Raw genomic sequence first — 54,979 nt, 5'->3', positions numbered from 1 at the left:
TCGGCCTGGTCAGTGACCTGTCGGCAGCCGGCCTCGTGCGTGAGGAACTGCCGCAGGACACCGGCCGGGCCGGGCGTCCCTCGCTGGTGGTGCGCCCGGAGCCGACGTGCGCGCACGTGCTGGCCTTCGATGTCGGCGTGGAGCGTCTGGCGGCCGCCCTCATCGGGCTCGGTGGGGTGTTCCTGGACCGGCGCGAATGCTCCTGGCCGCAGGGACGCCCGCAGAACCCCGCGGAGGTCGCGGACATACTCGCCGACTACGCCGAGCAGATGCTCGCCTCGGCGCGTGAGGGCAGCTCGTGCGTCGGCGCGGCCGTGGCGGTGCGCGGCATCGTCCGCCATCCCGACGGGCTGGTCACCCTCACGCCCAACATGGGCTGGAAGGACGTCGACTTCGCCGCAGAGCTGGAGGCCAGGCTGCGCCTGCCCCTCCCGGTCCTCGTCGCGAACGAGGCCAACCTCGGCGCCCTCGCCGAACACAGACGCGGTGCCGGCAGCGGCAGCCGGAACCTCATCTACCTCCACGGTGAGATCGGCATCGGCGCAGGGATCGTCGTCGAGGGCGAACTCCTGCGCGGTGAACGCGGCTACGCCGGCGAGGTCGGCCACATCACGGTCAATCCGCGCGAAGGACGGCGGTGCGGCTGTGGGGCCTACGGCTGTCTGGAGGCCGAGGCGGGCGAGCGGACCCTGTTGGAAGCCGCGGGCCGTGACAGCCGTGTCGCCGGCACCGACGCGGTGCGGGCCGTGGTCACGGCCGCCGAGCGGGGTGATGTCAGCGCACGTGCGGCACTGCACCTCATCGGGGACTGGCTCGGCATCGGCGTCTCCACCCTCGCCAACCTCTTCAATCCAGACGTGATCGTCTTCGGGGGCACCCTCCGCGACGTCTTCCTCGCCTCCGCCGCGCAGGTACGCAGCCGCGTCAACACCAGCGCCCTCCTTGCCTGCCGGGAGGACCTGCGCCTGCGCGTCAGCGAACTCGGCGGCGACGCCATCCTGGTCGGCGCCGCCGAACTCGCCTTCTCCGAGGTGCTGTCCCGGCCGCTGGAGACACTGGCACGCGTCACCGCACAGCCTCCCACCGGCGCCGAAGCACGGGACCCGGGGCTCGCGCGCAGACCGTGAACGGTCCGACGCGCGGTGTGCCCGTACCCGGCCGGCGCCCGCTGCCCTGGATGCGCCGGGCGCGCACAGCCCGGACCGGGTCACGGCTTTTGTGTGGACGCGAGCAGACCGGGTAGTCCGCCCCGCATGGCACTACGTCAGTCACTCGGCACTTCTCGTCAGCCGCGCCGTCCGATGCCGTCCGGTGTGTACGGTGACCGTGGCCGTGTCCCGGCACACGGGCACGCCGCTCCCCCACCCGCGCGGCGGGCCGCCTCGTGACCGCGGACGCCCGCAGCGCGGCGCGGCTCGTCGCGTCTGCCGCGCGAGGCGGTGCCCTGCACGAGATCCCGCGCCGGGTGTGTGCGGCGGTCCGTGACGGGCTGGAGGTGGACGGCGCGACGGTGGCGCTGTTGACCGACACACCTTCCCGTCAGCTGCTCGCCGCGTCGGACGATGCCGCGCTGTGCCTGGAGGAGATCCAGTTCACCGTACTGGAGGGTCCCTGCATCAGCGCCGCGCGCACCGGTGAGCCCGTGGCGGTGGACGACCTCGCGGGCGCACCGACGCCCTGGCCGCTGTTCGGGGCCACCATGGGCGAGAAACTGCCGCAGGTGCGATCGGTGTACGCGCTGCCCCTCTTCTTCGGCGACTACGTCCTGGGATCGATCGACCTGCTGGGGCTACGGCCCCGCGCGTTGGACGAGGAGGGCCTGGAGCGGGCGGCCCACGTGGCCGATGCCGTGACAGCCGCGCTCCTGCCGGTACGGGAAGTGATCATCACCGGGTCCCGGCCGCCCGCCTGGGACCCGGAGCCGCTCGTACGCGCCCACTGGTTCGACACCGCACGTGCGGTCGTGGCGCTGGCCGCGCGCCGGCAGTTGAGCCACGAGGACGCGCTGGCCGTCATGCGGGCCGAAGCCTTCCGCACCGGCCAGACGCTCGCGGACATCACCGCGGACATCCTGCGCGACCCGCCCAACCCGCCAGACGCGCCCGACGCGGACGTGCTCTGAGCGTACGTCCGGCGTCTGAGCCACGGGGTCAGGCGGGCGAGGTGTCGGGGCGGGCGTCGTACACGGCGCGGGCGGCGTCGATGTGCGTCAGGTGCGCGATGCTCCACTCCAACAGGGGCGCGGTGGCTTCGCGGAGGGTCCTGCCCATCGGAGTGAGTTCGTAACTGACGTGCGGCGGCATGACGTTGCGGACGGTCCGGGTGAGGATTCCGTCGCGTTCCAGGCTGCGCAGGGTGACGGTGAGCATGCGCTGGCTGATCCCGTCGACGGCCCGCTTGAGTTCGGTGAAGCGGCGCGGCCCCTGGCTGAGGTGGCGCACGATCAGCAGCGACCACTTGTCGCCGACGATGCCGAGCACTTCACGGGCCTTGCACGGGTCCTCGGACCGTGCCGGCCGCGACTCCCCGCCCACTGTGCCGCCCATGGTTACCTCCAGAGAACCGGGGCACCGAAATGTGCCTTATTGATCAAGGTGCGGCAGGTGCCGCACGATGATTTCGGTTCCTGAAGAGTACCGAGGCGCAAACAGGAACCACCATGCTCGCGCGCCTCCACGCCCCGAAGAGGAAAAACCTCATGTCGACTTTTCTGCTGGTACACGGCGCCTGGCACAGCGGCCGGTGCTGGGAGCGGGTGGTTCCGCTGCTGGAATCGGCCGGACACCGCGTGTTCGCGCCCTCGCTGACCGGCTACGGCGACAAGGCACATCTGCTCGGTCCCGAGGTGGGGCTCGACACGCATGTCGCGGACGTCGTCCGGCTGATCCACGAGGAGAACCTGACCGAGGTGGTGCTCGTGGGCCACAGCTACGCGGGGCTGGTCGTCTCGTCCGTGGCCAACGAGGTACCGGAGCGGATCGCGCACCTGGTGTACCTCGACGCGATGGTCCCGGAGCACGGCGAGACCGCCGTCGATGTGCAGCCCATGACCCAGAACCTGATCGATCTCGCCGCCAAGTCCGACGACGGCTGGCGCCTTCCGCCGCTGCCCGAACTGCCGCCGCCCTTCGGCCTGTTCGGCGTCACCGACCCGGCGGACGTCGCATGGCTGCGTGCGACGCTCTCCGACCATCCGGTGCGCTCCCTGCAGCAACCGGTCCGGCTGGACAACCCTGCCGTGGGCTCCATTCCGCGCACGCACATCCACTGCGTCGGCGCGCAGCCGGAAGGCATCGTGCGGCGGCCCGTCCCCGCCACACAGCCCAACGGCTCCCCGGCACGGATACGGGAACTGCCGACCGGGCACGACTGCATGATCACCATGCCGGCGGAACTGAGCGAACTGCTGCTTGAACCCACGCTCCGGTAGCGTCAGGGGGCGGCCCCGACTCCTTCCTCAGCCGTGCACTGTCCCCAGCAGCGCACGGGTCTCGGCGACTACCCGCGCGTTGAACGCGGGGTCGTGCACCTGCGCGGAACCCCGCATGGGACGCCCTTTCTCGTCGTAGTAGACGCCGGTGGTGTCCGATTCGTCGGTGAGTATCCGGGTGATCATGCGAGCGGCGGTGCCCGGGTTGGTCCAGTACTTGATGAGCGGGGCCAGTGGCGAGAGCACGTACTTCGACAGCAGACGCAGGAACAGGCCGGCGTCACGGCCGAGATTCGTGCCGGGGGCGAAGCCGGGCTCGATGGCGTTGAACCGCAGCCGGGGTGTCTCGCGGGCGAAGGCGAGCACCGTTGCCAGGTTGCACTGCTTGGACGTGGCGTAGGCGTCTCCGCCGGGCAGTTTCGAGCCGCCGGGATGCCACTCGCCACGAGCGCTCGCCTCGGCGGAGATGTACCGGCCGCCGCGGAAACCGGACATGGTGGCGGGCTTGCGCTCCGGATCCTCGACGGCCGAGACGATGAACACCACTTGTGCGCCGTCTTCGAGGTGGGGCACGAGCGTCTCGGTGAACGCGAAAGGCCCGACGTGGTTGGTCGCGTAGGCGATGTCCCAGCCGAGAGCGTTCGTGCCGGGACGGGTGGGGAAGATGCCGGCGTTGTTGAGCACGCCGGTGATCGGGAAGCCGAGTTCGATGATCTGAGCGGCGGCGCGTCGCACGCTCGTCAGGTCCGAGAGATCGCAGAGGACGGGAAGGGCCTTTCCGCCTCGGCCTTCGATGCTCCTGCGGACGTCGTCCAGCTTGGCGGCGTCGCGCCCGACCAGCACGACGGTGCCGTGCTTGGCCAGTTCGAGGGCGGTGCGGCGGCCGAAGCCGGAGGTGGGGCCGGTGATGACGTAGTGCTTGTCGGGCATGACGCTCCTTGGTTATCTGACTAGTCAGTCATCAACGGGCATGCGTGAGTGCCGGGAAGTGGAGCCGGGGCGGGTCAGCCGATCATGCGCCAGAGTGCGTCGAAGCCGGACTGCTTGTGCTCGTCGGCGCGGTCCGGATCGCCGATGATGTAGTCGATGGTGGCCTCGGCCAAGGCGTTGCTCAACGTGAACACCAGAGCCGCCGGAACATCGCGCATCGGGCCGTTCGCCCGGCTGCGCTCCAGGATCTCTCCGATGCCTGCCATGGTCCGGTTCGCGGACTCGTGGGTGGACGCCGTGATCTCGTCGGAGACCTGGAGCTGCGCGAGAGTGCGGCGCTTCAGGGGATTGGCCGTTGCCCAGTCCATCCATCGCGACCACACGTGCAGCAGCTGGGTGCGGGCGTCGGCCGCGGGCAGGCCGCCGAAGGCGACTGCCCCCATCTCACCCTTCAGCTCCAGGTAGAGCTGGTTCAGCAGATCCGCTTTGGTGCTGAAGTAGGTGAACAGCGACCCGTTCGAGACGCCGGCCTCCTTCGCGATCGTCGCCGTCGCCGCACCCAGTCCCTGAGCAGCGATGATCCGCGTGGCGGCGGCCAGGATCGCCGCGCGCTTGTCGTCGCTCCTCGGTCTGGGCATGAGGACAGCATGTAGGAGAGTGTTCAGTCAGTCAAGTGTGCGCAGCGTGGCGTAGGCCGGGGAATCGGGGCGCAGGTCCAGCTGGCCGGTCTCCGGGTGGAAGGCGACGGCAGCCACGTGGTCGGGCGGCTACGGGGCGAGGGCGGCCGCGATGCCGGGCCGGCGGTCCAGCACGGTGCCGCCGGCGGCCGGGACGTCCCAGGCCCGTCGGCGGCCCGTTCGCCTGCCGTACGTCTGGCGCGGTTCCACCTTGCGCACCCCGTGTCCCGTTCTCCTTGACCGACCCGCCCAGGCCGCGACGGTGCGGGCGGCAGGGTCAGGGCGGGGGTCAGCGGCGCAGGGTGAGGGGCAGCGCCTCCAAGCCGCGCAGCATCATCGTGTTGCGCCAGCGCAGGTCGCGCTCCTGGCAGGCCAGGGTCGTCCCGGGGAAGCGGGCGAGGAGCGCGGTGAGCGCGATCTCGGTCTCCAGCTTGCCGAGCAGCGCCCCGAGGCAGCGGTGGATGCCACCGCCGAAGGCGAGATGGCCGGCGTCCCGGCGGTCGAGGATGAGACGGTCGGGGTCCTGGAAGCGCGCCGGGTCGCGGTTGGCCGCGCCGAGGGACAGCAGCACGAACTCGTCCTGCGGGATCACCACCCCGCCGACGTCCACCGGCTCGGTGGTGAAGCGGGTGGTGGCCATACAGATGGGGGAGTCGTAGCGCAGGAACTCCTCGACGGCCCTGGGCATCCGGGTGAGATCGGCGCGCAGCCAGGCGGCCTGGCCGGGATCGCGCAGCAGCGCGAGGCAGGAGGTGCCCAGCAGGTTCACGGTGGTCTCATGCCCGCCGATCAGCAGCAGGGCGACCATGCCCACGATCTCGTCGTCCGTCAGCTCCCCGCGCTCGCGGGCCGCCAGCAGCTCGGTGAGCAGATCGGCGGGACGGTCATTGCGGCGGATACGCCGGTCGGCGATGGCCAGGACGTACGAGCCCATCTCCTGGACGGCCTGCCGGAACGCCGCGTGGTCGCCCTCCTGGGTGACGATGGCGGTCGACCACGTCCGGTAGAGGTCGCGGTCCTCGGGCGGGAAGCCGAGCAGTTCGCAGACGACGAGGATCGGCAGCGGGAAGGCGAAGTCACGTACCAGGTCCACCGTGGCGGTGGTGGTGCGGGTCGTGTGGCGCGCGGCTGCCGCGTCCAGCCCGTCGAGGAGTTCGAGGGTGATGCGCTCGACCATCGGCCGCATCGCCTCGACCCGCTTGCGGCTGAACGCCGCCTGGACCACGCGGCGGAGGCGGGTGTGGTCGGGCGGATCGCTGCTGAGCATATGGGTGATTTCGGTGCCCAGGTTGACGCCCTCGACCCGGCTGTCGGCCAGGGCCTGGGCGCGCCGCACATCCTGCGCGAAGCGGCGGTCGAAGAGCGCGGCCCGGACATCGGCGTAGCGCGGGATGATCCACAGCCGCAGGCCGCCGTCGCTGTGCAGCACGGAGACCGGGGCCGATTGCCGCATCCTGGCCAGGGTCGGGTACGGGTCGCTGAGGAACGTCGGCGGGTTCTGGCGCGGTTCCGTCGTCTCGGGCTTGTCCGGCCGGTACTTCTCCGGCCCGGGACTGTTCGTCCGGGGTGCTGCCGTCGCTGCCGTAGCTGTGGTCATGATGTCTTCCTGTCCTCACCGGTACGGCCGGCGCCGCGGCGGGGTGCCGGGCGTGGCACCCCGCTACGACGCTGCTTGGGCTCACTGCAGAGGCGACTTCTCCTCCGTGTTCTTCTTCGTGCGGGTGGTGCAGGCCCGCGCCGGGCCGTTCGGCCGGACCGGAACCGCCTTGTCCAGGGCGGCCTGGGTGTGCGGCGGAATGATGATCCCGCGCTCCCGCTCGGTGGCGCTGATGGGGTCGACGCGCAGTCCGTGACGCTTCATGGGGTTGACCTTTCTTCGGTGTGGTGGACGGGGTGGTGCGAGCCGGTCCGCCCGCTGTTGCGGCGGTCGGCGGTTCTGGGGGAGGCGCGCAGCGTGTCGTCGGCGTAGCGCACCATGGCGGCCCAGGCGGCGGCGTGTCCGGCTGGGTCACGGCCCACGTCGTGTCCGCCGCCGAGCCACCGGACGCGATGCGGGACGCCGCGGCGCCGCAGCGCGGCGAGATAGCGCTCGATCTGTTCCGGAGGGCACTTCTCGTCGTCCGCCGAGGCGGCGAGGAAGAGCGGGCCGCGTACGCGGCCCACATAGGTCATCGGGCAGGCCGCGCGATAGCGGTGTGGCACCTGCTCGGGGGTGCCGCCGAAGAGGCGGTCGTCGACCTCCCGCAGCGCTGGCGTCGTCGCCCGGTACGCCGCCGTGTAGTCGGCCACCGGCGCGACGGCCAGCCCCACGTCCCACAGCCGGGGCTGGACGCCCATCGCCAGCAGCGTCAGATAGCCGCCCCAGGAGTAGCCGCACAGGCCGGTACGGCCCGGCTCCGAGACTCCCGCGTCGATGAGGTGGCCGCGCACCGCGGCGAGGTCTTCGAGCTGGGCGAGGCCGACCCGGTGGCCGAAGTCGTCCCGCCAGCGGGGGCCGTAGCCCGTCGAGCCGCGGTAGTTGGTGCGCACCACGGCGAATCCGGCCCGGACCAGGGCCTCGGTCCGGGCGTCATAGGCGTCCCGGTCGTGGGTGTGGGGCCCGCCGTGGACGAGGAAGACCGTCGGCCAGGGGCGGTGGCCCGCCCTGCGGCCGGGCGGGGTGGCCACAAAGCTGTGGATCTGCCCGTACGGCCGACGTGTCCACAGCTCGCGGCGCCTGGATCCGGTCGTTCCGCCGGACGCCGTGCCGCGTGACACCGTCGTGGAGCGGCCGGAGCGGCCGGAGTGGCCGGAGCGGTCGGAGCGGTCGGGACGTTCCGGGGGTTCCGGGTGCTCCGCACTTTCCGAACTTTCCTGGCTTTCCTGGCTTTCCGGGTGGCAGATCAGTGGCCGGGGCGGTTCGCCGTCGCGGCTCCACAGACAGTGGACCGTGCGGTCGGGTGCGCAGGAGAAGTCGATGATCGTGCCCTCGGGCGTGGGAAGCACCGTCGTCGTACCGCGGTCGAGGTCGGCGCGGAGCAGGCGGCTGCGTCCCGCCCGGTCCTGCTGGACCAGCGCCGTGCGGCCGGGCCCGTACCAGCAGGCGGTGATCTCCGTATCGAAGTCGAGGGCGGAGCCGGGACCGTGCGTACGGATCCCCTCGCCCTGCCGCCAGAAGGCCAGGGTATAGCGGCCCGCGCGTTCGAGGACGAGCAGCAGTTCCGGCCGTGCGGTGGTGAGGTCCGGGCGGAAGCCCAGCGCCCACACCGCGCCGCCGTCGCCGTCCCCCGCTGCGCCGGGGATGGCGTCCACGAGGACGCCGGAGGCCGCTGACCACAGCCGGACCGCGGCCGGTCCGTCCGGGCACCCCGCGGTGGCCAGCAGCCGGCCGCCGGGGGCCAGGCCCACCACTGCCGCATAGCCGGGCTCCTCGGCCACCAGGCGGGCGCGCTCGCCCGGCCGGCCGAGGTAGTACCGCGAGCGGTCCGCGACCCCGACGCCGACGGCGGCGAGGCCACTGCGGGGGTCGAAGGCCAGGCCGTGCATCCGCCCGGCGGGTACGCCGTCGAGCGCCGGGCGCGGGTGGCCGCCCTCGAACGGCCCGCGCAGCCAGCGGCCTTGACCGCCGGGAGCGGCGTCGAACCACCACAGGCCGTGGCCGTCCGGCTCGATGGCGGCGGTCTCCACACCCAGCGGTGCGGTGGTCGCCTGGCGGCGCTGACCCGTCGTCAGATCCCAGGCCACGATCTGCGGGAGACCGTCCACATACCGGGTCTCGACCGCTCGCCGTCCGTCGCGGGCGGCGAAGGACGGGACGTGCACCGCCGTTCCGATACCGCCGCTCATCGCCGTCCCTCCCTTCGTTGGTGTCCGCTTCCGCCGCCGGTGGCCTTGGCTGTGGTGGGCTCCGACGGCCATCACACTGCCGGACGGGCGGGCTGCGTGGCAGGGAAGAAAGCGCAGCGGCACCGGCAGTGAGCTACTGCCGGTCCTTCCCTGGCACCGGACGGTGGGCGGGCGACAGGGTGCGGGGGCGACCACATGGCCCTGACCCACCGAGGAGAAAGGGGGGACCCGATGACGATCGCGGCGACCCGGCCCGGCGCAGCCCCCGTCCCACCCGGCGCAGCGCCGAACGGCACACCGGGTGGCAGGCCGAGCCGTGCGCTGACGGCGGTCTATGTCGCGGGCGCGGTGACGGCGTTGGGCACCCAGATGACCATGCTCGCGCTGCCCTGGCTGGTGCTGGAGACCACCGGCTCGGCCACCCGGGCGGGCCTGGTCTTCGCGGCCCAGGTACTGCCCATGGCGCTGCTCGGCTTCGCGGGCGGAGAGGTCATCCAGCGCCTGGGCGCCCGCCGGACCATGGTCGTCTCCGATCTCGCCCGCGCTCCGGTGGTGGCGCTGATCCCGCTGCTGCAGATCCTGGGCGCGCTCAATCTGGCCGTCCTCGTGGCGATCGTCGCGGCGCTCGGGGCGCTGGCCGTTCCGTACCACGCGGCACAGCGGGTGCTGGCGATGGAACTGCTGAGCCCGCACGCCCGCTCTCTGGCCCGCGCCAACAGCGCGCTGGCAGGTGTGCAGAACGGCTCGGCGTTCGCCGGACCGGCGCTCGCGGGCGCGCTGATCCCGCTGGTGGGGACCACATCGGTGGTGTGGCTGGACGCGGCCACGTTCGCCTTCTCCGGGTTGCTGCTGCTGCGCCGCGTCCCGGCAGGGGGTGGCGGGGCCGGAGGGTCCGCGGCCGGGCCCCACGGCCTGTGGGCGGGGGTGCGGCATCTGTGCGGCGACTGGTTCCTGAGCCGGGCGATGCTGTCCACCGTGGTGTTCGGGCTGATGCTGCGGACCCTGATGATCACCATGCCGGTGCTGGCGTTCGCCCGGTTCGAGGGGGACGCCAGGGTCGGCGGCCTGCTGATCGCCGCCGACGGCGCCGGTGGCCTGGTGGGCTCGGTGGCCGCCTATGTGCTGGCGGCACGGGTCGCCCCCGTACGACTCGCCTGTACGGCCCTGGTCTGCGTCGCTCTGCCCCTGTGGACGCTCCTGGTGCCCGTGCCGGCCGGCGTGCTCGTCGTCGCCGTCGGCCTGTCATCGGCCGCCGCGCCCCTGGCGAACGCGCCGCTGATGGGCCTGCTCTCCGCCCGGCTGCCGGACGGCTTCGGGCCCAAGGTGTTGCAGGCCGTGGTCACGATCAGCACCCTGACCGGGCCGCTGGGCTTCCTGGCCGCGGGCGCCGTGCTGGACCGGGCCGGTGTCGCGGCGGCCCTGTGGGGCGTCGCCGCGCTCGCGACGTTCGGCAGCGGCAATCTGATCCTGGCCCTGCGCCGTCTCCAAGTCACCGGGGACCCGGACTGACCTGGCCTTCCGAGAAGACCCCGGTGGCCCCGAGCTGGGCACGCCGGTGAAGGGCATCGCCGGGCAGGGCGGCCTGTACCCTGGCCGGCATCGGCCGTGCAGGTGGCCTGGTCGGCCTGGACCAGGCGGTGCGGCACGATCGTGTAGCCGCCGGTGCCGGCGCCCGCGTCCGAGGCGGGGGCCGGGAGGCGAGCCGGTTGCTCGCCCCGTCCCACACGTCCTCTCCAGCCGGCGCACCGCGGAGGTGAAGCGTGCGGGGCGACCAATCCGCAGCTCGTGGGGCCCCGGATTACACGGGGCTGTTTCGCCTCGCCGCGCCTCTGGGAGAGCCATTGTGAAGGAACCTGTATATATCGGCGGTAAACCGACTGCCAAGCCTGATCTGCAACAACTGGTCCACGCGGTGGCGCTGGGTGATCAGGAGGCTTTCGCCGCGGTCTACGACGCCGTGGCCGGCTCCGTCCTCGGTGTCGCCCGGGCCGTACTGCGGGATCAGGCGCAGTCGGAGGAGGTGGCGCAGGAGGTGCTGGTGGAGGTGTGGCGCACGGCTCCGCGCTACCGGCCCGAGCGCGGCACGGCCCTCAACTGGATCCTCACCCTCGCCCATCGGCGGGCGGTCGACCGGGTCCGGTCGGCGGAAGCCGCCGCGGCCCGTGACACCAAGGCCGCGCTGCTCCAGCACCAGCCGGCCTACGACGAGGTGACCGAGCAGGTCGAGACGCGGCTGGAGCAGGAACAGGTACGGCGCTGTCTGCGCACCCTGACCGAGTTGCAGCGCCAGTCGGTCACACTCGCCTACTACCGAGGCCTGACCTACCGCGAGGTCGCCGAGGCGCTGGCGGTGCCGCTCGGCACGGTGAAGACCCGCCTGCGCGACGGACTCATCCGGCTCCGCGACTGCCTGGGGGTGACCGCATGACCACGAGCGATCCGCACGCTCTGACCGGCGCCTACGCCGTGGACGCGCTGCACGGTGAGGAACGTACCGCCTTCGAACGCCACTTGGCCGAGTGCGACGCCTGCGCGCAGGAGGTCGCCGAGTTCACCGCGACCGCCGGACGCCTGGCGCTGGCCTCCACGGTGCGCACGCGGCCCGTCATGCGGGAGCAGGTGTTGCGGCGGGTCAGCACCGTGCGGCAGGTGCCGCCCGGTGCCGCGCCGTTGGAGCGGGTACGCCGTGGCGGGCGGCGGGGAGGCCGTGTGGTCCGGTGGGCGCTGGCCGCCAGTGTGGCCGCCGCTGCCGCGTTCGGCGGTACCGCCGTATGGCAGTACGAGCGCGCCCAGGACGCTCGGCACGAGGCCGCGCAGGCGCGGCGGCACGCCGAGGACCTGGCGGGAGTGCTGGCCGCGCCCGATGCCCAGTCGCGCTCGGCGGAAGTGGCGGGCGGTACGGGAACGCTGGTGGTCTCCGCCAGCCGGGACCGGGCCGTGTTCGTGGTGTCCGAGATGGCGGCACCGCCGCACGGCAAGGTCTACCAGCTGTGGTTCGCGGACGGCGGGAAGATGCGCGCGGCCGGCCTGATGGACCCCGGGCGCGGCAGCCAGGCCGTTCTCCTGCGGGGAGCGGTCGACGGCGCCTCGGGCGTCGGCATCACGGTGGAGCCGGCGGGCGGATCGAAGCAGCCGACCTCGACTCCGTTGGCCCTGCTGGGCGTTCCGGCGTGAGCGTGCGCGTGGGAGCCGCCGACGGGCGGTCTCCCACGCGGGGCCTGCTGGTGCTGGCCCCCTCCTGGACGGAGGAACGGCAAGCTGGGAGAGCTGGTCCGCAGACCCCGAGGTCCGCGGACCAGCTCTCCGACGAGGGACCGAGCGGACGCGGCGCGCCCTTGATCCCCGATGTGTCAGCTCTTCGGCATCAGGACGGTGTCGATGATGTAGACGTCGGCGTTGGCGGTCTTGACGTTGCCGCAGACGACCGCGGCGGAGTCGTTGACGGTGTAGGTCTCGTCCGAGCCGGAGGTCGTGACCTTGGACTTCTCCAGCGTGGCGAAGGAGCCGTTCTGGAGGTTCTCCGGCGTGAGTTTCCGGCCGACGACGTGGTAGGTGAGGACCTTCGTCAGCATCGCCTTGTCGTTCAGGACCTTGTCCAGGGTGTCCTTCGGGATCTTCTTGAAGGCGTCGTTGGTCGGCGCGAACACGGTGATGTCCTGCGCGTTGTTGAGGGTGTCGACCAGCCCGGCCTTCTTCACCGCCGTCACGAGGGTCGACAGTGCGGGATTGTGGGAGGCGGCGGTGGCGACCGGGTCCTTGGCCATGCCGTCGAAGGAGCCGGCACCGTCCTTCGGCACGGAGGAACAGGCGGGACCGAAGGGCTGGTCCATGCTGCTCGTGGACGCCGTCGAGTCGCCCATGTCGTCGCTGTGCTCCGTGGCCGTAGCCGATGACTTGTCCGCGGAGTCGGACTTGTCCGAGTCACCGGTGTCGTTGGAGCAGGCGGTCAGGGCCAGGGGCAGTACGGCGGCCGCGGCGAGGAGTCCGACGGTACGGCGGATACGGGTGTTCATCATGTTCTCCTGGGGAAAGGTGCGGCGTGATGCCGCTGCGTTCGCGGTTCGGAAAGGGGCTCGGGGGGCCTTGTGGGGCCGGGTGATCATTCGACGGGACCCGGGGGCCCTTGTGGGGCCGGGTGATCATTCGACGGTCACGACGACGGTGTGCCATCCGCTGGCGCCGTCGGGGATCGTGCGGGTGCGTTCGCCGGTCTGCGCGGCGCCGGTGCGGTCGGTGGCGCGCACGGTGAGGGTGTGGCCGCCCGGGGTGGCCTGCCAGGGAAGCGACCACTGGCGCCAGGTGTCGCGGGTGTCCTCGGCGGCCAGGTGGGCTTCCTGCCAGGGGCCGTCGTCGATGCGGACCTCGACCTCGCCGATGCCCCGGTGCGGGGCCCAGGCGACCCCGGCCACCATCACCGTGCCGGCCCGGGGCCGGGCGAAGGGCTTGGGGGTGTCGATCCGCGACTCGGTCTTGACCGGGGCCCGGCGGGCCCAGCCGCGCTTGACCCAGTAGGGATCGTAGGAATCGAACGTGGTCAGCTCGATGTCCTCGATCCACTTGCAGGCCGACACGAATCCGTACAGGCCGGGGACGACCATGCGGACGGGGAAGCCGTGGGCGAAGGGCAGCGGCTCGCCGTTCATGCCGAGGGCGAGCATCCCGTCCCGGCCGTCCATGACATCCTCGACCGGGCTGCCGATCGTCATACCGTCCACGGAACGCGACACCAGCTGATCCGCCGGGCCTCCCCGGGACGGAGGCTCGACCCCGCATTCGGCGAGCAGGTCGGCCAGCCGTACGCCGGTCCAGCGGGCGTTGCCCACGTAGGGGCCGCCGACCTCGTTGGAGACACAGGTCAGGGTGATGTCCCGCTCGATCAGCTCCCTGCGCAGCAGGTCGTCGAAGGAGTAGGTGGCCGGACGGCGTACGCCCATGCCGTGAACGCGCAGCCGCCAGGCGGTGGCGTCCACCCTGGGCACCACGAGGGCGGTGTCCACCCGGTAGAAGTCGTCGTTCGGGGTGAAGAAGGGACTCGTTCCCGGGACGCGTGATACCGCCCTCTTGGGTACCGGTCGCGCCGGTGACCCGGCCGTGGGCAGCACGACCTTCTCACGGGAGGCGATCGCGTCCCGGCCTCGCGAGGCGTTCAGGGACCGGCCGGCCGCCCCCACCGCAGCGGAAGCCGCCGCGGCGGAACCGGCCGCCAGGACGAATCCTCGCCGGTCCCATCCCTTGCCCGCACCCAGCGCGTCTCCCGCTTCCTCCGTCACGGACCCGGGTACCGACGCCGATGACCGCCTTACCGCGCTCAGGCGGCCCACAAGGACGTACAGGAGCAGGGCCCCGGCAACCGCCCCCACCGCGGAGGGCAACGCGTCGGCGCCGCCGATGGAGTCGGGCCGGCCGACGGCGGCCAGCGCTCCGGCCAGCCCGAAGAGAAGGATCCCGGCCGCTCCGCCCCGCCGAGACCGCAGCGCCAGCACACCCAGCGCCAGAGCCAGCACGGCGAGCACGGCCACGATGCCTAGTTGCAGCACCAGCTTGTCGTCGGTGCCGAAGTGGCGGATCGCCCAGTCCTTGACCGGCGCGGGCGTGGCGTCGATGGACGCGCCGCCCACCGCGATGACCGGACCGGACTGCGGACGCACCGCCGCCGCGACCAGTTCGGCCACCGCCAGCGCGGCGAAGCCGGCCAGCACCCCGCTCAGCGCACCCAGCGCCAGCCGCTGCCGGCCCGGCCGTACTCGCTGGTCCTTCTCTTCGTCCCTCACGAGGGGAATCCGGTTCTGCGCACCGGACGGATTGGTCCCGGACCCGACCAGGTGAAGAAAAACCCCGGACCAATCCAGCCGCCATTCCGCTACGGATTACCCAGTTGAGCCCCGACGCACATCACTGTCTTGAGTCAGGGCTCCTTGGCATACGCGGGCGCAGTGCTATCCGAGCCCCGATGCCGTCCCGCCGATCCTGGCGGCGGGGATGTGCACGTGGTGGCCTGCTACAAGGTGATCGGCAGCGAGGTCACCGGCTGGGAGATGGCCTGCGGGATGCAGCCCGGGGCGGTGCAGCCCGCCTGGGCACAGGCCAGGGTGAGCAGTTGCAGGTAGCCGAGGGAGGCCGGTCGTCCGGGGAGCTTGCCGGATGCCTGTTCGAAGCGCTGGAGTGTGGCGGGTTTGATGCCGAGGCAGTCGGCGGCGTCGTGCAGGCCGAGTCCCGCGGCTTCGCGGGCTTCACGGAGGGTTTCGGCGTTGTCGTGCCAGACCTGCGGCGCGGTCTCGGTGATGTCGCGGGCGACGGCTGCGCGGGCCGTGGCGAGGGCCGTCTCGATCCGTTCGGTACGGGATCCGAGCAGGAACCGGGCAAGCCGGGCAGCATCGGCCTCGCGGTCCACGCCCTCGCTCCAGGGCCGGGACACTTCCTCGTAGACCCGGCCCCGGGCCCCGGCACAGTCCTCGCGCCCTTCCGGGCCGGCACCGTAGGCGCGGTGCCGGTCGCTGGTGCAGGGCACGGTGCTGTCCCTCGCCAGGTCCATGTCCCGGTCCCATGCGTCGCCGGATTCGATGCCGGCGATGACGTCGCGGACGTGCCGGCGCTCCTGCGGGGACAGAACGCTCGCGAGGGCTTCGGCGGCGGCCTGGGCTTCGGGTCGGCCGGCGGGCTCGAAGCCGCCGCCCCAGGCGTGGGACGCGGCAACTCCCTCTGCCTTCTGGAAGGCCACGTCGATGGCTTCGAAGGTGTGCGGGCTCCAGGCGTGCATCATCAGGAGGATCTCCCGCACTGCCTCCTCCCGGACGGTGCGCGGCGTCTCGTCTCCGGCCCGTTGGTCTCGCCGTGATGCGCCACGGGCCAGCCAGGCGGTGAACGTCTGCGGGCGTCGGGGATCCGGAAGTTCGCTGTCCTCGAACCATCGTGCCGCCCGCACCACGCAGGCGTGCGCGTGCTGTATGACGGCGTACCAGCCGAACAGTGCTTCGCGGTAATCGTCGACGTGCCGGTCCGCGGAGAAGGCGCCGGTCTGTGTGCGGCAGTGCTGCGGGCATTCGGCCGCGTGCACCCGGTAGAGGGCGGCCCGGGTCTCGGGGAAGGTCAGCAGGGCCGCGTGCAGGTGCTCGGACTTGGGGCCGAGGTTGCGGCGCTTTTCGAGCCCGTGGTCGAGGAAGGAGGAGAAGCGCGGTGCCCCTTCGCGCCAACGGGCGGCGTCCCTGCGTACACGGGCGTCCTCCTGCCAGACACCGGTCGCGATGACCTCCCGCAGAGACGAAGCCACGTCACGCCGCAGGGCCGCACCCAGCGTGACCAATGCCGGCAGGCACTGGGGATCGTCCCCCAGCGCGGACACCACCAGTGCGACGTCATCGTGGCGGTGAAGATGACGCTGGAACATGAACGCCCCCTGAATGCAGCAGATATCACCTGCCTCCACACCAAGACGTGAAGGCACACCGCCACCATCCTGCACGAGGGCTATGACATCCGGCCCGCGTCCCGACGGATCGGCATGCTGCTCACCACGCCGCGACGCGTGGGGTGCCGGGCCCGGTCGGCATCGGCTGGCCGTGAAGTCCGTCGCGGCACAGGGAGGTTGGGAGTCCGTACCCGACGAAGTCCGCATCGCGACTTGGTGCCGTTGGCGGCGGGGAGTCGTGGCCCGGGTTACAGCCCGCCCGCAACGGGACGTGGCAGCGGGTGCGCCGGGTCCCTGCCCCGCCGCCCCCGCTGACCCCCTGCTGACACATCGTCGACGGGTGTGCGAAGCTGCCGATCACAGGGAGGGGTGGGGCGGTGGGGCGCGAGCCTACGACGGGCGGGCAACGGCGGCACAGCGCGATCGGCGCCGCGCAGACCGCGTTGACGGTGCTGGTGGTGGGCGGAGTGGCCCTGGGAGCACTGCTGCTGCGCCCCGACAGGGACCTGTTCGCCAAGGGCCGCGGGCCGCTCGGCACCAATCCCGTCCTCGTGGTCGGCCTCGCCCTGCTGTTCCTCCTTGGCGGCCTGGCGTTGCGCGAGAAGTACCGGGCGCAGGTCGGCGTCCGGGAACTCGGCCCGGAGGAACAGCGGCTGGTCGACGGCGTGAGCCGCGTCCTGCTGGCCGCGTCGCTGGTCGTTCCCGTGCTTGTCGTGGCCCTGCACCGGTTCGGTCCGTCCGGCAGCGGCCACGGGAACGGCCAGGGGGCGTCACCGCTTCCCAGCCCGCTGCGAAGCCCGCGGTCGGAGCCGGCGCCCACCGTGTCAGCCGCACAGCACGCCGAGCACGGTACGCACTTCGGGCCGACGCGCATCCTGCCCGGTCTTGGCATCGCCCTGATCGTCGTGCTCGTCGTGATCGCCGGGCTGTATCTGCGGCGTTGTCTTTCCCGGCCGCGCTCGCCCGAGGCCCCGGCGGTCCGTGCGACGCTCGATGAGGAGCAGGAACGCCTGGTCCGGGCCGTGGACTCCGGGCGCCGGGCCCTGCTGGACGGTACGGACGCCCGCGCAGCCGTCATCGCCTGCTATGCCGCCATGGAGGAGTCGCTCGCCGGTTCCGGCGTGACCCGGCATGCCTCGGACGCCCCGCAGGACCTGCTGGAGCGAACCCTCGTCGGCGGCCTGCCCACGGCGGCAGCAGCCGCCGCGCTCACCGCGCTGTTCCGGGAGGCCCGTTACTCCACGCACCCGATGGAAGACGACCACCGCGACCGGGCCGCGGCCGCGCTCGCCGAGATCGCCGACGGCCTGCGCTCGCGGGCGTCCGGACTTGAGACCGTGACGGGCGCCTCGTGAAGGCTCCTACCCGGATCCGAGTGAGCGTCAACTCCATTCTGTCGCAGCCTGGTTCGGTACGCCACTCACTGGCCGCCCTGGGCACCGTCGCGGTCGCGACCGAAGTGCTGCTCGCCCTGACCGACGGTGCCGCCGCGGCCGCCGCCGGCCTCGCCCTCATCACCGTGGTCGTGCTGACTCTGGGGCGCTATGCCGCGGGCGGTGCCGCCCAGGACAGCGGCTATCACAGGCCGGTGCGCCTGCTGGACAGCCGGGCCCCGGCGCTCGGCGAATGGCAGCGCATCGTGGCCAAGACCCTCGCGGACGACGGTGAAGCGCACCTCGACACCGTCCTGCGGCCTCGGTTGCAGCGGCTGTTCGCCGCCCGGTTGGCCGAACGGCACGGCGTGGCGATGTACCGGGAGCCGCACCGGGCCCGGGCACTGGTCGGAGCCGAGCTGTGGCCGTGGCTCGATCCCGAGGCGGCCGCTCCGCAGCCCACTCTCCCCGAGCCCGTCCTGCGCTCCCTGCTCGACCGCCTGGAAGCCCTGTGACCGGTGGCGCTGCGGCCGTCCCCTCAGCCCATCCCGATCCCGCCCTGTGAGGAAACGACCGTGACCAGCCCGCAACCCACCCTCGATCAGCGCACCCTGACTCCCCGGCAGGCCGGCGAAAGAGCTGCGGCCGTGCTCGACGAGATCCGCACGGCAGTGATCGGCAAGGCGGAACCGCTGGCGCTGGTGATGCTCGGCATCCTCGCCGGCGGCCACGTCCTCATCGAGGACCTGCCGGGACTCGGCAAGACGCTGCTGGCGCGCTCCTTCGCCACCACTCTCGGCCTGGACTTCCGCCGCATCCAGTTCACCCCCGACCTGCTGCCCTCCGACGTCACCGGAGCGCCGTTCTACGACCAACGGACCGCCGACATGGTCTTCCGGCCCGGGCCGGTCTTCACCCACCTGCTGCTCGCCGACGAGATCAACCGCACCCCGCCCAAGACCCAGGCCGCGCTGCTGGAGGCGATGGCCGAGTCCCAGGTGTCCATCGACGGAACCACCCGGCCGCTGCCGAAGCCCTTCGTGGTCGTCGCCACCGCCAACCCCATCGAGTACGAAGGCACCTACACCCTGCCCGAGGCCCAGCTCGACCGGTTCCTGCTGCGGGTTCGTATGGGCTATCTCGCGGCGTCCGAGGAGACGGACCTGCTGCGCGCGCGTGTCGACCGGGCGGCGCCCGAGGCCGTGCTGCGCACGCTCAGCGGTCCGGGCGAGGTGCAGGCCATGCGGGCCGCCGTCGAACACGTCGAGGTGGACGACGACCTGCTGGAGTACGTCGTGGCGCTGGTCCGCGCCACCCGGGCCCACCCGCACATCCAGGTCGGCGCCTCGCCGCGCGGCGGCCTGGCCCTGGTGCAGCTCGCCCGCGCCCGTGCCGTCCTGGACCTGCGGGACTACGCGACTCCAGAGGACGTCAAGTCCGTCGCGGTGCCGGCCCTGGCGCACCGCATCACCCTCAAGCCGGAGCTATGGGTCCGGCAGATCGACGGCGACGACGTGATGCGCGAGATCGTGCGGTCCGTGAACGCCCCGCAGACCTTGCCGCGCACACCGAACGCGTCATGACCGAGCCCTTGCCGGCCCGCAGCGCGGCCGCCGCCGTCCAACGGGCCCTGGACGACCGCCACGACGGGACCATCCAGCCCCCGCCGCCGCCTCCGCCCGGCTGGCGTGCCGGTGAACGTGCCTTGCGGCTCGGCACGCTGGCCGTCGTCGCGCTGGCCGCCGCGTTGTTCACCGGGCGCCCGTGGGTACTTGCTCTCGCCACCGTGCCCCTGGTGCTGCTCGCCCTCGCCCTGCCGAGGGAGCCGCGGCCGGAGAAGGTGACGGCCGAGGCCGAGGTGGAGCCGCGGCGGTGCTTCGAAGGCGAGCGGGTGACGGTGCGGATCACCGTGTCCTACGACGGTGACGCCGGCCGTCTGGACCCCCGCGTCACCCTCGGTCACGGAGTCCGGCTCGACCACCTGGCGATCGGCCCGCACCGCGTCGATCTGGTCCTGACCGCGCAGCGCTGGGGCAGCTGGACGCTCGGCACGGTCGACGTCGACGTCTACGACCGCGGCGGGCTGGCCCGGCGCACCATCCGGGCCGAACTCGGTGAGGTCGCCGTCTTCCCGCTGCCCGGACACGCCGGCCTCACGCCCATCCCGGTGCGGCTGCCGCAACGGCTCGGCGAGCACACCGCCGAACAGCGCGGCGAGGGCGTCGAGGTCACCGGTGTACACCCGTATGTGCGCGGCGAACGGCAGCGGCGGATCCACTGGCCGGCCACCACCCGCCGCGGCACCCTGCAAGTCCACCAGTTCGCCGCCGAGCGCACAGCCGACACCGTGGTGCTGCTGGACGTGCTCACCGACGTCGTCGATCCGGTCACCGGCACGTCCTCGCTCGACGAGACCTTCCGGGCCGCTGCCGGGCTGGTCCGCGCCTACCTGCGCACCCACGACCGGGTCGGCGTCGTGTCGGTAGGCGGCACGACCCGCTGGCTGCAACCGGGCAGCGGCCAGGGATACTTCTACCGCATCGTCGAGAGTGTGCTGGAAGTCCGTAAAGACCTCGCGTACCGCACGGAGGGACTCAGCCTGCTCCCACCGCGCGCCCTGCCCGAAGGCGCGCTGCTGTACGTCATCACGCCGCTGACCGACCAGCGGATCGTCGACATCCTGCACCAGGTGCGCGGACGGGCCAACCCGATGGTCGTGGTCGAGATTCCCACGGGCGAGCCGGTCCCGGAACCCGATGACACCGTGGGTGAACTCGCGCTGCGGCTGTGGCGGGCCGACCGCGCCGCCATGCGTTTCGCCCTGGTGGAACGCGGCATCGCCGTCGTCGCCCACCGGCCCGGTGAGACCCTCGATCTCGCCCTTGCGCCGCTGCTGCGCACCCGCATCCGCAAGGGAGTCCGATGACCACCGCCCCCGCGACGGCCACCCGGCCGGACCCGCGCCCGGCCGGCAGCCGAGCCACCCTGCTCATCACCCGACTCACCTCCCGCATCACCGACCGCTTGCTCGGCACGGCCCTTGCCGTCGCCGCCTGCGACCCGCCGGCCGCCGTGCACGCACCGCTGCCGGTCAGGGTGCTGGTTCTGGGCGCCGCGGCGGCCGCCTGGTGGGCCGCTCCGATGGTCGACGCGCGCCCCGTCCTGACGTCCATGCGCCGACGGGCCTTCGCAGTCCGCCACAGGACGACCGTGCTGCCGGCGGCGGCGATCACGGTCGCCGCGGCCACCGGTCCCGCGCTCTGGCTGATCGTCTGCATCGCCGCCCTGCTTCTTGCCTACCTGCTCGTCACCGACGCCTGGACAGCCAGTGTCACCGCCCCGCCCGGCCGCCCGCGGGCCACACCCGCGCTGACGGCCGCCGCCGCGACCGCGGTGGTACTGCTCGCCGCCCAGGCACCGGTCGCGGGCAGCCCATGGGCACGTCTGCCTGCCTCACTCGCCGTCGCCGCGACCGCGGCGTGCCTGCTACTGGCGCTGCGCACCCATCGCGTCCCACCCGGCTGACCGCGCGGCCCGAGCACGTCTAAACCGCGTGGCAGCCGGACCGATGTGAGAACGGTCCGCCGGGTCGCGCAACAGCGAGCGTGGCGTAGGTGGTGGTCGATGCGGCTTGCTTCTGTGTGGGGCGAGTGTGGCGCTTCGACGACGGTGGACGGCTTCGATGCGTGGCCGTCGGCGGGGCCGCCCTGTGCAGGGGCGGCCTCGTCGCTGTTCAGGTGAGGTGGTCGGTGGCGTAGGCCTCGATGGCGTCGCGTTGGAAGGCCGCGAGGCCGGGTGCGATGGCTTCGTAGGCGGCGTGCCAGGCGGGGTTGTCGACGCAGGACCGGCCCATGGCACGGTACTCCCGTGCCGACACCGGGCGGAGCGTGGTCAGGGCCTGGTACTGGGTGGCGATCTCGGTCTGCACGGGCTCGGCGTCCGCCGGGTGGCCGGCGGCCTGGAGTTCGGCGAGGCGGATCATCTGGGCCGTGCGTGCGCGCTGCCCGGCTTCGATGTCCTGTGGACTCATGCCGGCGACGCGGTGGGCGACCTGCTCGGCGTGGGCGGGGAAGTCGCGCAGGATGTCCGGGTACTGGTCGGGCTGGACACCGTCGAAGAGGTTCTCCGGGCGGTTGATGGTCATGGGGGTGTCGTCCTTCCTGGACTGCTCCAGTTCGGCGATCGTGCGGGAGACGGTGGCGGCCAGTGTGTCGAGCCGGTCCCGTTGGGCCAGCAGCCGGCGGTGGTGGCCGCGCAGGGCTTCCACCTCGTCGACCTGCTCGGCCAGGACCCGGCCGATGTCCTCCAGCCCCAGACCCAGCGCCCGCAGGACGAGGATCTGCTGGAGGAGCAGCAACTGGCGTTCGCCGTAGTACCGGTGGCCGTTGGCCCCGACCCGGGCGGGCGGCAGCAGGCCGATGCTGTCGTAGTGCCGCAGCGTCCGGGCGGTCACGCCCGACATCCGGGCCACCTGCGCGATCGGCCAGTCCATCACCGTCTCCCCTCACTCTCACGTCGCCCGGGGCCGGTCTCTCCGGCCCTGGTCACGACCGTAGAAGCTGCCGCAACGGCAACCGCAAGCCGCGAGGTCTGCCGTTGGGTCGTGGAGGGTGCGATCGCGCTCCTGCACTGGTTCCGGCACCCGTGCATTCGCCGGGAGATCGGCGGCGACATCCACCGAGCCTTGGTTACCTTGGGCTGCGCCGTCATCTGCTGGCGTTGTCGCCGTCGAAGTCGGGTGCGTCGGCGGACAGCAGGTGTTCGGTGCCGTGTTCGAGGGCCTTGGCCGTCTCGGTGGAGCGGGAAAGCATGGTCTTCTCGTAGGTGCGGATGGCGTCGTCGACAGTGGCTGCGTTCGCGAGGGCGAGGGCGAGTTCGCCGGCGTCGAGCATGGCGAGGTTGACGCCGACGCCGAGCGGGGGCATGAGGTGGGCGGCGTCGCCGAGCAGGGTCACCGTCGGGTTGTGGTCCCAGGTGTGCGGGACAGGGAGGGCGAGGATCGGGCGGTGGATGTAGGGGCCGTCGTTCTCGGTGATCATCTGGCGCATGCGGGGCGACCAGTGGGCGTACGCGTCGCGTAGCACGGCGCGGATGCCCTCGGTGTCCTCGGCGGTCAGCCCGTTGGCGCTGATCCAGTCGGCCGGAACGCGTTGGATGATGTAGACGCGGATGTGGTTTCCGCTGTTGCGCTGGGCGAACAGGCCGCGTTCGCCATCAGCCGCGTGGGCGCTGCCCGAACCGACCAGCTCGGCGATCTCGGGGTGGCGGTCGTCGACGTCGGAGAACCGTGCTTCCAGGAAGCTGATCCCGGTGTACTCGGGGACGGCGGGGGACACGGCCGGGCGTACCCGGGAGAAGGCGCCGTCGGCACCGATGACCAGGTCGGTCTCGATGCTCGTACCGTCGGCGAAGTGCAATTGCCGCGGCCCGTCGGCGGGTCCGCCGACCGTGTCGAGGGAGCGGCCCCAGCGCACAGTTCCCGCCTCCAGGGAGTCGAGCAACAGGTTGCGCAACTGGCCGCGGTCGATCTCCGGCTTGAAGAGGTCGTCGGCCGCCGGGACTTGGTGGGACGTGATCGCGCCGGTCGGGTCCAGCCGGCGCATTTCCTGCCCTTCGGGACGGGCGAGGGCGAAGAACTCGTCGAGCAGGCCGGCTTCGCGCAGGGCGACCTGGCCGTTGTCGGCGTGCAGGTCGAGGGTGCCGCCCTGGTTGCGGGAGTCGGGGCCCGGGTCGCGGTCGTAGACGGTGACCGCGATGCCGCGCTGCTGGAGGATGCGTGCGCAGGTCAGTCCGCCGGGTCCGGCGCCGATGATGCTGATGCCGGCGTTGGCGGGTTCTGGGGGCTTCATGGTTGTTCCTTCCGGTCGGCGACGAGGAGTCTTCGGGCGCACAGGGCGGAGCGGCGGCACTCGGAGGTCGTCTCGGTCATGGAGGTGCCTCGCGCGTCCTTTTGAGGGACGGGACGGCAACGGGCGGTGCGGTGCAGACGGTGACCGTGCCGGCAAGGACGTGCCGCTCAGGTGCCTACGACCTCATAAAATCAGAACAAACAAAAAAGTGCAACGACTCTACTTTGAGATTCGTTTGACTATCGGATAGGCTCTAGCCATGACCGTGCCCCCCGTCAGTCGCCGAGACCGCAAGAAGGCAGCCACCCGGCAGGCGATCGCCGACGCCGCGCTGCAGCTCTTTCTGGAGCATGGCTACGATCACGTAGGCATCCGTGACATCGCCGACGCCGCCGACGTGTCCACCGCTACGGTGTTCAAGCACTTCAGCGGTAAGGAAGCGCTGGTATTCGACCAGGACCAGGACCGTGAGTCGGAACTGATCGCCGCGGTGCGGGAGCGGCCTCGCGGTCAGAGCATCCTCGACGCCCTCCGACAGCATGTCCTCGACACCTGGCCCTCGATCGAGGCGCATCCTCAGGCGGCCGCGTTCACCCACCTGGTGGAGTCCACGCCGGTGCTGCGCGCGTACGCCGAACGCATGTGGACCCGGTACACCGACAGCCTCAGCGCAGCCATCGCCGACGAGGTCGGCGTGGACCACGACGACCTCGCCTGTATGGCTCTTGCTCGGTTCGTCCTCGACATCCCGGCCCTCACTCGTGGTCGGCAAGACCGCCGAGCCGCCGTCGAGGCCATCTTCGACATCCTCACCCGCGGCTGGGAACCGCCCGGTAAGCCGCCTGCCCCGTAGTCCCCACCATGCGTTCCGGCCGCAGCCACCTCTCAGCCCGGCAACGAGAACTGCACCATCAGTGTGACTTCGACACCTGACTGGTCAGTAGTGGACCGCTCCCGGGCAGGCCGGCCCGAGTCGAGGTGCCGCGATTCCCGGAGCAGCCTTCACAGTTCGACGGCGGCGGTGGGCGTCGTGTTGTCCAGCGCCTGGTTGTAGCCGATGCCGGGCCCCGGGTCGAGTGAGCAGTTGCACGCCCCTGTAGAGGCCCAGGGCCAGCAACGCGACCAGCAGGGCGGCGATCCCGGTGAGGGATGCGCGGGCGGCGAGGGTATTGGTGATGGTCAGCGGGCCCGGCGAGATGGAACAAATGCTTCGACAACGTCGCCCAACACCCGGCACAGTGAGCCGATATGACGAGTAGTGAGCTGTGGGACCGTGCGACCGCCGAACGGTACGACGCCGAGGAGACCGGGATGTCCTCGGCCGCCGTCCTCGGTCCGACCGTCGCCTTCCTCGCCGAGCTGGCCGGGGACGGCCGGGCGCTGGAGTTCGCCATCGGCACCGGACGGGTGGGCGTCCCGCTCCGGGAGCGCGGTGTGCCGGTCGCCGGTATCGAGCTGTCCGAGCACATGACGGCGGTCCTGCGGCGCAAGGTCGACGCGGACACGCTCCCGGTGACCGTCGGCGACATGGCCACCACCGTCGTCCCGGGCGAGTTCGCTCTGGTGTACCTCGTCTACAACACCCTCTCGAACCTGCTGACACAGGACGAGCAGGTCGAGTGCTTCCGCAACGCCGCACGTCACCTGCGGCCCGGTGGCCGGTTCGTCGTCGAACTGGGCGTGCCGCCGCTGCGGTTCCTGCCGCCCGGCCAGGTCGCGGTGCCGTTCGACGTCTCCGAGCGCCACCTCGGCTTCGACACCTTCGACCTGGTCCGGCAGCTCCTCGTCTCGCACCACTTCAGCCGCGACGGCGACGACGGCCGCTACCGTCGTGAGGCATCCCGGCACCGGTACGCCTGGCCGGCCGAACTCGACCTGATGGCCCGGATCGCCGGGCTCGAACCGGAACGCCGCGTCGCGGACTGGGACGGGACGCCGTTCACCCAGGAGTCCACGAAGCACGTCTCGGTGTGGCGCAAGCCCGGGGCCGGTCACTGACCCGAGCGACCGGCAGGCCGGTGCGGTACGTGCGGAGCGAGCTCCGTGTGCGCTGCCGGCACGCGGTCCGTGCACGGTGAGGAAAACGGCGGAGGCACCGTGATGTGACCCTTTCCCGCACAGGGCAATCCAGTGGAGAGGTCCGTCATGTCGTATTTCCAGAGGTCATCCTTGCGTGGCCTGCGCACCGTCATGGCCGGAGTGGCGGGCTGCCTCCTGCTGCTGGCCGGTACGGCGAGTCCCGCGCAGGCCGCCGAGTCGGAGTGGGTCAGCTTCGACGGCGGCCAGTCCAGAGTGCTGTCCGCCGTGTACCAGGTGGCGATCGGCGGCGCCACCTACGACGTGGCCCGCGGCACGGACAACAACGTCTGGTTCCGCTACAACGGCGGGACCTGGCGTCCCCTCGGCGACTACCCCGCGACCCGGACCACCTCTCCCCCGCGCATCGTCGACTTCCCGCGGGGCCGGGCGATGGCCGTCATCAGGGGCCTGGACGGTGAGATCTGGTACAGCCAGGTGAACAGCGGATCCGCGAACCTCTGGACACCGTGGACCCGGCTGCCCGAGGGCGCGAGGGCGATCGGCAGCCCCCTGCTCACCGTCAGCTCGGCCACCGGCGACCTCATGATCGAGGCGCCGAACGCCAACCGTCAGATCAGTTACACCTTCCTGCGGAACTACAGCGGAACCCTGTCGTCCAGGGGCTGGACGGTGGACACCCACGCGGTCCTCGGCACCAACCACGTGGACATCGAGGGCGACGGCCAGATCGCCGTCTACGGCACGGAGTACTACCGCTCGGTCTACCGCAGCTTCGTCACGGGAAGCGACCACCACGTCTGGCGGCTCACCTCCGACCCCACGACAGGCGGGGTCTCGAACGTGACGGAGGTGAACGGCGGAGCCGAGTGCGTCACCGGTGTGACCGCGGCCCGTCTGGGCGACCAGACCACCGTGGTCGCTCCCGGCCAGCCGGGGTACGCGGAGCAGCAGCGGGTCATGATCGCCTGCGTCGGGAACGACGGGTACGTGTGGGAGAGCACCTCGTCCGACGGGGGCCGCACCTTCGACGGGTGGCGGCACCCGACCGGCAGGCTCGCGCCGTCGGCCTCGACGCCCTCGGTGTTCGCCACGCCGCTGTCGAACAGCTCCTGGACGCTCAACGTGCGGTGGAACGGTGCCGCCAGCTCGGCGTTCCCCGACAACTCCGTGGTCGCCAAGCGCATCAACTGACCGGCTGGGCCGTCCGGTCTCCTCGCCGAAGCGGCGCGCGGCAGCGCCCGCTTCGGCACCCCGCCGCCCACGCCCCGGCGGACCGCCACCTCACGGAGCGGGCGGTGCGGACGTAGCGGGTGCGGTGCGTGCCGGGCTCAGCCCGTCTCGCCGCGGAGGTACTCGGTGAGGGCCTTGCCCGGCCGGAACGCCGCCGTGCCGTCGTCGGCGTGGAAGCTGCCGAAACTGCCGAGGACGACGGTCTGCTGGTCCCTGAGCGCCTCCGCGATCGTCCCGGGGTGCTCCGTGGTGCCGAACAGCGTGTCGAGGACGTGGCCGATGTCCTGCTCGGCGAACTGCCGGCCGCCCGGGTGTTCGGCGGCGCGGCGCGCGGTGATTTCGATCAGTCGCGACTTGTCCATGATCACATTCTCCGGTCTCTACCGCGGTGGCAATGCTTCGGCCCTTCCCACGATCGACGCAGACCCCGCCCGCCGCATCTCACCGGTGGCACCCGGGGCGGTCCCGTGGTGGCATTCGGCGCGGTTTTCTTCAGGACAACCACAAGAATCAGGATTCGACTCTTTTGGTCACCGCTGGTATCCGGCTCCCCGGCGCCCTGATGAAGTTCCGCAGATGCTCGCATCGCCGCTGTTGAGAGGCCATCAGAAACAGTTAGCCGCGGTTCTGTTAATTTTTGCACCTTTCCTCGACCTTGTCAGGGACACGCATACGCAAGGAAGGTTCTCCTGCGGGTTCGACGGCGACTCCCCGGCCGTAATCCGCACTTCCCCCACATGCCGCCGTCGGCGGCTGTCCGGAAATGGAGACAAGGTGCTACGTCTACGCTCGACCCTGGTCTCAGGGGCCGCGGCAGCGGCATTGCTCATATCCGCCGGTGCCCTCTCGGCTCATGGCGCCACCGCGGCGGAATCCCCCGCTTCCTCCGCCTCGAACGGCCGTTACCAGAAGCAGATGGTGCACGCCCTCGCCGCGTCCCTCGGCATCAGCGACTCGGCGGCCGTGCGCAGACTCGACTCGCAGGCCCGGCAGCAGACGGCCCTCGAAGGTCTGCGGTCCCCGGGAGTCGACGCCCGCGGGGCCTTCTTCGACGGCGAGGGCCGGCTGACGGTGAACGTCACGGCCCCGGACACGGCACGACACGTCGAGACCGCGGGGCTCAGGGCCCGCCTGGTCCGGCACAGCGCGGGCGAACTGGACCGGGTCAAGACCGCACTGGACAAGTACGCCGAGATCCACACACCCGCCGGTGTGCAGGGCTGGGGCGTGGACCCCGTGTCGGACACGGTCGTCGTCCATGTGCGCGACACCACGGCGGCCGGCACCAAGGCGTTCCTGAAGAGGGCCGCGTCCCACGGCTCGGCGGTGACCGTGCGGCACGACGCGGGCAGGGCCGTGTCGACGGCCGGCAGCATCTACCCCGGCAGCCGGATGGACTACGGCAACCACTACTGCTCGGTCGGCTTCGGCGCCCGCACCTCCTCCGGCCAGCAGGTGCTGGTCACCGCAGGACACTGCGTCGAGACCCTGCCGGACCTGTACTTCAACGGCACCCACTTCGCCAAGGGCACCACCACCCGTTTCCACCACGGCCAGACCAGCATCGACATGGGTCTCGCCAGTGTCGACGCCGGTACCACCATCGCCACCCAGGTCGGCACCTGGAACAACGGCGCCAACATCGCCGTCCAGGGCAGCCAGCGCGCCGCGGTCGGCTCCGACGTCTGCAAGTCCGGTGCCACCTCCCACTGGACCTGCGGCTCCATCAAGTCCTACAACTACTCGGTGACGTACACCGATGCCGGCCAGCCCGCGACGCTGGTGACCAACCTGGGCCTGAGCGACACGTGCGATCTGGGCGGGGACAGCGGCGGCCCCTGGGTCTCCGGCAACCAGGGTCAGGGTATGACCTCGGGCGGTCAGACCGACAACCAGTGCAACGGCGTCTACGGGCAGGGCACGTCCTACTTCCAGCCCCTGGACGACACCCTGCGCTACTACGGCCTGAAGCTGAACACCGCCTGATCCGTACCGTGACGGACCTCGGCGCCGCGGTCTCCCCAGGCACGGCGCCGAGCAGGCGCGGCCCCGGGCAGCGGGCTCCGTTCGGTGCACCGGCGCGGCAGACTCGCCGCGCACCACCACCATCACGGATGCCCGCCGCCGCCCCCACGGGGGCCGCGCCGTGCACCACCCCGGCAGGGCCGCGGCCGACGACGGCGGCGGCCCTGCCGGACCTTCCCCGCACCGCTGTTCCGGGAGTGTCCATGAACCAGCCGCACCATCCGCCGGCCGCGGAAGAGACCGGTTCCGGGTCGGCGGACGGGACCGTGGACCGGACCGCGGGAGGTCAGCCCTCCGCGCCGAGCACGTTCGGCGAGGCGTTCCGTACGGCGCTGAAGGCCAGCGGGCTGTCGTTGCAGCGGCTGCACCACCACCTCGGCGAGCGCGGTGTCACGGTGAGTCCGGTGACGCTGAGCCACTGGCAGCGCGGCAGGAGCCAGCCGGAGCGGCGGCAGTCCCTGCGCGCGGTCGCGGAGATCGAGCACATCCTCGGTCTGCCGCGCGGCGCGTTGCAGACCCTGCTGGCCAGCCGCCGGCCCCGGGGCCGTGCCGTGAGCACGCGGGGCGAGACCTCCGAGGCCCTCTCGCGCATCCTGAGCCCCGGGGCGCCGCTCGAAATGGTGCTGGGTGCCGACGCCTACCGCTTCAACGAACATCTCGTCAGTCTCTCCGTGCAGGAGACGGTGTTCCTCGACGCGCAGGGCTGCATAGCGCGCTACGCGGTCAGCCATGTGGTGCGCGCCGCGCAGGACGGGGTCAGCCGTCTCACCGCCCACCACAACCTCGACGACGTCGAGACGCCTTCCGTGCAGGTGACCGTCCAGTGCGGACGTCTGGAGGCGCTGCGGTTCCGCCAGGAACTGGGTTCGGCGGTCTTCGACATCGGGTTCGGGCGGCCGCTGCGCCGTGGAGACACCGCGATCGTCGGCTACACCCTCGACGTCGGTCCGCGCTGGACACCCTCCGACCACCATGAACGCACCCTGGCCGTACCGGTGCGGCAGTACCTCCTGCACATCTTCTTCCATCCCGCACGTCTTCCATCGGCCGTGTTCGGGTACTACAAGGAGGCGTCCGGCGCGGAACGGCGGGACATCCGTCCTCTGGTCCTGGACGCCTCGCACAGCGTGCACATCATGCCCGCCAAGTGCACCGGCGGGATCTACGGGATCGCCTGGGAACGGAGCGGCCCCGACCGCTGAGGCAGAGCCACCGAGAACCGACGGGCCCCGTCCGCCAAGACTCCGCCGGGGTACGGCGGGACGGCGTGGGCAGGACGCGGCCCGACTATGGTGCGGTGCCGCCGGTGGAGTCACCGGAGGGGCGGGTGGCGGCCCAGGCCGCCTCGATCATCCGGAAGATCTCGTCCACCGCGGCTTCCGGGTCGGCCGCCTCACGGGCCAGCGAGTACGCGTCGATCACGAACCTGGCGATCGCCCGGCTCGCCGTCGCCGTCGCCGTCCGGGACAGTCCGGGATCGCCGGCGATGGCCGCTGCCAGCGTCTCCGCGTGGCGCAGCCGCATCGACTCCTCGTACTCGCGCAGGGCGGGCGACTCGTCGATCATGCGCCAGATCGGGGCGGCGCCGTCCGCCGTGCAATGGCGCACCAGGGCGTGGATCTCGTGCCGGAGCGCGGGGATGAGCGGCTCGTGCGGCGCCCGGCCGGTGACCGCCCGCGTGAGGCGTTGCTCGAAGTCCTCGTCCTGCTCGAACACCAGGGCCTCTTTGGAGGCGAAGTGGGAGAAGAGCGTGGTCACGGCCACGTCGGCCTCGGCGGCCACTTCACGGATGCCCACCGCGTCGTACCCGCGCTCCAGGAAGAGCCGCAGGGCGGTGTCGGCGATCTTCTGACGGGTCGCGGCCTTCTTGCGCTCACGGCGTCCGGTCGGCACGGTCATGCGCTGACACTATCAGGTGCGGAACACTATCGGGTGCGAAGCTGAAGCCGTTTCAAAACGCTAACTGTTAGTGCTACGGTCCACCGCATGAAGAAAGTGAGCTACGCCGAGTTCGGCGGTCCGGACGTGCTGCGCCTCATCGATGCCGAGGAGCCCCATGCGGGCCCCGGCCGTATACGCATCGCCGTGCGGGCGGCGGGCGTGAACCCCGTCGACTGGAGACTCCGTGAAGGGCAGGTCCTGAAGGCCCACCCGGTCGAGCTGCCCGCCGGAGTCGGGGTGGACGCCGCCGGGGTGGTGGACGAGGTCGGCGAGGGCGTCGAAGGGGTGGCGGTCGGTGACCACGTGTTCGGCGAGGGCTTCAGCACCTATGCCGAGTTCGCCGTGCTGTCGGCCTGGGCCCGGATGCCCGAGGGGCTGACGTTCGAAGAGGCCGCCGGGTATCCCTCGGTGGTGGAGACCGCGCTGCGCGTCCTCCGTGAGGTCGGTGTGCGGCCCGGGCAGACGCTGCTGGTCAGCGGTGCGTCCGGCGGAGTCGGTTCGGCGGTGCTGCAGATCGCCCGCGACCGCGGCATCACGGTGATCGGTACGGCCGGAGCCTCGAACCAGGACTACCTGCGCGGCCTGGGCGCCCTCGCCACGACGTACGGCGAGGGCTGGGCCGGGCGGGTGCGGCAGCTCGGCCGGGTCGACGCGGCCCTCGACCTGGCCGGCTCGGGCGTGATCCGCGAACTCGTGGAGCTGACCGGGGACCCGCGGAAGGTGATCTCCATCGCCGATCTCGATGCGCCCACGTTCGGTGTCCGGTTCTCCGGTGTGGCCGGGAGCGTGCCGGACGCGCTCGCCGAGGCCGCCGGCCTCATCGCACGGGGCAAGCTCCACATCCCGGTCGAGAAGTCGTACCCGCTCGCCGAGGCCGCGGCCGCGCACATCGACAGCCAGGCCGGCCACACGCGCGGGCGCCGGGTCCTGGTCATCCGAGAGCCATAAGACAGCGCCGGCCCGGGTGGCCGGTACCGCGCCTGACGCACCGTCGCTTCCCGCTGCGCCAGGCCGGTCCCGGGCGTCCGGGCCGTTCGCTTTTCCCTCCCGCGGCCCCGTCCTCGCAAAGGCGGCCGTGGCAGCTTCCCCCGGGTTTTGAACAATGATTCAATCCTTGCCGAGCCGTGGGGACCCCGGCTCGGCAGTCCCCCGAGGATGCGGAGAACCGTTCGGTGAACCTGACGTGGATGCTGGAGGCGTCGGCCCGCGGCTGCGGCGCGAAGCCGGCCCTCGTGTCCGACCTGGGATCGATGACGTACGCCGAGTTGCTCGCGGCCTCGAAGCGGGCCGCCGCCGTGCTGCGGGAGCGCGGGGTGCGGCCCGGGGATCGCGTGGGGGTGATGACGTACAACACCCCTGCCTTCGCCGTGGCCGCGTTCGGGATCTGGCGGGCCGGGGCGGCGCTGGTGCCGGTCAACCACAAGCTGACCCCGGGCGAGCTGGCGTACCTCGCACGGCACGCGAAGCTGCGGACGGCCGTCGTCGCGCAGGAGCTGGCCGGCCGGATGCGCGAGGGCGCCCCCGAGGTCGAGGTGCTCACCACGGACGACACCGGCGGCGGGGAGTTCGACACGCTGGTCGCCGGGGCGCCAGAGTGGGAGGGGGTGGAGGTCGGGCCCGAGGCCGTCGCGCAGGTGCTGTACACCTCCGGGACGACCGGCACGCCCAAGGGCTGTCTGCACTCGCACCGCGGGCTGTCCGCCGTGCCCGCGCACACCACGGCCGCCGCGGGGCTGCGCCGTGACGACCGGTTCCTGCTGGCCATGCCGATCTGGCACGCCTCGCCCCTGAACAACTGGTTCCTGTCGATGATCTACCTGGGCGGGACCGTCGTCCTGCTGAAGGAGTATCAGCCTCTCGCCTTCCTCGAAGCGGTGCGCAAGCACCGGGTCACGGCCTTCTTCGGTGCTCCCATCGCCTACCTCGCCCCGCTGAAGACCCTTCCACCGGGCGCCGATCTCTCCGGGTTCGGCCTGTCGAGCGTGCGGCTGTGGGCCTACGGCGGGGCGCCGCTCGCGGCCGAGACGGTCCGGACGCTGGAGGCGGCGTACGGCCCGGACCGCTTCTGCCAGGTGTACGGGATGAGCGAGATGGGGCCGGTGGGTTCCGTGCTGCGCCCGCGGGAGCAGCTCGCCAAGGCCGGGTCGATCGGGGCGGGCGGGATGCCTGGCGTGGACATCCGCGTGGTCAGGGACGACGGCCTGGACGCCGGGGCCGGCGAGACCGGGGAGCTGTGGCTGCGGTCGGGGACCCGCATGCTGGGATATCTGGACGATCCGGAGGCGACGGAGCGCGCGTTCGCGGGCGACTGGTACCGGTCCGGGGATCTCGCCCGGGTGGACGAGGACGGGTACCTGTTCATCGTCGGGCGGATCAAGGACGTCGTCATCACCGGCGGGGAGAACGTCTACGCGGCCGAGGTGGAGGAGGCGATCGTGCGGCACCCGGCGATCCGGGACGCCGCCGTCGTCGGGCGGCCGCACCCGGAGTGGGGCGAGACCGTCGTCGCCGTGGTGGAGGCCGACTCGGCGGTGACGCTGGAGGAGTTGCGCGGGTTCCTGTCCACCAGGCTGGCGAAGTACAAGATCCCCCGGGAACTGGTGGTGGTCGCGTCGCTGCCCCGTACGCCCTCCGGCAAGACGAAGAAGCACGTCCTGCGGGAACAGTTGCTGACCGGCCCGTGACCGGCACCGGCACCGGCACCGGCACCGGCCGGACGTGATGGGCCGGCCGGGTGCCCGGCCGGCCCTGTCGCCTCTCAGTCCGCCTGCTTGCCCGCCCGCATGATCGTGCCCTGCGCCACGGCGACCAGGTGCTCCTCGCTCTCCCCGGAGACGACGTAGACCGAGCACACGCACACGGCCTGGCGCCGGGTGGTGGCGGTCGTCTCGGCGCGGGCGACGACGAGGTCGCCCACGGCCGGCCGCAGATAGTTGATCTTGTATTCGGCGGTGAGGGCGTCGCCGCCGAGGGCGAGTCCGCCGGCGAAGGTCAGCGCGTTGTCGGCCAGGTAGCTGAGGACTCCCCCGTGCACGAAGCCGTGCTGCTGCTGGATCTCGGGCCGGTTGGCGATGCGGATCTCGGCCGAGCCGGGTCCCACGGAGACGAGTTCCGCACCCAGGAACCTGCTGAACGGCTGGGCCTGGAAGATGCTGTGGGCGAGACCGTCGAGGTCCGTGGTCATGAGTGCCGTCCTGTTGCTCGGGGGGAGATGGTGGTGGCGTCCGGGCCGGTGACCCGCTCGTCGATGCTCTGCTGGAACATCGCGAGCAGGCCCTCCGCCAGTCCCAGGACGTGGTGGTCACTGCCTCCGTGGGGCAGATGCCGCTGCACGTCCTCGGCGATGGCGAAGTCCTCCTGGTCGAAGACCGTGTCGTTGGTGAACCGGAAGCGCTTGGCCAGCGCGCTCTGCCCCGCGGACCCGGGGAAGTCGCCGTCACGGTAGAGCATTTCGTGGGTCCAGATCGTGCGGTTCGGTGCCAGGGGCCAGAAGGTGTTGATGGACACGTAGTCGGGGTGCAGGATGAAGAAGGTGTTGGGGAAGAGCGTGTAGTACACCGAGGCGTAGTCCAGGATGCGCCACTCCTCTTCCGGTTTCCGGGCCGTCTCGCCGATGTTGGTGCGCGCCGCGGACAGCCTGATGTGCGGCCCGTCCTCGTCGTGCGCGATCACCCCCTTCTTGAAGGCGAAGGCGAGGGTGTCCCGGTGCAGGTACGGGACGTGGTAGCCCTCCAGATACGTCTTGATCAGCAGCTTCCAGTTGGCCTCCTTCACCACCTTCGTCTTCTTGTACCGAACGAGCGAGGCCACGTCGAAGTTCACCAGATCCGCGTAGAACGTGCCGAGGAAGCCCGGTATGTCGAGCGTCCCCCCGGGCTCGCGGCCGACCCAGATCAGACCGCCGGCCTCCGTCGCGGGCAGTTCCACCAGTCCGTAGTCGCACGTCTTGACGCCGGGGAAGTCATGGGCCCGGGTGATGCCCTTCAGGGCGCCGTCGAGTCCGTAGACCCAGCCGTGGAACGGGCAGACGAAGTTCCGCACCGTCCCCGTCGGCTCGGCGGCGAGGCGGGCTCCGCGGTGGCGGCACTGGTTGTAGAAGGCGCGGACCCGGCCGTCCTCGCCCCTGACGACGACATAGGGGAACCGGTCCCAGTCGCTGGTGAGATAGGCGCCGGGTTCGCCGAGCGCCGAGGCGTGTCCGGCGACCAGCGGGTAGCGGGCGAAGACGGAGCCGATCTCCCGCTCCAGGAGCGCCTCGTCGGTGTACTTGGTCACCGGGATCGTGACGACTTCGTCGAGCATCTTCTCGTCGCGGCGCGTCTCGCGCAGCGCGAGCAGACGCTTGATCATCGCCACTTGTTCGCTGTGCCGCATGGGTCCCCCGTCGCAAATCAAGCTCTGAATCCTCGTTCAATTCATGTTACGGAGGTCACCGGGCCGAAGCAACGAGACCGCCGCAGCACGCGGCGCCGTCAGGAAGGCGCGCAGCCCAGGGCTCGCAGGCAGAAGCGGCGGATCTCCGCGACCAGTTGCTCGTCCGGCACCTCCGGCTTCTGCGACATCTCCGGCGAGAGCCTGCCGACCAGCGCCTCGGAGATGGCACCGATGGCGGCGCTGGCCGCGACCGCCGTGTTCTGCGGTGCGAACAGCCCGGCCGCGACGCCGTCCCGGATGACGCCCTCGCACAACTGCGCGTACTCGCGCCGGTACACCAGCCGTTCGTGTTCCACCACCGGCGAGACCGGTTCGAAGAGCAGGGACCACGCCAGCCGCCGGCCGCGCAGGGCCCGCTGCGTGAACGTGTCGGCGAACGCCTCGAGCCGGGCGCCGGGATGTGCGGGCGCGGCATCCACCGCACCGCGCACGGCGGCCAGTTCCCGCCCCGCGGCACGCCGGAAGACGTGCGCCAGCAACTCGTCCCTGCTGCCGAAGTACGAGTAGAGCGAGCCCGCGCTCACGCCGCACGCCCTGGCCACCGCGGCCACCTTCGCCCCGGCGAAGCCCTCCCGCGCCACCAGGTCGTGCGCGGCGCGCACGAAGGCCTCCTCCTTCGTCTGCGCGTGCCGCTTCATGCGTTCCGTACGTCGATACACCATGGCGGGAGCCGGGCCTTCCGTGTCGCTGCCGGGAAGCACCAGTGAACAGGAAAAACCGGCGGGGGTGTACGGTCCGGCAGCGGGCGGTACGGCGGCCCGGGGGCAGGGACCGGCGCGGCCGGGGCCGGCCCGGGCGGGCGGGGATGCCGTGGTCTGCGCCCGAGCAGGCGATGCCCGAGCGGCCGGGGTCGCGGCGGCCGGAGTTTCGTGGGCCCGCGCCGCACCGGCCGGGATCTCGTCGGCGCGGGCAGCCGGTCCGCGCCGTCCGGCGGCGGCCGGTTGCCTCACCGACACCTGCACCGGCATCGGCATCGGCACCGGCACCGGCACCGGCACCGGCACCGGCACCGGCACATCGTGCAGTCCATGGCGCTGCGTCCCGACCGCCCGCGGTGCCCCGGCGCCGCGGCTATCGGCGGCCGCCTCGTCCGCGCTCGGCGCGCCGCAGGGCGCGACGCTGTCTTCCCGGCAGGGCGGCGGCCAGCTCGCCCACCGGGGCGACGTCGTGGCACGCGCCGTCCCGGCCGCCCCGGCACCACCACACCGGTGCGCCGGTCGCGTCCGTCGCACCGGGGTACCAGTCCTCAGTGGTCCCCGCGGGACGCGGGTGCGTACCGAGCCGGTGCTCCCGGCAGACCGGCCAGACCTGCCGGAGCAGTTCGGTGACGGTCTCCTGCGCCGCCTCCGCGACCACGGCGAGGGCCGTCGTCGCCTCGTACGGCTCCGCCGGGTCGCCCTCCTCCAGGTCAACGGCGTTCACCGGGTTGCCGTGCCAACGACCGTCCGGCATCGCCACGTAGACCTGGTCGCCGTCGATCCCGCTCGCCAGCGGCGGCTCCCAGGGCGGGACGGCCATCAGCACCAGCGCCTCCTGATCCGGCAGGGTCGCCAGGAGGTCGCGATTGACCAAGGCGAGTGCCGCTTCCAGCTTCGGCCACCGGCCGGGCTCGGCCCGCCGGGGCACCGGGCCGGGCGGCCCGTCATGGCCGGGTCCGAGAGCGAGATACGAGAAGTAGTTCACCCACGCATGGTCCCAGCCGGGACGACTCCCTCTTCTCGTCCGTTTGACGATATTGCCGTACCTCGTTATCGTCGTCCTGACGAAATCAAGGGGGTCCGTCATGGCCGACATCACCCGGCGCTTCGGTTGGCGCCATCTGCGCTCCGCGCCCACCGCTCACATCCGCCACCACACACGCGGCCGGCTGGTCCACGACGGCCGGGGACTCAGCTTCTGGTACCGGTCGCTGTCGGCGGCACTCTCCGAAGTGCCGGTCGACGACCGGGAACTGGCCATGGCGTTCCACGCCCGTACGGCCGACTTCCAGGACGTCACCGTGCAGGCCACCGTGACCTACCGGATCAGCGACCCGGCCGAGGCGGCGAACCGGCTCGACTTCTCCGTGGACCCGGACAGCGGGAGCTGGCGCGGCACGCCCCTGGAGCAGATCGCCACCCTCCTCACCGAGACCGCGCAGCAGCACACGCTGGACGTGCTGGCCCGCACCCCGCTGGCCGTCGCGCTGGTGGACGGCGTCGCCTCCGTGCGTGAACGGATCAGCGCCGGTCTCGCCGCCGAGCCCCGTCTCCCGGCCACCGGCATCGACGTGGTCGCCGTACGCGTGGTCGCGATCCGGCCCGAGGCCGAGGTGGAGCGCGCGCTGCGCACCCCGGCCCGCGAGCAGATCCAGCAGGAGGCGGACCGCGCCACCTACGAGCGGCGGGCCGTCGCCGTCGAACGCGAGCGCGCCATCGCCGAGAACGAGCTGGCCAGTCAGATCGAACTGGCCCGTCGTGAGGAGGAGTTGGTCGACCAGCGCGGCACCAACGCACGGCGCGAGGCCGAGGAGAAGGCGGCGGCCGACGGCGTGCGCACCGAGGCCGAAGCGGCCCGCAGGGTCCGCCTGGCCCGCGCGGAGGCCGAGGCCGCGCGCACGACGGGTGCGGCGCGCGCCGAGGCCCAGGCCGCCTGGCTGGCCGTGCACGGCGAGGCCGACCCGGTCACGCTGCACGCCCTGGCGGCGACCCGGCTGGCGGAGAACCTGCCGCGGATCGAGAGCGTCACGCTCTCCCCCGACGTGCTCACCGGGCTCCTCGCCAGGATCGGGCGCCCGGACGGCCGGGCGGACACGTGAGTCTGGCACCGCGGGTGGTGCTCGTGCACCGCAGGACCGAGTACCAGGAACTCCTCGCCCGGCACGGGACGCACGGGCAGGCCGCGTTCTTCCTCGCCGGGCGCGGCCGCTCGATCGACGAGGTGGCCCGCCGTCACGACCGCACCCGGCAGGCGCTGCGGGACGTGGCGTCGGCGGTGCCGCTCACCTGGCGCAGCTCCCGGGTGGAGCGGGCGGATCTGGACCGCTTCCTGTTTGCCCCGGAGGACGTGGTGGTCGTGGTCGGCCAGGACGGTCTGGTCGCCAACACCGCGAAGTACCTCTCCGGGCAGCCGGTGGTGGGCATCGACACCGATCCGGGGCGCAACCCGGGGGTGCTGGTCCGGCACCGCTGCGCCGACGCCGCCGCCCTGCTGCGTGCCGCGACCGCCGCCGGGGGCCGGGTGGAGGAACTGACCATGGTCGAGGCCGTCGCCGACGACACCCAGCGCCTGCTCGCGCTGAACGAGGTCTATCTGGGTCCGCCCGGTGCCCAGACGGTCCGCTACCGCCTGGGCACCGGCGGCGGGACGGACGCGGGCGAGGCCCAGGCCTCCTCCGGGGTGCTCGTCGGCACCGGCACCGGAGCGACCGGGTGGCTCCACTCCCTGTGGCGGGAGCGCGGCGCCACCGTGCCGCTGCCGGCGCCGCGCGAGCCGCGGCTGCTGTGGTTCGTCCGCGAGGCGTGGCCGTCGCCCGCGACCGGGACGTCGAGGGTCGCGGGCGAGCTGGGGCGGGGGCACGTGCTGCGGCTGACCGTGGAGTCGGACCGGATGGTGGTCTTCGGGGACGGGATGGAGACCGACGCCCTGGAACTGACCTGGGGACAGAGCGTGCGGGTGGGGATCGCGGCGTCATCGCTGCGCCTGGTGACGTGAACACCCGGCCCCGGCGGATCGCCCGGCCACCGCACCGCGGCCGACGGCGCGGCGAAGCCGGGTCGGGCGGCGGGGCGGGCGAGCACACGGTCCCGCGCCGCGGGGAACAGGCGAACGCGCCCGGACCAAGCCCCCGTTGAACATCCAGCCGACTCTACGCACGGACAGTCGTCGTGTCGTACCGCGGCGGACGGTCCGGATCCCGCCCGGTCCGGACCGTCGCGCCGGTCACCAGTCCAGCGGCAGGGTGGCGAGGTACTGGTCGAGCAGCCCGGAGATGATCCGGTGGTCGTGGAGCGAGGGGTGCCAGTCGCAGCCGAGCCGGTCCAGGCCGGGATCGTCGTAGTACCAGTAGCCGACCCGGTCGTCCCCCCGCGCGTTGCGGGCCCCGACGATGTCCCGGGCGGTGTCGGCGAAGGCGGTTCCCGCCACCGACGTGGCGCTGACCACCAGGAACGTCCTGCTCCCGTAGCGGGCCCGCAGCTTGTCGAGGAAACCGTGGTAGGCACTGGCGTAGGCGGCGGCCAGCTCGCTCTGGGTGGCCCACGGCTCGCCCGCGTGCAGCGGGGTCGAGAAGTCGTTGATGCCCAGGCCGATGACGACGACCTGCGGCCGCCAGCCGCGCGGCTTGTGCCAGACGTCGCCGGCCACGTTCAACAGGGCCCGGTCGTAGTAGGTGCGGTAATCGGTGCCGGGATCGCCGCCGTCGTAGTTGCGGACCATGCCGCGGCCGGAGAACGCGTTCTGCTGGTAGTCCGCGTCCAGCTTCCGGGCGGTGAGGGCGCCGAAGGCGAGGTCCGCGTTGCTGTTACGGTCGACTCCTCCGTTGGCCGAACAGTCGCGCGTGCCCGAGGTGTTGCCGTACCCGGCGGTGAAGGAGTCACCGATGAACTCGATCTGCCTGCTCCGCGCGGCCGGGGCGGGGAGGATCCTTCCTCCCCTTGCTGCGGCGAACCCGCCGAAGCTGCCGACGGCCCACGGGCACTCCGTCCGCTTGACGAGCCGCACGGTGTGCTCGCTGTCGGCCAGGCCCTCGACCCAGGACGTGGTACGCCCGGGTGTCACCAGGGTGCTGACGGTCCTGCCGTCGATCTGGACGTCGTAGTCGTTGACGGAGTCGTCGAGCACGATCCCGACGCCGGTGCCGCGGAACCGGCCTTCGAAGGCGATGCCGGGCCAGCTATAGCGCACCGAGCCGTCCGCCGCCTTCCGCACCCGGCCCACCGTCCGGAACCCGGCGAAGGCGCCGGACGGCAGGGGGCGGTGGGCAGCGGACGCCGGGGAGGCGGCGGCGGTGACACCCGCCGTGACACTCGCGGCGGCGGCCGTGAGCAGTGCCCGCCGGGAGAGAGAGGGAGCGGTGCGCATGGGCGGTCCTTCCGGGGTCGGGGGATCTGCACGTGCGTGTGGCGCGGGAGCGCTCCCATCATGGCGGTGCCGGTGCGGTGTGGGGAGTGGTCGGGAGCGACGGGTGTGCGTTCTGGGCTCGGGCCCCCGGATCAACCGGCGCACGACATCGGCGACTTGTGACACCGGCGGAGGGAAGGCGGGGCCACCCTCGGTGACAGTGGCACACCCACGCACCGACCGTTGCCGGCGACGTAAGTGACCCGGCACCGTCGCGTGGGCAGACGAAGGGAAGAATGGCCAGGCCGGTTCGCCGGGTGACGGCCACCGTGAGGGACGGAAGAGGACGAGAACGAGAGCGACTGGAACCGTCACCGTATGGGCACCCCCGCCCGTGCGGGCCGCCGCTGCGACACACACCGCACGGCACCGAACCAGACGCCGGCATACCGCCGGGGCGCATCGCCGGCGTCCCGGCCCCGAGCGCAGACAGGAGACCGCCAGTGACCGCCATACCCCAGGGCCGCGACTGGACCCGTATGCAGCGCGCCGACTTCGACGACTCCGCCCCGCTCGAACTGGTCGACGCGGCGGTGTGCCGGCCGGTACCCGCCGTGCCCGACGAGTGCGGCACGCAAGCGCTGTTCGGGAAGGATCCAGGGCCCCCGTGTCCCCGCCGCACCCGCGCGCCGGCCCCGGCACCCGCCGAGGAGACCGAGACCCTGTTCTAGGACGGGCTCCAGGGTGCCGTCGGCCGTCAGCCGCGAGCACGGGGGCAGTTGTCCCCAGTTCCCCGCCGCGACTTCCCGTCCAGTAGCCCGTCGGCGCGCACCTCCGCGCCGGGCCACAGCGACGGGGCGGCGAGCCCGGCCCTGGTCGGGCGCCTGGCCGACCCTAGCCGGGCGTCCGGCCGGTTTCCTGGCGGGAGCCGTCCGTGCGCAGGGGCGGGACGGTCGGTACCTCGGCGGCGTTCGCCAGGTCCTCGGGGGTCAGCCGGAACGCCTCCGGGTAGGCGGCGCGGCGGGTGCGCCGGTCGGGCTCGCTGGTCCGCCACGTGTACAGGCAGCGCCCGCACTGCACGACGTCCCAGACACCGGGGACGGGCGAGGAGTGCAGGGTCCTGAGGCTCTCGTGGGCACAGCGGGGGCAGCAGTCGGTCATGGGGTGCCTTCCTTGGTACGGGGGCCGGGCGGGTGCCGTCGAAAGGGGTGTCAGCCGCGGACTTCGGACAGCAGACGCTGGAGCCGGGCCGCCCAGTCCTTGGTCTCGGGGAGGTCCTTGGTGGGCGTGGAGAAGTTGCCGCGAACGTCGGGATGCACGGGCGTGGTGGCATCGATGATCATCTTGCTGGTCAGGCCCGCCGGCTGGGCGGCGGGTGCCAGCTCCACCACGGAGAGGTTGGGCAGGACCACGACGTCGTCGGCCGGGTTGACCTTGGACGACATCGCCCACATGACCTGCGGCAGGTCGAACGGGTCCACGTCCTCGTCGACGACGATGACCGTGGTGATGTAGCCGAGGCCGTGCGGGGTGGTCATGGCGCGCATCGCCACGGCCTTGGCGAACCCGCCGTACCGCTTCCTGGTGGAGATCACGGCCAGCAGCCCGTGCGTGTACATGGCGTTGACGGCCTGCACCTCGGGGAACTCGGCGCGCAGCTGCTTGAGCAGCGGGACACAGGTGTTGGGGCCGACCAGGTAGTCGCACTCGGTCCACGGCATGCCCAGGTAGAGGGATTCGAAGACCGGGTTCGTGCGGTAGGAGACGCGGTCGATGCGGACGACGGGCATGCGGCGGCCGCCGGAGTAGTGCCCGGTGAACTCGCCGAAGGGGCCCTCGATCTGCCGCTTGCGGCTCTCGATGACGCCTTCGATGACGAGCTCGGAACCCCAGGGCACGTCGAAGCCGGTGAGGGGCGCGGTGGCGATCGGGGCGGGCGCGCCGCGCAGGGCGCCGGCCATCTCGTACTCGCTCTGGTCGTAGCCCATGGGCATCCCGGCCACGATGGCCATCACCGGGTCGTTGCCGAGGGTGATGGCGATGGGGAGGTCCTCGCCCTTCTCCTCCGCCTTGCGCAGGTGAAGTGCGATGTCGTGCACGGGGACGGGCTGTATCGCGAGCCGGTTCCGGCCGACGACCTGGAGGCGGTAGGTCCCGACGTTCTGCTTGCCGAAGTGGCCGGGGTCCTCGGGGTCGCGGGAGACCACGGCCGCCTTGTCGAGGTAGAAGCCGCCGTCGCCGTCGTTGAGGCGGAACAGGGGAAGGACCGAGAAGAGGTCGACGTCGTCGCCCTCCTGCGTGTTCTCCCGCCAGGGGGCGTCCTCGCGCCGTTCGGGGGCGACGGGGAAGGCGTCCCAGCGGCGGGCGAACTCCGCCACCTGCTCCTTGACCGGGGTGTGCTTGGGCAGGCCGAGGGCGAGGGCGTGGTTGGCCCAGGAGCCGTGGACGTTCAGGGCGATACGGGCGTCGGTGAAGCCCTTGACGTTGTCGAACCACAGGGCGGGCGCGCCGTCCCCGATGCGGCCGGCCGCGTTGGCCGCGGCGGCCAGGTCGGGCTCGGGGAGGACTTCTTCGGTGATGCGCAGCAACTGGCCTTCCTTCTCCAGTGTGCCGAGGAAACCGCGCAGGTCGTCATATGCCATGGGTACTCCGTGGAAGCCGAAAGTCATGAAAGGGGCAGGCGCCGGGGCCGGGGGAAACGGGAGTCAGGAAGCCGGTCGCAGCAGGCGGGCGGCGCGCATGCCCTCCCACCTCTTGGCGGCGGGGGCGGGCAGGTCGAACTGGTCCAGGATCCGGGCCACGATGTGGTCGACGATGTCGTCCACCGACTGCGGGTGGTTGTAGAAGGCCGGCATGGGCGGCACCAGCCGCACGCCCATCCGGGAGAGCGCGAGCATGTTCTCCAGGTGGATCTCGCTCAGCGGTGTCTCGCGCGGGACGAGGACGAGCGGGCGGCGTTCCTTGAGTATGACGTCGGCCGCGCGCCCGACCAGGCTGTCGGCGTATCCGGCGCGGATCCCGGCGAGGGTCTTCATCGAGCACGGCACGATCACCATGCCGTCGGTGCGGAACGACCCGGAGGAGAGGGCGGCGCCCTGGTCCTCCGGCCGGTGCACGACGTCGGCCAGGTCACCGACCTCGCTCACGGACAGGCCCGTCTCCAACTCGATCGTCGTGCGCGCCCACCGGCTGAGGACCAGATGGGTCTCGACGTCCGGCAGCTCGGCCAGCACCTGGAGGAACCGGACACCGAACACCGCGCCCGTGGCTCCCGTCATCCCCACGACCAGCCTCATACCGGCCTCCCTTCCCGCGTGCACCACTGTGGTGAGCGCCTGGTCTCACGCTAGGAGCCCGGCCACGGGGTACGGCGGTACACTCGGGACTCGCCATGGGGAAAAACGGACAGGTTGCGCGGCGGACGGTCATCCGGGACCTCGCCCTGCGGCGTACGGCCGGCTCCCCGCCGGGTCTGGAACTGGTCGAGCTGGCGGGACTGGCCGAGCGCGCCCGCCGGCACGGCAACGATCCGTACGCGTCGTTGCGCCCGGCCTTCCACCAGCTCGTCACCGTGCGGCCGGGCAGCCGTCTGACGGTCTCGGTGGACTTCACCCGCTGCGAACTGTCCGGCGGCGACTGGCTGTGGATCCGCCCCGGGCAGGTGCAGCGCTGGGGTGCGGATCTGCCGGCGGCCGAGGGCCTGGTGATCGCCTTCCCCGCGGGTTTCCCCGACACCGAGACGGCCGTCGCCCTGGTCGCCGACCTGGCGCCGGCCCGGGCACCCCTCACACCGGACGCCCCGGACGCGGAGGGCCTGCGCCGGGCCCTGGAGCACTTGCGGTACGAGTACGAGGCCATGGCCGAGCTGCCCCTGGAGTCCCATGTGCAGGTGCTGCGGCATCTGCTGGCGGTGCTGGTCGTGCGCCTGGCGAGGGCGTACGGGTCCGAGCCGGGCAGGCCGGCCCCGAACGAGACGTTCCGCCGTTTCCGCGCGGCCGTGGAGCGCGACTTCGCGGTCACCCGCCGGGTGGAGGACTACGCGGCGGCACTGGGCTACAACCGTCGCACGCTCACCCGGGCGACGGAGGCCGCCACCGGGATGTCGGCCAAGCGCTACATCGACGAACGGGTGGCGCTGGAGGCCAGACGGGAGCTGGCTCACGGCCCGCTGACCGTCGCCGCCGTCGCCGCCCGCCTCGGCTTCGCCGACGCCAGCGACTTCACCAAGTTCTTCCGGCAGCGGACGGGCACGACCCCGACTGCCTTCCGCGCGACGGCTCGCGGCGCGTGACCACAGGGCCGACGGCATCCCGGCCCGCGGCCCGGCCCCGGCAACCCCTGCGACACCGGCGCCCAGCACACCGCCGGGCGGCGAGACGGCCCCGGTGCCGGTGGGCCGGCTTGCGGCCCCGGCCCCGCGATCCGGCCCACCGGCACACGTGCCGCGTGTCGCCTCCGCGACGGCCACACCCGGACTGCCGCGCCCTCCGCGTCCAACGGGCACCCCAGGCGTCGAGGCCGGCCACTGACCCAGGAGTTCCCGGGTGTCACCGTGGGACGGCTGTGCACGGGCTGCGTTCCCCCGGGGAACGCGTCGACCACGAGGACCCGTACCGACCTCACCACAACGCTCCGACGCCCAAGCCGACCGGTCGCCCGGTGTCGGGACCGGCGCTCGTCCGGAGTCCTGCGCCTTCACCCTGGCCAGCCGCGCGGCTTCGCCGCCGGACCCGTGGCCTGGGCCACCGGCATCGGTCGGGGGTCTGGCTTCCGGACGCCGGGTCTGTCGCTGCCTCGTATCCTGAACGGTGTGCTGCCGAACAGCGAGAACGAGGATGAGGCACTGAACAGGCGGGCGGCTGACGGCCGTTGCGGCCAGACTCGCCGCACCGGTGTGGCGGCTGTGCGCCGGCCGGGACCGGGCCGGTCATGACGGACCCGGGCGGCGGTGGCCCACGGCCACGCGGCGCGCCGTGGTGGCGGGAAGCGGCGGTCACGGCGACGGCGTTCGCGTTCTGCCTGCTCGGCGGGGTGATGCGGGTCGACGACACCCTGTCGGCGCCACCTGCCGCCGCCTACGTCATCGCCGTGGTGTCCTGTGCCGTGCTGCCCGTACGGCATCGGGCGCCCCGGGCCGCTCTGGCGGCCACGACAGCGGCCGGGGTGCTGGTGCCGGCCCTGGGTCTCCTGCTCACCCCGCTCCTCGTGGCCCCCGCCGTGATCACCGCCTACTCCTGCGCGCTCGCCGCGCGCACCGAACGGCGCGCGGTGAGCGCGGTGTTGCTCGCTTCCGCGGCGCTGGCCGCCTCCGTCCCCCTGGCCGGGGACTTCTCCTGGAAGGACGCGAGCAGGATGGGAGTGGTGGCGGCGTTCCCGCTGGTGGCCGGCGTGCTCGGGCACTCGGTGCGGAACCGGCGGGCCTACCTGGCGGCCGTGGAGGAACGGGCCCGGCGGGCCGAGGAGAGCCGCGACAGCGAGGCGCGCCGGAGAGTGGCCGAGGAACGGGTGCGCATCGCCCGGGAGTTGCACGACCTGGTGGCTCATCAGATCACCTTGGCCAACGCGCAGGCCATGGTCGCCGCCCACCTCTTCGACACCCGCCCGGAGCAGACCCGCAAGAGCCTGGAGGAACTCGTCGGGACGACCGCCGACGCGCTCGACGGACTGCGGGCCACGGTCGGTCTGCTGCGGCAGAGCGGGGAGGCGGCCACGCCCGCCGAACCGGCGCCCGGGCTGTCCCGGCTTCCCGCGCTGCTCGCCTCCTTCCGCCGCGCGGGTCTCACGGTGTCGGTCCACCAGGAGAGCACGCCGCGGCCGCTGCCGCCGGGAGTGGACCTCACCGCCTACCGCATCGTCCAGGAGGCCCTGACCAACGTGACCAAACACGCCGGCACCGGGGACGCTCGGGTGCGTCTCGCCTGGAACCGTGATCGCCTGACCATCACCGTCACCGACGACGGGACCGGCTCTCGTACGACGCCGGACGCGCCCGCGAGCCCGAGTGCGGCCACGGGCCCGAGTACGCCCACGGGTACGAGCGCGCCCACGGTGCCCGAACGCCCTCCCGGGTACGGTCTGATCGGGATGCGTGAACGTGCCGCCGCGGTCGGGGGGCACCTGAACGCGGGCAGGCGCCCGGAAGGCGGTTTCCTCGTCTCCGCCCACCTGCCCCTCCCGCCCGCCAAGGACCCGACGCGCGGGCCCGGCGGAGCGGCCACCACCGGAGGACGGATGCCGGACGCGGTGACAGGCGGCGAACGGACGGCCAACGCACCGGCCGGGGAGGCGCCGTGACGCTCAGGGTGCTCCTCGCGGACGACCAGGCCCTGCTGCGCGGTGCCTTCCGGATGCTCCTCGACAGCGCCGACGACATCACCGTGGTCGGCGAGGCCGCCGACGGCCGGGAGGCGGTGAGCCTCGCCCGGGAACTGCGCCCGGACGTGGTCGTCATGGACATCCGCATGCCCGAGGTGGACGGGCTCACCGCCACGGCGCGGATCTGCGCGGATCCGGAGCTGCGGGCCACCCGCGTCCTGATCCTCACCACGTACGAGACCGACGAGTACGTCGCCCAGGCGCTGCGCGCGGGGGCCGGCGGCTTCGTCGGCAAAGGCATCGGGGCCGCGGAGCTGGCGGACGCCGTGCGTACGATCGCCGCCGGCGACACCCTGCTGTCCCCCGCCGCCACCCGCTCCCTGGTCGCCCGTTTCCTGGCCACACCCGGAGAAGCCCCGCCGCACCGCCCCGAGCAGCTCGCCGTACTCACCCCGCGCGAACGGGAGATGGTGGCGCTGGTCGCGACCGGCCTGTCCAACCAGGAGATCGCCGAGCGGATGTTCCTCAGCCCGTTCACCGTCCGCGCCCACGTGCAGCGCGCCATGACGAAGCTGGAGGCCCGCGACCGGGCACAGCTCGTCGTGATCGCCTACCGGACCGGCCTGGCCCACGCCTCCCCCGACGGCGGTACGGACGGCGTGCCGTAGGCCGGTACTCGGCCATGACACCGATGCCTGACGGGCGGTCGCCTGCCGAGAGGGACCCAGTTGATCCCGCTCCTCCAGGCCGTGCCGCCGGTGCGCGGTAAGCGTGGCCGGCCTCGGCGCCGCCCGAGTGCGGTGCTGGGCGACCGTGGCTACGACCACGACAAGTACCGCCGCCCGGTCTGGGATCTCGGTGTGAAACCGCTGATCGCTCGCCGCGGCACCGAGCACGGCTCTGGCCTGGGCGCCCGACGCTGGGTCGTGGAAAGGGCGTGAGATGCGCGACGCGGTGGTTGCGGCGACGTTTTCTGCTATGTCGTGTCGGCGGGCCGGGTCAGCGGGTGAAAGCGACAGATGCCGCAAGGTCCTTCTGGGTTTCGAGTGCGGTGAGACGTCCGGTGAGTGCGGTGTGGACGGCGTCGTAGGTGTCGGAACCGAGAGGGAGGCGCAGGGGCGGGTGCGGGTGGCGGGTGGTGTCGTAGATGGCGGCGGCGAGCTTGGCCGGGTCGCCGGTGAAGACGCTGTCGTCAGCGGCCTCCAGGTAACGCCGCGTCCGGCCGACGGCGTTGTCACGGTAGGCGGCCGTCTCGGTGGTGTAGTGCAGGGCCGAGGCGAAGCCGGTGCGGGTGGCGCCGGGCTCGACCAGGGTGAGGTGGATGTTGAAGTCGGCCACTTCGCGGCTGACGCTCTCGGTGAAGCCTTCCAGCCCCCACTTGCCCGCGTGATAGGAGCTGTGCGTGGGGGTGGCGATCTGGCCGCCCATGCTGGAGATTTGGATGATTCGGCCTCCGCCCTGCTCGCGCATCGGCTTCAGGAAGGCCCTGGTGATCAGCATGGGAGCGAGCAGGAGGACCTCGATCTGGTCGCGGATCTGCTCGACGGTCATCTCCTCGGCGGCGCCCACGACTGCGTATCCGGCGTTGTTGACCACGATGTCCACCGGTCCGGACTGGAGGGTTCTGCCGACCACTTGGTCGACGTCGGTCGGCCGGGTGAGATCAAGGATCTCGACGGTCAGCCGGTCGCCGTACGTCTTACGCAGGTCTTCCAGGGCTGCGGGGTGGCGGACCGTGGCCGTGACGCGGTCGCCGCGCTGGAGGGCGTGTCCGGTGAGATGGCGGCCCAGGCCGCCGGAGGCTCCGGTGATGAACCATCGGCGTACGGCCTTGTCGGGCGGAGTCGGCATGGGAGTCCCCTGGAGTAGAGTGTTACCGGAATGCATTCCGGTTAGGAGTTAAGCGGAATGCATTCCGGAATGCAACCGAAGACAGGCACCGGAGGAACCTGCATGCCCCCCACCCCTCGCCGGACCAGGAGCGATGCGCTACAGAATCGGGAGCGCCTGCTGGAGGTCGCCGCGCAGCTCTTCGCCGAGCAGGGGCTGGACACCGCACCGGCCGCCATCGCCAAGCAGGCCGGCGTCGGTGTCGGCACGCTCTACCGGCACTTCCCGACACGAGAAGCCCTCATCGACGCCGCCTACCGGCACCAACTCACCCGCGTGTGCGAGAAGGCGCCAGACCTCCTCACCCGGCATCCGGCCGTCGAGGCCACTCGCATCTGGATGGAACACTTCCTCGAGTACGCCACGGCCAAGAGCGGCATGTCCGCAGCACTCAGCGCGGTCATCGCCTCCGGAGTCGACCCATACGCCGACAGCCGCGCACTCCTTACCGGCGCCGTCGCCACCCTCCTTGATGCCGGCGCCCACGACGGCAGCCTGCGAACCGACGTCACCTCCGACGATGTTCTCCTCCTCATGGGTGGCATCGCCTATTCCGTGCAGCACGGCAGCAAGGAGCAGGCCCGTCGGCTCGTCGGCCTCCTCATGGACGCGTTGACCAAGGGCTCGACCGCAGGCTGAACCCAAGCTCCCGGATCCGGCGCGTCCAACGCGCCGGCACGGCCAGTCCATCGAACGGCGCTGTCGACGCTCATGAGGCTCCAGGCCCATGACGCGCACCGAACTCCGCGCGCATTCCGTGGGGAGTTCTCACCCCCCACCGCCCGGGCGGTCGGCCCGTGGTGACGGAGGAGTCCGGCCGGAGCATCAGGTCACGGCGTCGGGGTGAAGGCGGGCAGCGTGAGGGCCGAGTGGGCCGGTCGTGCTGCCGGGGCGGGCAGGGTGACGAGGTGGCGCAGCCGGGCGTCGCGTTGCTCCAGGGCCCGCCGCGTGGTGGGGAAGAGCGTGGCCGCGCCGGTGTCGACCAGGGCCTGGTTCATGGCCGCGAAGGGGCGGAAGCCGCGTTCGTACGCGGCGAAGGCCGCGGTGTGGTCCCGGTGCGCGGCCAGGGCGGCGGCGAGCGTGTAGGCACCGGCCAGCGCGAGGCTGGAGCCTTGTCCGGTGAGGAACGAGGGTGCGTACGCGGCGTCGCCGACGAGCGCGACGCGGCCGCTGGACCAGTGGGGCATGCGGATCTGGCCGGCCGTGTCGAAGTACAGGTCGTCCGCGTCGCGCAGGGCGTCGACCAGACGGGGAACCACCCATCCCGCGCCCGCGAAGACCGTGGCGACCAGGTCCCGCAGGGCGTCGGGGTCCCGGAGGGCGTCGGCCGGCGGGCGCGGCCGGTGGAAAGTCAGGAAGGCGTGCAGTGCGTCGTCGTCGCCGACGGCGTACAGCGCCGCGGCTTTCCCGGGGGCGTTCCACATGGTGACCTCGCGGGAGAGTCCGTAGGTGTTCGGCACGGTGAACAGGGCGAAGCAGTACCCGAGGTAGCGGTGGAACCGTCCTTCCGGGCCGAACACGGCCGCCCGGGTGGGCGAGTGCATCCCGTCGGCGCCGATCACCAGGTCGAACGTGCGCCGCCGCCCACTGCGGAAGGTGATGTCGACCCCTGGTCCGCACTGGTCGAGGGTGTCGATGGAGTCGCCGAACAGGAACTCCACGTCGTCGCGGACCGCCTCGTGGAGGATCGCGGCCAGGTCCCCGCGGCGCACCTCGAGGTCCTGTCCCTCGACACCGCCGGCCACGGCGCCCGGGGTGAGCGAGGCCACTTCGCCGCCCTCCGCGTCGAGGAAGGTGACCCGGCGGGAGTCGATATGCGCGTCCCGCAGTCGCGGCAGGATGCCCATCCGCCGGGCCACTTCCGTGGCGGTGCCGCGGATGTCGACCGGGTAACCGCCGTCGCGCAGGGCGCCTGCCTTCTCGACCACGGTGACCGCGTATCCGCACCGGTGGAGCCAGTAAGCCAGCGCGGGTCCGGAGATGCTGGCCCCGGAGATCAGGACCGTGCGCTTCACGGTGGTGCCCACGTTCCTCGACGGGCCGGTGCGTGTCATGCCTGGACTCCTTTTTTCGTGACCCGGACAACGAACAGGGAAAGTGCGGCGACGAGACCGGCGACGGCGAAGCCCGTGACGAAGGCCGACTCGGCCGGCCGGCCCGTGACCGGCTCGGCCCCGGCGTCGAGGAGCGCGCCGGCCACCTGGGCGCCCAGGGCGACGCCGATCACCCGGGTGACCACGAGCAGGCCGGTGGCGATGCCGATGTCCTGGGTCTCGATGGCCGTGGCGGTGCCGGCGAGCAGCGCGGTGGTGCCGGCGCCCGCGGCGAACGCGGTGAGCACCTTGGCGAGGACGAGCTGCCAGGGCGCGGTGTGCACCGACGCCAGGGCGATCATCGTGACCGCCGTGACGACGGTGCCCGCGATGACCACGGCCCGCGGACCGAAACGCCGCGCCGCGACCCCGCCCACCGAATCGCTCACCGCACCGGCGAGGGCGCCGGGCAGCAGGAACAGTCCGATGTCGGTGGTGCCGGCCCCGAAGCCGTACCCGTCGGCCGGGAGCGCGAAGAGCTGCGGGACGAGGAAGAGGACCATCCCGGAACTGGTGGTGACGACGAAGGTGAGCACGCACGCGCTCCACATCGCGGGCCGTGCCAGCATGCGCAGATCGACCATCGGCGAGGCCGCCCGGCGTTCCACGAGGACCCATCCGGTGGCGAGGGCGGCCACGAGCACCACGAGGGCGCCGACCGCGAGCGGCGGCACCCCGCCGTCCCCGGTGACCGTCACCAGCCCGAGCATGAACGCGAGCAGCGTGCCGCTCAGCAGCAGCGTGCCGGGCCAGTCGATCCCGGCGCGCGACCGGACCGGCGGATCGTGCGGCATCAGGCGTGCCACGAGCAGTGTCGCCGCGATGACCGCGAGCGTCGGCAGGGCGAACATCCACTGCCAGGACAGTCCTTCCGCGATCGGCCCGGCGCCCAGCACGCCCACCACGCCGCCGCCCGTGAACAGCGCGACGACCACCCCGATCGCCGCCTGCGACTTCCCTGGCGTGAGGTGTTTGCGCACCAGGATGAAGGAGAGGGGCAGCGCGCCCACCATGGCGCCCTGCAACACCTGACCGAGCAGCAGCACCGGCAGATTCGGCGCCAGGCCGGCCAGCAGGCCCCCCGCCGAGACCACGGCCGCCAGCCGCACCAGCACCCGCTTCCCGCCGTAGCGGTCGCCGAGTTTGCCCGCGACCGGGGTGACGACCGCGCCGGTGACGAGTAACGCGTTCCCGATCAGGGCCCCTTCGCCGGGGCTGACGCCCAACTCGTCCTGCAGCAGCGGGAGCGCGGGCTCCACCACCGACTGGAGGGTGCCCAGGGCGAGCGCCAGGAAGCCCAGAGCGCCGACCGGCAGCCACCCGAGGCGGACCGGGCCGGCCGCGGCTTCGGACGCGGGCGGACCCTCCGCGCGCCGGCGCCGGCGGAAGGGCCACCGTCCGGCGCGGTAGTAAGAAGTCGTCACCTGCTGATCACTCCAGACACCACTAGGCAAGCAAGAGGGAGGCGCGCGATCCCGCGCGCCTCCCACACTTCCGCGTGCCGTCCCGGCGGGCATCGTCCCCCGCACCCGTCCCGGCCTGGTGCACCCGGACCAGCCGCTCACCGTTCCTGGTGCCTGCGCACTACACACCGGCCGGGTCCGGGGCTCGGCACATGCCGTGGCCTGCGGCAGTACCGCGCGTCAGCGGGCCGTACCGCGCTGCCGCCTGATCGGTTCTCCCACCCGGTGCAGGTGCGTCAGGGCCTCGCGGTAGGAGCGGAGCAGACCGGTCTCGTGGTAGGGCACGCCGATCTCCGCGCAGTACGCGCGCACGATGATCCGGGCCCGGCGCAGATGCGGGGTGGGCATGCTCGGGAAGAGGTGGTGCTCGATCTGGTAGTTGAGCCCGCCGAGCAGCACATCGGTGAGCCGGCCGCCGCGGACGTTGCGGGAGGTGAGGACCTGGCGGCGCAGGAAGTCGGGTCGCGCGTCGCCGCTGAACGTGGGCATGCCCTTGTGGTTCGGGGCGAAGGTGCAGCCCAGGTACACCCCGAAGAGGCACTGGTGCACGGCGAGGAACGCCACCGCCTTGCCGGGCGGGAGCACCAGGAACAGCGCCGAGAGGTAGACGGCGAGGTGCAGCAGGAGCAGTCCGGCCTCCAGTGTGCGGTGCTTCATGGACGGCGAGCACAGCGCCCGCAGGCTCGAGACGTGCAGGTTGAAGCCCTCCAGCGTCAGCAGCGGGAAGAACAGCCAGGCCTGGTGGCCGCCGATGAGACGGGCCAGGCCCCGGCTGTCGCGGGCCTGGTCGGTGGACCACACCAGGATGTCCGGGGCGACATCCGGGTCCAGGTCCTCGTGGTTGGGGTTGGCGTGGTGGCGGGTGTGCTTGTTCATCCACCAGCCGTAACTCATGCCGATCCCCAGGTTGCCGAAGAGCCGGCCCCACACTCCGCTCGGCCGGCCGCGCCGGAAGACCTGGCGGTGCGCCAGGTCGTGGGCGACGAGCGCCGTCTGGCCGTACATCAGCGCCAGGAAGGCGGCCACGGCGAGCTGCCACCAGGTGTCCCCGAGCGCGAGGGAGGCGCCCCAGCCCGCCGCCGTCAGCGCGACCACGAGCCCGAGCCGTGCCGCGTAATAGACGGGGCGGCGCCGCATCAGCCCCGCCTCGGTGATGCGCCGGGACAGCCGGGAGAAGTCGCTGCCGGCTCCACGGGAAGGGCCGGCGGACACGATGGGCAGGGGTGCGGCCTGCGGGGAAATCGTCATGCCGTCGAGTCTCGGCACGCCCGCCGGTCCGGAACAGCCTGCCAGGCACCGTCCCGGATCGGGGGATTGCCCCCGTACCGGTCGGGTGGTGCCACCACTCCACCCCCGTGAACTGGGCTTTCACCGAAACCGTGCCACCCTTGGCGCGGCACGGGACCCGTCCTCGGTGCTGTCGACGCCAGCGACACGCACGCCGCACGTACGCGATACGTACGCGGTGGGAGCGGTTATCGGAGTACAGTGGGAGCGGAGGTGCGCATGTCCGAGTTGTTCGACGCGGTGGACGCGCTGGTCGCGTCCCGTTCCCCGCTGCCGCCGCCGGCGGAGCGCAGACGGCTGCGCCAGGCGCACGCGCTCACCCTGGACGAGGTGGCCGCCGCCTTGCACGTCCGGCGGGCGACCGTGGGCGGCTGGGAGTCGGGCAAGACCGAGCCGCGGCCCCCGGAGCGGGAGGCGTACGCACGCCTGCTCGGACAGCTCGCACGGCTCTACCCCGCCCCCGAAGGCACCGGTACGCCGCAGGAGGACACCGCAGTCCAGGAAACGTCGACCCCTGCGACGCCGGCAGCCGCGGCCGAGCCGACGGCGTCGGCGGGCGGTGCACCGGACGCCACGGCCGGGACCGATGAGTCGCCCTCCGCTCCCCGGGCCACCGATCCCGCTCCGGCCGCCACGACGCATCCCCGGACCGCTCAGCAGCCCCGGGCCCCGCACCGTCGTGGTGCCGAGAGCACCGCCCGGAAGACCGCCGCGCGGGCCACCACAGAGGGTGCCGCCGCGCCCGGCGGCCCGTACGCGCACGGTCCGCTGCTCGTCCTCGACGCCGACGCCGACAAGCAGGTGACCGGCTACGGCGTCGGGGGGGTGATCCTGGACGTGCCGGCCAAGACGCTGCCCGCCCTGGTGGAGTGGACGCTCAGCGAGGCGCGGCTCGGGGCGGAGCGGCTGCACGGTTCGGGCAAGGACGCCGATCCGCTGCTGGTGCTCACCGAGGCCGCGTGCGAGCGGTACGGCTTGCCCGTGCAGTTGTCGGAGTCCGAGCGGCTCTCCGGGCGGCTGCCGGAGGGGCACAAGGTCGTCAAGCAGCTCGAGCGTGCCGACTGGCGGCTCACCAAGCGGGGGCTGGGGCCGTGGGCGCGGATCTACCGGCCCGCCCAGGGGGGCCGCCGGAACTGCGTGCAGTTGTGCATCCCCTCCTGGCGTGCGCTGGACGACCGCGCGTGGGGGCATGCCGCGCGCCTGGAGCCGGCGGAGCTGGCCCGCGTGCTGGGTGTGTACGCGGGCCGGGTGACGACGCCGGTGGGTTCCACCGCGGTGACGGGGCTGCATCTGATGACGGCGCTCAACCCGCCGACCCGTGCGAGCGAGCCGGACGCCGACGGCAAGCGGCACCGCGAGCACCGCCCCGGGTCGCTGGGCACGGAGCCGGTGGACCCGGCGCCGTGCGAGGCACCCGACGGGCATCCCGTCCTGGCGCACCTGCCCCGCTTCCATGTGCGCGGTCCCGGCGAGAAGCTGTTCGAGGAGGCCTACGACTGGGCGCGGGATCTGACCGACGCCGAGTGCGGGAAGCGCCATCTGGTCGGCCTCGACGTGAACCTCGCTTTCGGCGCGGCCGCGAACGGCGCGGTCGTCGGCCTGGCGTCACCGCCGGTGCACGTCACCGGTCCGGTCTTCGACGCGGCGCTGCCCGGCTCGTGGCTGGTCGACCTCTCCCACGTCGATCCGTCCCGGGTGAAGGTCGGCAAGCAGTGGCGGGACCTCGACGGCG

Annotated in this window: 52 protein-coding genes and 1 pseudogene (2 of these 53 running past the window's edge); 27 read left to right on the top strand and 26 right to left on the bottom strand. The window is 72.2% G+C overall.

The annotated features are described in order from the left end of the window. Both ACZ4SV_RS15300 and ACZ4SV_RS15295 read left to right on the top strand, forming a co-directional pair. Window positions 1-1,127, top strand: the 3' portion of a protein-coding gene (locus tag ACZ4SV_RS15300) for an ROK family protein (RefSeq protein WP_468004603.1). It extends 133 nt beyond the left edge of the window; only the last 1,127 of its 1,260 coding nucleotides appear in the window; its start codon lies beyond the left edge, outside the window; the stop codon is at window positions 1,125-1,127. Window positions 1,128-1,384: 257 nt separating this feature from the next. Continuing rightward, window positions 1,385-2,122 (top strand): GAF domain-containing protein, encoded by a 738-nt coding sequence (locus ACZ4SV_RS15295; RefSeq protein ID WP_468004601.1) that lies wholly within the window; start codon window positions 1,385-1,387, stop codon window positions 2,120-2,122. A 28-nt stretch (window positions 2,123-2,150) separates the two neighbouring features. Here ACZ4SV_RS15295 and ACZ4SV_RS15290 read toward each other — a convergent pair whose 3' ends face one another. Next, window positions 2,151-2,546, bottom strand: coding sequence for a winged helix-turn-helix transcriptional regulator (locus ACZ4SV_RS15290; RefSeq protein ID WP_397940037.1), 396 nt, complete (start codon window positions 2,544-2,546; stop codon window positions 2,151-2,153). A gap of 152 nt (window positions 2,547-2,698) precedes the next feature. On the opposite strand from ACZ4SV_RS15290, the gene ACZ4SV_RS15285 reads away from it, so the two are divergent. Continuing rightward, a complete protein-coding gene (locus ACZ4SV_RS15285; RefSeq protein ID WP_468004598.1) occupies window positions 2,699-3,430 on the top strand; it encodes an alpha/beta hydrolase in 732 nt (243 codons plus the stop codon). A 27-nt stretch (window positions 3,431-3,457) separates the two neighbouring features. On the opposite strand, the gene ACZ4SV_RS15280 is transcribed toward ACZ4SV_RS15285, so the two are convergent. From ACZ4SV_RS15280 to ACZ4SV_RS15255, 6 genes are all read right to left on the bottom strand, one after another. Further along, a complete protein-coding gene (locus ACZ4SV_RS15280; RefSeq protein WP_468004595.1) occupies window positions 3,458-4,360 on the bottom strand; it encodes an SDR family NAD(P)-dependent oxidoreductase in 903 nt (300 codons plus the stop codon). A 74-nt stretch (window positions 4,361-4,434) separates the two neighbouring features. Continuing rightward, the gene (locus ACZ4SV_RS15275; protein WP_468004593.1) at window positions 4,435-4,998 is read right to left on the bottom strand and encodes a TetR/AcrR family transcriptional regulator; all 564 of its coding nucleotides are present in this window, start codon (window positions 4,996-4,998) and stop codon (window positions 4,435-4,437) included. Window positions 4,999-5,127: 129 nt separating this feature from the next. Further along, window positions 5,128-5,256 (bottom strand): hypothetical protein, encoded by a 129-nt coding sequence (locus ACZ4SV_RS15270; RefSeq protein WP_468004591.1) that lies wholly within the window; start codon window positions 5,254-5,256, stop codon window positions 5,128-5,130. Between the two features lie 70 nt (window positions 5,257-5,326). Continuing rightward, complete coding sequence (locus ACZ4SV_RS15265) at window positions 5,327-6,634, bottom strand: cytochrome P450 family protein (protein ID WP_468004589.1); 1,308 nt, start codon at window positions 6,632-6,634, stop codon at window positions 5,327-5,329. A gap of 81 nt (window positions 6,635-6,715) precedes the next feature. Next, window positions 6,716-6,898: a hypothetical protein gene (locus ACZ4SV_RS15260; protein ID WP_468004587.1), complete on the bottom strand. Its 183-nt coding sequence runs from the start codon at window positions 6,896-6,898 to the stop codon at window positions 6,716-6,718. Further along, complete coding sequence (locus ACZ4SV_RS15255) at window positions 6,895-8,862, bottom strand: prolyl oligopeptidase family serine peptidase (RefSeq protein ID WP_468004585.1); 1,968 nt, start codon at window positions 8,860-8,862, stop codon at window positions 6,895-6,897. Before ACZ4SV_RS15255 ends, ACZ4SV_RS15260 begins: the two co-directional genes overlap by 4 nt. 231 nt (window positions 8,863-9,093) lie before the next feature. Here ACZ4SV_RS15255 and ACZ4SV_RS15250 point away from each other — a divergent pair, with 231 nt between their 5' ends. The 3 genes from ACZ4SV_RS15250 to ACZ4SV_RS15240 all read left to right on the top strand — a co-directional run bounded on the left by ACZ4SV_RS15250 (window position 9,094) and on the right by ACZ4SV_RS15240 (window position 12,036). Continuing rightward, a complete protein-coding gene (locus tag ACZ4SV_RS15250) occupies window positions 9,094-10,371 on the top strand; it encodes an MFS transporter (RefSeq protein WP_468004583.1) in 1,278 nt (425 codons plus the stop codon). A 334-nt stretch (window positions 10,372-10,705) separates the two neighbouring features. Continuing rightward, complete coding sequence (locus tag ACZ4SV_RS15245) at window positions 10,706-11,290, top strand: sigma-70 family RNA polymerase sigma factor (RefSeq protein ID WP_398216390.1); 585 nt, start codon at window positions 10,706-10,708, stop codon at window positions 11,288-11,290. After that, window positions 11,287-12,036, top strand: coding sequence for an anti-sigma factor (locus ACZ4SV_RS15240; protein WP_468004581.1), 750 nt, complete (start codon window positions 11,287-11,289; stop codon window positions 12,034-12,036). The genes ACZ4SV_RS15245 and ACZ4SV_RS15240 overlap by 4 nt, the downstream gene beginning before the upstream one ends. A 176-nt stretch (window positions 12,037-12,212) precedes the next feature. Here ACZ4SV_RS15240 and ACZ4SV_RS15235 read toward each other — a convergent pair whose 3' ends face one another. From ACZ4SV_RS15235 to ACZ4SV_RS15225, 3 genes are all read right to left on the bottom strand, one after another. Beyond that, window positions 12,213-12,875: a fasciclin domain-containing protein gene (locus ACZ4SV_RS15235; RefSeq protein ID WP_468004802.1), complete on the bottom strand. Its 663-nt coding sequence runs from the start codon at window positions 12,873-12,875 to the stop codon at window positions 12,213-12,215. 126 nt (window positions 12,876-13,001) lie between these two features. Further along, window positions 13,002-14,633 (bottom strand): molybdopterin-dependent oxidoreductase, encoded by a 1,632-nt coding sequence (locus ACZ4SV_RS15230; RefSeq protein ID WP_468004579.1) that lies wholly within the window; start codon window positions 14,631-14,633, stop codon window positions 13,002-13,004. 227 nt (window positions 14,634-14,860) lie between these two features. After that, on the bottom strand, window positions 14,861-16,321 hold the full coding sequence (locus tag ACZ4SV_RS15225) for a helix-turn-helix domain-containing protein (protein WP_468004577.1): 1,461 nt from the start codon (window positions 16,319-16,321) through the stop codon (window positions 14,861-14,863). Between the two features lie 323 nt (window positions 16,322-16,644). On the opposite strand from ACZ4SV_RS15225, the gene ACZ4SV_RS15220 reads away from it, so the two are divergent. The 5 genes from ACZ4SV_RS15220 to ACZ4SV_RS15200 are packed head-to-tail and all read left to right on the top strand — an operon-like array spanning window position 16,645 to window position 21,165. Then, window positions 16,645-17,622, top strand: coding sequence for a DUF4129 domain-containing protein (locus ACZ4SV_RS15220; RefSeq protein ID WP_468004575.1), 978 nt, complete (start codon window positions 16,645-16,647; stop codon window positions 17,620-17,622). A 20-nt stretch (window positions 17,623-17,642) separates the two neighbouring features. Further along, window positions 17,643-18,155, top strand: a complete 513-nt coding sequence (locus ACZ4SV_RS15215) for a hypothetical protein (protein ID WP_468004573.1) — start codon at window positions 17,643-17,645, stop codon at window positions 18,153-18,155. Window positions 18,156-18,215: 60 nt separating this feature from the next. Next, complete coding sequence (locus ACZ4SV_RS15210; protein ID WP_468004571.1) at window positions 18,216-19,223, top strand: AAA family ATPase; 1,008 nt, start codon at window positions 18,216-18,218, stop codon at window positions 19,221-19,223. Beyond that, window positions 19,220-20,566 carry a DUF58 domain-containing protein gene (locus tag ACZ4SV_RS15205; protein WP_468004569.1) on the top strand — a complete coding sequence of 449 codons (1,347 nt, stop codon included), beginning with the start codon at window positions 19,220-19,222 and terminating at the stop codon, window positions 20,564-20,566. The genes ACZ4SV_RS15210 and ACZ4SV_RS15205 overlap by 4 nt, the downstream gene beginning before the upstream one ends. Beyond that, window positions 20,563-21,165: a hypothetical protein gene (locus tag ACZ4SV_RS15200; protein ID WP_468004567.1), complete on the top strand. Its 603-nt coding sequence runs from the start codon at window positions 20,563-20,565 to the stop codon at window positions 21,163-21,165. Before ACZ4SV_RS15205 ends, ACZ4SV_RS15200 begins: the two co-directional genes overlap by 4 nt. 208 nt (window positions 21,166-21,373) lie before the next feature. On the opposite strand, the gene ACZ4SV_RS15195 is transcribed toward ACZ4SV_RS15200, so the two are convergent. Both ACZ4SV_RS15195 and ACZ4SV_RS15190 read right to left on the bottom strand, forming a co-directional pair. After that, entirely contained in the window at window positions 21,374-22,132 is a 759-nt protein-coding gene (locus ACZ4SV_RS15195) for a MerR family transcriptional regulator (protein WP_468004565.1), read from the bottom strand. A 214-nt stretch (window positions 22,133-22,346) separates the two neighbouring features. Next, window positions 22,347-23,489 carry an FAD-dependent oxidoreductase gene (locus ACZ4SV_RS15190; protein WP_468004563.1) on the bottom strand — a complete coding sequence of 381 codons (1,143 nt, stop codon included), beginning with the start codon at window positions 23,487-23,489 and terminating at the stop codon, window positions 22,347-22,349. A gap of 259 nt (window positions 23,490-23,748) precedes the next feature. On the opposite strand from ACZ4SV_RS15190, the gene ACZ4SV_RS15185 reads away from it, so the two are divergent. The 3 genes from ACZ4SV_RS15185 (at window position 23,749) to ACZ4SV_RS15175 (ending at window position 26,720) form a co-directional block, all read left to right on the top strand. Then, window positions 23,749-24,342, top strand: coding sequence for a TetR/AcrR family transcriptional regulator (locus ACZ4SV_RS15185; RefSeq protein WP_468004561.1), 594 nt, complete (start codon window positions 23,749-23,751; stop codon window positions 24,340-24,342). A 395-nt stretch (window positions 24,343-24,737) separates the two neighbouring features. Then, window positions 24,738-25,487, top strand: a complete 750-nt coding sequence (locus ACZ4SV_RS15180) for a class I SAM-dependent DNA methyltransferase (RefSeq protein WP_468004559.1) — start codon at window positions 24,738-24,740, stop codon at window positions 25,485-25,487. Between the two features lie 171 nt (window positions 25,488-25,658). Further along, window positions 25,659-26,720 (top strand): PLL family lectin, encoded by a 1,062-nt coding sequence (locus tag ACZ4SV_RS15175; RefSeq protein ID WP_468004557.1) that lies wholly within the window; start codon window positions 25,659-25,661, stop codon window positions 26,718-26,720. 137 nt (window positions 26,721-26,857) lie between these two features. Here the strand turns inward: ACZ4SV_RS15175 and ACZ4SV_RS15170 are convergent, their stop codons facing one another. Continuing rightward, entirely contained in the window at window positions 26,858-27,121 is a 264-nt protein-coding gene (locus ACZ4SV_RS15170) for an HU family DNA-binding protein (RefSeq protein ID WP_365884250.1), read from the bottom strand. A gap of 553 nt (window positions 27,122-27,674) precedes the next feature. Between ACZ4SV_RS15170 and ACZ4SV_RS15165 the strand changes: the two genes are divergently transcribed. Both ACZ4SV_RS15165 and ACZ4SV_RS15160 read left to right on the top strand, forming a co-directional pair. Further along, window positions 27,675-28,745 carry a S1 family peptidase gene (locus ACZ4SV_RS15165; RefSeq protein WP_468004555.1) on the top strand — a complete coding sequence of 357 codons (1,071 nt, stop codon included), beginning with the start codon at window positions 27,675-27,677 and terminating at the stop codon, window positions 28,743-28,745. Window positions 28,746-28,987: 242 nt separating this feature from the next. Next, window positions 28,988-29,986, top strand: a complete 999-nt coding sequence (locus tag ACZ4SV_RS15160) for a helix-turn-helix domain-containing protein (protein WP_468004553.1) — start codon at window positions 28,988-28,990, stop codon at window positions 29,984-29,986. Window positions 29,987-30,071: 85 nt separating this feature from the next. On the opposite strand, the gene ACZ4SV_RS15155 is transcribed toward ACZ4SV_RS15160, so the two are convergent. After that, a complete protein-coding gene (locus ACZ4SV_RS15155; protein WP_468004551.1) occupies window positions 30,072-30,683 on the bottom strand; it encodes a TetR/AcrR family transcriptional regulator in 612 nt (203 codons plus the stop codon). Window positions 30,684-30,770: 87 nt separating this feature from the next. Between ACZ4SV_RS15155 and ACZ4SV_RS15150 the strand changes: the two genes are divergently transcribed. Next, complete coding sequence (locus tag ACZ4SV_RS15150; protein WP_468004549.1) at window positions 30,771-31,673, top strand: NADP-dependent oxidoreductase; 903 nt, start codon at window positions 30,771-30,773, stop codon at window positions 31,671-31,673. 224 nt (window positions 31,674-31,897) lie between these two features. Further along, complete coding sequence (locus ACZ4SV_RS15145; RefSeq protein WP_468004547.1) at window positions 31,898-33,409, top strand: class I adenylate-forming enzyme family protein; 1,512 nt, start codon at window positions 31,898-31,900, stop codon at window positions 33,407-33,409. 74 nt (window positions 33,410-33,483) lie between these two features. Here ACZ4SV_RS15145 and ACZ4SV_RS15140 read toward each other — a convergent pair whose 3' ends face one another. From ACZ4SV_RS15140 to ACZ4SV_RS15125, 4 genes are all read right to left on the bottom strand, one after another. After that, window positions 33,484-33,909 (bottom strand): PaaI family thioesterase, encoded by a 426-nt coding sequence (locus ACZ4SV_RS15140; RefSeq protein WP_365883355.1) that lies wholly within the window; start codon window positions 33,907-33,909, stop codon window positions 33,484-33,486. Then, on the bottom strand, window positions 33,906-35,075 hold the full coding sequence (locus tag ACZ4SV_RS15135) for an aromatic ring-hydroxylating oxygenase subunit alpha (RefSeq protein WP_468004545.1): 1,170 nt from the start codon (window positions 35,073-35,075) through the stop codon (window positions 33,906-33,908). The genes ACZ4SV_RS15140 and ACZ4SV_RS15135 overlap by 4 nt, the downstream gene beginning before the upstream one ends. A gap of 122 nt (window positions 35,076-35,197) precedes the next feature. Then, window positions 35,198-35,797 (bottom strand): TetR/AcrR family transcriptional regulator, encoded by a 600-nt coding sequence (locus tag ACZ4SV_RS15130; RefSeq protein ID WP_468004543.1) that lies wholly within the window; start codon window positions 35,795-35,797, stop codon window positions 35,198-35,200. A 433-nt stretch (window positions 35,798-36,230) separates the two neighbouring features. After that, a complete protein-coding gene (locus ACZ4SV_RS15125; RefSeq protein WP_468004541.1) occupies window positions 36,231-36,842 on the bottom strand; it encodes a hypothetical protein in 612 nt (203 codons plus the stop codon). A gap of 100 nt (window positions 36,843-36,942) precedes the next feature. Here ACZ4SV_RS15125 and ACZ4SV_RS15120 point away from each other — a divergent pair, with 100 nt between their 5' ends. Together ACZ4SV_RS15120 and ACZ4SV_RS15115 are read left to right on the top strand one after the other, a co-directional pair. Further along, window positions 36,943-37,956, top strand: a complete 1,014-nt coding sequence (locus ACZ4SV_RS15120; RefSeq protein WP_468004539.1) for an SPFH domain-containing protein — start codon at window positions 36,943-36,945, stop codon at window positions 37,954-37,956. After that, complete coding sequence (locus ACZ4SV_RS15115) at window positions 37,953-38,852, top strand: hypothetical protein (RefSeq protein ID WP_468004537.1); 900 nt, start codon at window positions 37,953-37,955, stop codon at window positions 38,850-38,852. Before ACZ4SV_RS15120 ends, ACZ4SV_RS15115 begins: the two co-directional genes overlap by 4 nt. 228 nt (window positions 38,853-39,080) lie before the next feature. Here the strand turns inward: ACZ4SV_RS15115 and ACZ4SV_RS15110 are convergent, their stop codons facing one another. After that, window positions 39,081-40,220 carry an SGNH/GDSL hydrolase family protein gene (locus ACZ4SV_RS15110; protein WP_468004535.1) on the bottom strand — a complete coding sequence of 380 codons (1,140 nt, stop codon included), beginning with the start codon at window positions 40,218-40,220 and terminating at the stop codon, window positions 39,081-39,083. 482 nt (window positions 40,221-40,702) lie between these two features. Between ACZ4SV_RS15110 and ACZ4SV_RS15105 the strand changes: the two genes are divergently transcribed. Continuing rightward, a complete protein-coding gene (locus tag ACZ4SV_RS15105) occupies window positions 40,703-40,930 on the top strand; it encodes a hypothetical protein (RefSeq protein ID WP_397948448.1) in 228 nt (75 codons plus the stop codon). Window positions 40,931-41,093: 163 nt separating this feature from the next. On the opposite strand, the gene ACZ4SV_RS15100 is transcribed toward ACZ4SV_RS15105, so the two are convergent. From ACZ4SV_RS15100 to ACZ4SV_RS15090, 3 genes are all read right to left on the bottom strand, one after another. Continuing rightward, the gene (locus ACZ4SV_RS15100; protein WP_468004533.1) at window positions 41,094-41,360 is read right to left on the bottom strand and encodes a non-oxidative hydroxyarylic acid decarboxylases subunit D; all 267 of its coding nucleotides are present in this window, start codon (window positions 41,358-41,360) and stop codon (window positions 41,094-41,096) included. A gap of 50 nt (window positions 41,361-41,410) precedes the next feature. Next, window positions 41,411-42,841 carry a non-oxidative hydroxyarylic acid decarboxylases subunit C gene (locus tag ACZ4SV_RS15095; protein ID WP_468004531.1) on the bottom strand — a complete coding sequence of 477 codons (1,431 nt, stop codon included), beginning with the start codon at window positions 42,839-42,841 and terminating at the stop codon, window positions 41,411-41,413. A gap of 63 nt (window positions 42,842-42,904) precedes the next feature. After that, window positions 42,905-43,495 carry a non-oxidative hydroxyarylic acid decarboxylases subunit B gene (locus tag ACZ4SV_RS15090; protein WP_365882974.1) on the bottom strand — a complete coding sequence of 197 codons (591 nt, stop codon included), beginning with the start codon at window positions 43,493-43,495 and terminating at the stop codon, window positions 42,905-42,907. Between the two features lie 95 nt (window positions 43,496-43,590). On the opposite strand from ACZ4SV_RS15090, the gene ACZ4SV_RS15085 reads away from it, so the two are divergent. From ACZ4SV_RS15085 to ACZ4SV_RS15070, 4 genes and pseudogenes are all read left to right on the top strand, one after another. Beyond that, a complete protein-coding gene (locus ACZ4SV_RS15085; protein ID WP_468004529.1) occupies window positions 43,591-44,490 on the top strand; it encodes a helix-turn-helix transcriptional regulator in 900 nt (299 codons plus the stop codon). Between the two features lie 638 nt (window positions 44,491-45,128). Next, window positions 45,129-46,493: a sensor histidine kinase gene (locus ACZ4SV_RS15080; protein WP_468004527.1), complete on the top strand. Its 1,365-nt coding sequence runs from the start codon at window positions 45,129-45,131 to the stop codon at window positions 46,491-46,493. Beyond that, window positions 46,490-47,182, top strand: coding sequence for a response regulator transcription factor (locus tag ACZ4SV_RS15075; protein ID WP_397972065.1), 693 nt, complete (start codon window positions 46,490-46,492; stop codon window positions 47,180-47,182). The genes ACZ4SV_RS15080 and ACZ4SV_RS15075 overlap by 4 nt, the downstream gene beginning before the upstream one ends. Window positions 47,183-47,209: 27 nt before the next feature. Next, a pseudogene (locus ACZ4SV_RS15070) lies at window positions 47,210-47,452 on the top strand (IS5/IS1182 family transposase); the annotation flags it as partial. 61 nt (window positions 47,453-47,513) lie between these two features. Here the strand turns inward: ACZ4SV_RS15070 and ACZ4SV_RS15065 are convergent. Continuing rightward, window positions 47,514-48,365: an SDR family oxidoreductase gene (locus tag ACZ4SV_RS15065; protein ID WP_468004525.1), complete on the bottom strand. Its 852-nt coding sequence runs from the start codon at window positions 48,363-48,365 to the stop codon at window positions 47,514-47,516. Window positions 48,366-48,467: 102 nt separating this feature from the next. Between ACZ4SV_RS15065 and ACZ4SV_RS15060 the strand changes: the two genes are divergently transcribed. Further along, the gene (locus tag ACZ4SV_RS15060) at window positions 48,468-49,043 is read left to right on the top strand and encodes a TetR/AcrR family transcriptional regulator (RefSeq protein ID WP_468004523.1); all 576 of its coding nucleotides are present in this window, start codon (window positions 48,468-48,470) and stop codon (window positions 49,041-49,043) included. Between the two features lie 191 nt (window positions 49,044-49,234). Here ACZ4SV_RS15060 and ACZ4SV_RS15055 read toward each other — a convergent pair whose 3' ends face one another. The 3 genes from ACZ4SV_RS15055 to ACZ4SV_RS15045 all read right to left on the bottom strand — a co-directional run bounded on the left by ACZ4SV_RS15055 (window position 49,235) and on the right by ACZ4SV_RS15045 (window position 53,208). After that, complete coding sequence (locus ACZ4SV_RS15055) at window positions 49,235-50,458, bottom strand: FAD-dependent monooxygenase (RefSeq protein ID WP_468004521.1); 1,224 nt, start codon at window positions 50,456-50,458, stop codon at window positions 49,235-49,237. Beyond that, on the bottom strand, window positions 50,455-51,813 hold the full coding sequence (locus ACZ4SV_RS15050; RefSeq protein ID WP_468004800.1) for an MFS transporter: 1,359 nt from the start codon (window positions 51,811-51,813) through the stop codon (window positions 50,455-50,457). The genes ACZ4SV_RS15055 and ACZ4SV_RS15050 overlap by 4 nt, the downstream gene beginning before the upstream one ends. 327 nt (window positions 51,814-52,140) lie before the next feature. Continuing rightward, window positions 52,141-53,208: a fatty acid desaturase family protein gene (locus ACZ4SV_RS15045; RefSeq protein ID WP_468004519.1), complete on the bottom strand. Its 1,068-nt coding sequence runs from the start codon at window positions 53,206-53,208 to the stop codon at window positions 52,141-52,143. Between the two features lie 258 nt (window positions 53,209-53,466). Here ACZ4SV_RS15045 and tap point away from each other — a divergent pair, with 258 nt between their 5' ends. After that, window positions 53,467-54,979, top strand: partial view of a telomere-associated protein Tap gene (gene tap, locus ACZ4SV_RS15040; RefSeq protein ID WP_468004517.1) — the 5' portion only. 755 nt of this gene lie beyond the right edge of the window; only the first 1,513 of its 2,268 coding nucleotides appear in the window; its start codon is at window positions 53,467-53,469; its stop codon lies beyond the right edge, outside the window.

Source organism: Streptomyces sp. NPDC027672 (assembly GCF_055566335.1).
Note: the sequence above shows the minus strand (reverse complement) of the source record. Positions and strands in the feature narration are given on the sequence as shown.

What these genes read in the sequence shown, in the direction of transcription:
- ACZ4SV_RS15290 (WP_397940037.1), bottom strand. Translation starts at nt 2,546, where the DNA reads ATGGGCGGCACAGTGGGCGGGGAGTCGCGGCCGGCACGGTCCGAGGAC.
- ACZ4SV_RS15285 (WP_468004598.1), top strand. Translation starts at nt 2,699, where the DNA reads ATGTCGACTTTTCTGCTGGTACACGGCGCCTGGCACAGCGGCCGGTGC.
- ACZ4SV_RS15280 (WP_468004595.1), bottom strand. Translation starts at nt 4,360, where the DNA reads ATGCCCGACAAGCACTACGTCATCACCGGCCCCACCTCCGGCTTCGGC.
- ACZ4SV_RS15275 (WP_468004593.1), bottom strand. Translation starts at nt 4,998, where the DNA reads ATGCCCAGACCGAGGAGCGACGACAAGCGCGCGGCGATCCTGGCCGCC.
- ACZ4SV_RS15265 (WP_468004589.1), bottom strand. Translation starts at nt 6,634, where the DNA reads ATGACCACAGCTACGGCAGCGACGGCAGCACCCCGGACGAACAGTCCC.
- ACZ4SV_RS15260 (WP_468004587.1), bottom strand. Translation starts at nt 6,898, where the DNA reads ATGAAGCGTCACGGACTGCGCGTCGACCCCATCAGCGCCACCGAGCGG.
- ACZ4SV_RS15255 (WP_468004585.1), bottom strand. Translation starts at nt 8,862, where the DNA reads ATGAGCGGCGGTATCGGAACGGCGGTGCACGTCCCGTCCTTCGCCGCC.
- ACZ4SV_RS15250 (WP_468004583.1), top strand. Translation starts at nt 9,094, where the DNA reads ATGACGATCGCGGCGACCCGGCCCGGCGCAGCCCCCGTCCCACCCGGC.
- ACZ4SV_RS15240 (WP_468004581.1), top strand. Translation starts at nt 11,287, where the DNA reads ATGACCACGAGCGATCCGCACGCTCTGACCGGCGCCTACGCCGTGGAC.
- ACZ4SV_RS15235 (WP_468004802.1), bottom strand. Translation starts at nt 12,875, where the DNA reads ATGAACACCCGTATCCGCCGTACCGTCGGACTCCTCGCCGCGGCCGCC.
- ACZ4SV_RS15205 (WP_468004569.1), top strand. Translation starts at nt 19,220, where the DNA reads ATGACCGAGCCCTTGCCGGCCCGCAGCGCGGCCGCCGCCGTCCAACGG.
- ACZ4SV_RS15200 (WP_468004567.1), top strand. Translation starts at nt 20,563, where the DNA reads ATGACCACCGCCCCCGCGACGGCCACCCGGCCGGACCCGCGCCCGGCC.
- ACZ4SV_RS15195 (WP_468004565.1), bottom strand. Translation starts at nt 22,132, where the DNA reads ATGGACTGGCCGATCGCGCAGGTGGCCCGGATGTCGGGCGTGACCGCC.
- ACZ4SV_RS15190 (WP_468004563.1), bottom strand. Translation starts at nt 23,489, where the DNA reads ATGAAGCCCCCAGAACCCGCCAACGCCGGCATCAGCATCATCGGCGCC.
- ACZ4SV_RS15185 (WP_468004561.1), top strand. Translation starts at nt 23,749, where the DNA reads ATGACCGTGCCCCCCGTCAGTCGCCGAGACCGCAAGAAGGCAGCCACC.
- ACZ4SV_RS15180 (WP_468004559.1), top strand. Translation starts at nt 24,738, where the DNA reads ATGACGAGTAGTGAGCTGTGGGACCGTGCGACCGCCGAACGGTACGAC.
- ACZ4SV_RS15170 (WP_365884250.1), bottom strand. Translation starts at nt 27,121, where the DNA reads ATGGACAAGTCGCGACTGATCGAAATCACCGCGCGCCGCGCCGCCGAA.
- ACZ4SV_RS15165 (WP_468004555.1), top strand. Translation starts at nt 27,675, where the DNA reads ATGGTGCACGCCCTCGCCGCGTCCCTCGGCATCAGCGACTCGGCGGCC.
- ACZ4SV_RS15160 (WP_468004553.1), top strand. Translation starts at nt 28,988, where the DNA reads ATGAACCAGCCGCACCATCCGCCGGCCGCGGAAGAGACCGGTTCCGGG.
- ACZ4SV_RS15155 (WP_468004551.1), bottom strand. Translation starts at nt 30,683, where the DNA reads ATGACCGTGCCGACCGGACGCCGTGAGCGCAAGAAGGCCGCGACCCGT.
- ACZ4SV_RS15150 (WP_468004549.1), top strand. Translation starts at nt 30,771, where the DNA reads ATGAAGAAAGTGAGCTACGCCGAGTTCGGCGGTCCGGACGTGCTGCGC.
- ACZ4SV_RS15140 (WP_365883355.1), bottom strand. Translation starts at nt 33,909, where the DNA reads ATGACCACGGACCTCGACGGTCTCGCCCACAGCATCTTCCAGGCCCAG.
- ACZ4SV_RS15135 (WP_468004545.1), bottom strand. Translation starts at nt 35,075, where the DNA reads ATGATCAAGCGTCTGCTCGCGCTGCGCGAGACGCGCCGCGACGAGAAG.
- ACZ4SV_RS15130 (WP_468004543.1), bottom strand. Translation starts at nt 35,797, where the DNA reads ATGAAGCGGCACGCGCAGACGAAGGAGGAGGCCTTCGTGCGCGCCGCG.
- ACZ4SV_RS15120 (WP_468004539.1), top strand. Translation starts at nt 36,943, where the DNA reads ATGGCCGACATCACCCGGCGCTTCGGTTGGCGCCATCTGCGCTCCGCG.
- ACZ4SV_RS15110 (WP_468004535.1), bottom strand. Translation starts at nt 40,220, where the DNA reads ATGCGCACCGCTCCCTCTCTCTCCCGGCGGGCACTGCTCACGGCCGCC.
- ACZ4SV_RS15100 (WP_468004533.1), bottom strand. Translation starts at nt 41,360, where the DNA reads ATGACCGACTGCTGCCCCCGCTGTGCCCACGAGAGCCTCAGGACCCTG.
- ACZ4SV_RS15095 (WP_468004531.1), bottom strand. Translation starts at nt 42,841, where the DNA reads ATGGCATATGACGACCTGCGCGGTTTCCTCGGCACACTGGAGAAGGAA.
- ACZ4SV_RS15090 (WP_365882974.1), bottom strand. Translation starts at nt 43,495, where the DNA reads ATGAGGCTGGTCGTGGGGATGACGGGAGCCACGGGCGCGGTGTTCGGT.
- ACZ4SV_RS15085 (WP_468004529.1), top strand. Translation starts at nt 43,591, where the DNA reads ATGGGGAAAAACGGACAGGTTGCGCGGCGGACGGTCATCCGGGACCTC.
- ACZ4SV_RS15080 (WP_468004527.1), top strand. Translation starts at nt 45,129, where the DNA reads ATGACGGACCCGGGCGGCGGTGGCCCACGGCCACGCGGCGCGCCGTGG.
- ACZ4SV_RS15065 (WP_468004525.1), bottom strand. Translation starts at nt 48,365, where the DNA reads ATGCCGACTCCGCCCGACAAGGCCGTACGCCGATGGTTCATCACCGGA.
- ACZ4SV_RS15060 (WP_468004523.1), top strand. Translation starts at nt 48,468, where the DNA reads ATGCCCCCCACCCCTCGCCGGACCAGGAGCGATGCGCTACAGAATCGG.
- ACZ4SV_RS15055 (WP_468004521.1), bottom strand. Translation starts at nt 50,458, where the DNA reads ATGACACGCACCGGCCCGTCGAGGAACGTGGGCACCACCGTGAAGCGC.
- ACZ4SV_RS15045 (WP_468004519.1), bottom strand. Translation starts at nt 53,208, where the DNA reads ATGACGATTTCCCCGCAGGCCGCACCCCTGCCCATCGTGTCCGCCGGC.